Origin of the sequence: Microbacterium paludicola (genome assembly GCF_039529675.1) — a bacterium.
GTDB classification, from domain to species: domain Bacteria; phylum Actinomycetota; class Actinomycetes; order Actinomycetales; family Microbacteriaceae; genus Microbacterium; species Microbacterium paludicola.
On sequence record NZ_BAAANG010000001.1, the window covers coordinates 167,947 to 223,056 of the forward strand.

At 69.5% G+C, this 55,110-nt stretch carries 59 protein-coding genes and 3 tRNA genes (2 of these 62 cut by a window edge); 33 read left to right on the forward strand and 29 right to left on the reverse strand.

What is annotated here, in order from left to right; translation table 11 throughout:
- On the reverse strand, positions 1-428 hold the 5' portion of the coding sequence (locus ABD161_RS00810) for a sugar phosphate isomerase/epimerase family protein (protein ID WP_228067323.1). It extends 328 nt beyond the left edge of the window; the window shows 428 of its 756 coding nt (coding positions 1-428); it begins with the start codon at positions 426-428; its stop codon lies off the left edge, out of view.
- 158 nt (positions 429-586) lie between these two features.
- Between ABD161_RS00810 and ABD161_RS00815 the strand changes: the two genes are divergently transcribed.
- Complete coding sequence (locus ABD161_RS00815) at positions 587-1,777, forward strand: ROK family transcriptional regulator (RefSeq protein WP_343998777.1); 1,191 nt, start codon at positions 587-589, stop codon at positions 1,775-1,777.
- A gap of 394 nt (positions 1,778-2,171) precedes the next feature.
- Here ABD161_RS00815 and ABD161_RS00820 read toward each other — a convergent pair whose 3' ends face one another.
- Positions 2,172-3,155 (reverse strand): SDR family NAD(P)-dependent oxidoreductase, encoded by a 984-nt coding sequence (locus ABD161_RS00820; RefSeq protein WP_343998779.1) that lies wholly within the window; start codon positions 3,153-3,155, stop codon positions 2,172-2,174.
- 70 nt (positions 3,156-3,225) lie between these two features.
- Here ABD161_RS00820 and ABD161_RS00825 point away from each other — a divergent pair, with 70 nt between their 5' ends.
- The 5 genes from ABD161_RS00825 (at position 3,226) to ABD161_RS00845 (ending at position 8,277) form a co-directional block, all read left to right on the forward strand.
- Positions 3,226-4,092: an HAD-IIA family hydrolase gene (locus ABD161_RS00825; RefSeq protein WP_343998781.1), complete on the forward strand. Its 867-nt coding sequence runs from the start codon at positions 3,226-3,228 to the stop codon at positions 4,090-4,092.
- Positions 4,089-5,318 (forward strand): MFS transporter, encoded by a 1,230-nt coding sequence (locus ABD161_RS00830; RefSeq protein WP_343998783.1) that lies wholly within the window; start codon positions 4,089-4,091, stop codon positions 5,316-5,318. Before ABD161_RS00825 ends, ABD161_RS00830 begins: the two co-directional genes overlap by 4 nt.
- A 44-nt stretch (positions 5,319-5,362) precedes the next feature.
- Positions 5,363-6,058, forward strand: a complete 696-nt coding sequence (gene nucS, locus ABD161_RS00835; protein WP_343998785.1) for an endonuclease NucS — start codon at positions 5,363-5,365, stop codon at positions 6,056-6,058.
- A 274-nt stretch (positions 6,059-6,332) separates the two neighbouring features.
- Positions 6,333-7,004, forward strand: coding sequence for an HAD hydrolase-like protein (locus tag ABD161_RS00840; RefSeq protein ID WP_343998787.1), 672 nt, complete (start codon positions 6,333-6,335; stop codon positions 7,002-7,004).
- A gap of 7 nt (positions 7,005-7,011) precedes the next feature.
- Positions 7,012-8,277 (forward strand): hypothetical protein, encoded by a 1,266-nt coding sequence (locus tag ABD161_RS00845; protein ID WP_343998789.1) that lies wholly within the window; start codon positions 7,012-7,014, stop codon positions 8,275-8,277.
- 96 nt (positions 8,278-8,373) lie between these two features.
- Here ABD161_RS00845 and ABD161_RS00850 read toward each other — a convergent pair whose 3' ends face one another.
- Positions 8,374-8,580, reverse strand: a complete 207-nt coding sequence (locus ABD161_RS00850; RefSeq protein ID WP_135114861.1) for a cold-shock protein — start codon at positions 8,578-8,580, stop codon at positions 8,374-8,376.
- Between the two features lie 360 nt (positions 8,581-8,940).
- Positions 8,941-9,027: transfer RNA gene (locus ABD161_RS00855), tRNA-Leu, on the reverse strand.
- Between the two features lie 266 nt (positions 9,028-9,293).
- On the opposite strand from ABD161_RS00855, the gene ABD161_RS00860 reads away from it, so the two are divergent.
- The 7 genes from ABD161_RS00860 to pknB all read left to right on the forward strand — a co-directional run bounded on the left by ABD161_RS00860 (position 9,294) and on the right by pknB (position 18,471).
- Positions 9,294-10,034: an FHA domain-containing protein gene (locus ABD161_RS00860; protein ID WP_135114863.1), complete on the forward strand. Its 741-nt coding sequence runs from the start codon at positions 9,294-9,296 to the stop codon at positions 10,032-10,034.
- A gap of 5 nt (positions 10,035-10,039) precedes the next feature.
- On the forward strand, positions 10,040-10,570 hold the full coding sequence (locus ABD161_RS00865) for an FHA domain-containing protein FhaB/FipA (protein ID WP_343999110.1): 531 nt from the start codon (positions 10,040-10,042) through the stop codon (positions 10,568-10,570).
- A gap of 11 nt (positions 10,571-10,581) precedes the next feature.
- Complete coding sequence (locus tag ABD161_RS00870; protein ID WP_343998793.1) at positions 10,582-11,910, forward strand: PP2C family protein-serine/threonine phosphatase; 1,329 nt, start codon at positions 10,582-10,584, stop codon at positions 11,908-11,910.
- Positions 11,907-13,283 carry an FtsW/RodA/SpoVE family cell cycle protein gene (locus ABD161_RS00875; RefSeq protein ID WP_343998795.1) on the forward strand — a complete coding sequence of 459 codons (1,377 nt, stop codon included), beginning with the start codon at positions 11,907-11,909 and terminating at the stop codon, positions 13,281-13,283. The genes ABD161_RS00870 and ABD161_RS00875 overlap by 4 nt, the downstream gene beginning before the upstream one ends.
- Before the next feature lie 79 nt (positions 13,284-13,362).
- Complete coding sequence (locus ABD161_RS00880; protein ID WP_343998797.1) at positions 13,363-14,823, forward strand: peptidoglycan D,D-transpeptidase FtsI family protein; 1,461 nt, start codon at positions 13,363-13,365, stop codon at positions 14,821-14,823.
- Positions 14,820-16,667 (forward strand): serine/threonine-protein kinase, encoded by a 1,848-nt coding sequence (locus ABD161_RS00885; protein ID WP_343998799.1) that lies wholly within the window; start codon positions 14,820-14,822, stop codon positions 16,665-16,667. Before ABD161_RS00880 ends, ABD161_RS00885 begins: the two co-directional genes overlap by 4 nt.
- Before the next feature lie 52 nt (positions 16,668-16,719).
- Complete coding sequence (pknB, locus tag ABD161_RS00890) at positions 16,720-18,471, forward strand: Stk1 family PASTA domain-containing Ser/Thr kinase (RefSeq protein ID WP_343998801.1); 1,752 nt, start codon at positions 16,720-16,722, stop codon at positions 18,469-18,471.
- 25 nt (positions 18,472-18,496) lie between these two features.
- Here pknB and ABD161_RS00895 read toward each other — a convergent pair whose 3' ends face one another.
- Together ABD161_RS00895 and ABD161_RS00900 are read right to left on the reverse strand one after the other, a co-directional pair.
- Entirely contained in the window at positions 18,497-18,652 is a 156-nt protein-coding gene (locus ABD161_RS00895) for a hypothetical protein (RefSeq protein WP_167760765.1), read from the reverse strand.
- Positions 18,652-19,407 carry a class E sortase gene (locus ABD161_RS00900; protein ID WP_343998804.1) on the reverse strand — a complete coding sequence of 252 codons (756 nt, stop codon included), beginning with the start codon at positions 19,405-19,407 and terminating at the stop codon, positions 18,652-18,654. The genes ABD161_RS00895 and ABD161_RS00900 overlap by 1 nt, the downstream gene beginning before the upstream one ends.
- A gap of 34 nt (positions 19,408-19,441) precedes the next feature.
- On the opposite strand from ABD161_RS00900, the gene ABD161_RS00905 reads away from it, so the two are divergent.
- Positions 19,442-19,696 carry a cell division protein CrgA gene (locus ABD161_RS00905; RefSeq protein ID WP_343998806.1) on the forward strand — a complete coding sequence of 85 codons (255 nt, stop codon included), beginning with the start codon at positions 19,442-19,444 and terminating at the stop codon, positions 19,694-19,696.
- A gap of 127 nt (positions 19,697-19,823) precedes the next feature.
- Here the strand turns inward: ABD161_RS00905 and ABD161_RS00910 are convergent, their stop codons facing one another.
- Positions 19,824-20,708, reverse strand: coding sequence for a rhomboid family intramembrane serine protease (locus ABD161_RS00910; protein WP_343998808.1), 885 nt, complete (start codon positions 20,706-20,708; stop codon positions 19,824-19,826).
- Between the two features lie 40 nt (positions 20,709-20,748).
- Positions 20,749-21,306 (reverse strand): peptidylprolyl isomerase, encoded by a 558-nt coding sequence (locus tag ABD161_RS00915; RefSeq protein WP_343998810.1) that lies wholly within the window; start codon positions 21,304-21,306, stop codon positions 20,749-20,751.
- Between the two features lie 158 nt (positions 21,307-21,464).
- Between ABD161_RS00915 and ABD161_RS00920 the strand changes: the two genes are divergently transcribed.
- Both ABD161_RS00920 and ABD161_RS00925 read left to right on the forward strand, forming a co-directional pair.
- Positions 21,465-21,989 carry a DNA helicase gene (locus ABD161_RS00920; RefSeq protein WP_343998812.1) on the forward strand — a complete coding sequence of 175 codons (525 nt, stop codon included), beginning with the start codon at positions 21,465-21,467 and terminating at the stop codon, positions 21,987-21,989.
- A complete protein-coding gene (locus ABD161_RS00925; RefSeq protein ID WP_343998814.1) occupies positions 21,986-22,486 on the forward strand; it encodes an aminoacyl-tRNA deacylase in 501 nt (166 codons plus the stop codon). The genes ABD161_RS00920 and ABD161_RS00925 overlap by 4 nt, the downstream gene beginning before the upstream one ends.
- 83 nt (positions 22,487-22,569) lie before the next feature.
- Here ABD161_RS00925 and aroQ read toward each other — a convergent pair whose 3' ends face one another.
- The 7 genes from aroQ to ABD161_RS00960 form a co-directional block, all read right to left on the reverse strand.
- Positions 22,570-23,007 carry a type II 3-dehydroquinate dehydratase gene (gene aroQ / locus ABD161_RS00930; RefSeq protein WP_343998816.1) on the reverse strand — a complete coding sequence of 146 codons (438 nt, stop codon included), beginning with the start codon at positions 23,005-23,007 and terminating at the stop codon, positions 22,570-22,572.
- A 9-nt stretch (positions 23,008-23,016) separates the two neighbouring features.
- Positions 23,017-23,445 carry an NUDIX hydrolase gene (locus tag ABD161_RS00935; protein WP_135114876.1) on the reverse strand — a complete coding sequence of 143 codons (429 nt, stop codon included), beginning with the start codon at positions 23,443-23,445 and terminating at the stop codon, positions 23,017-23,019.
- A 112-nt stretch (positions 23,446-23,557) separates the two neighbouring features.
- Complete coding sequence (locus ABD161_RS00940) at positions 23,558-23,728, reverse strand: CsbD family protein (protein WP_135114879.1); 171 nt, start codon at positions 23,726-23,728, stop codon at positions 23,558-23,560.
- Between the two features lie 119 nt (positions 23,729-23,847).
- Positions 23,848-25,038, reverse strand: coding sequence for a bifunctional 2-methylcitrate synthase/citrate synthase (locus tag ABD161_RS00945; RefSeq protein WP_343998820.1), 1,191 nt, complete (start codon positions 25,036-25,038; stop codon positions 23,848-23,850).
- Positions 25,039-25,068: 30 nt separating this feature from the next.
- Positions 25,069-25,968, reverse strand: a complete 900-nt coding sequence (prpB, locus tag ABD161_RS00950; protein ID WP_343998822.1) for a methylisocitrate lyase — start codon at positions 25,966-25,968, stop codon at positions 25,069-25,071.
- Positions 25,968-27,488, reverse strand: coding sequence for an MmgE/PrpD family protein (locus tag ABD161_RS00955; RefSeq protein ID WP_343998824.1), 1,521 nt, complete (start codon positions 27,486-27,488; stop codon positions 25,968-25,970). The genes prpB and ABD161_RS00955 overlap by 1 nt, the downstream gene beginning before the upstream one ends.
- Positions 27,485-28,132 carry a GntR family transcriptional regulator gene (locus tag ABD161_RS00960; protein WP_343999112.1) on the reverse strand — a complete coding sequence of 216 codons (648 nt, stop codon included), beginning with the start codon at positions 28,130-28,132 and terminating at the stop codon, positions 27,485-27,487. The genes ABD161_RS00955 and ABD161_RS00960 overlap by 4 nt, the downstream gene beginning before the upstream one ends.
- Positions 28,133-28,250: 118 nt before the next feature.
- Between ABD161_RS00960 and ABD161_RS00965 the strand changes: the two genes are divergently transcribed.
- The gene (locus ABD161_RS00965; protein ID WP_343998826.1) at positions 28,251-28,412 is read left to right on the forward strand and encodes a hypothetical protein; all 162 of its coding nucleotides are present in this window, start codon (positions 28,251-28,253) and stop codon (positions 28,410-28,412) included.
- A gap of 124 nt (positions 28,413-28,536) precedes the next feature.
- Here ABD161_RS00965 and ABD161_RS00970 read toward each other — a convergent pair.
- The 10 genes from ABD161_RS00970 to dnaA form a co-directional block, all read right to left on the reverse strand.
- Positions 28,537-28,609 (reverse strand) — tRNA-Ala (locus ABD161_RS00970).
- A gap of 137 nt (positions 28,610-28,746) precedes the next feature.
- A tRNA-Ile gene (locus ABD161_RS00975) sits at positions 28,747-28,823 on the reverse strand.
- Positions 28,824-28,906: 83 nt separating this feature from the next.
- Positions 28,907-29,311, reverse strand: coding sequence for a DUF3566 domain-containing protein (locus ABD161_RS00980; protein ID WP_135114641.1), 405 nt, complete (start codon positions 29,309-29,311; stop codon positions 28,907-28,909).
- On the reverse strand, positions 29,308-31,872 hold the full coding sequence (gyrA, locus tag ABD161_RS00985; protein ID WP_343998829.1) for a DNA gyrase subunit A: 2,565 nt from the start codon (positions 31,870-31,872) through the stop codon (positions 29,308-29,310). Before gyrA ends, ABD161_RS00980 begins: the two co-directional genes overlap by 4 nt.
- A 99-nt stretch (positions 31,873-31,971) precedes the next feature.
- Complete coding sequence (gene gyrB, locus ABD161_RS00990) at positions 31,972-34,026, reverse strand: DNA topoisomerase (ATP-hydrolyzing) subunit B (protein WP_343998831.1); 2,055 nt, start codon at positions 34,024-34,026, stop codon at positions 31,972-31,974.
- Positions 34,027-34,148: 122 nt separating this feature from the next.
- Entirely contained in the window at positions 34,149-34,637 is a 489-nt protein-coding gene (locus ABD161_RS00995) for a DciA family protein (protein ID WP_343998832.1), read from the reverse strand.
- On the reverse strand, positions 34,634-35,848 hold the full coding sequence (gene recF / locus ABD161_RS01000; protein WP_343998834.1) for a DNA replication/repair protein RecF: 1,215 nt from the start codon (positions 35,846-35,848) through the stop codon (positions 34,634-34,636). The genes ABD161_RS00995 and recF overlap by 4 nt, the downstream gene beginning before the upstream one ends.
- Positions 35,849-36,257: 409 nt before the next feature.
- On the reverse strand, positions 36,258-37,400 hold the full coding sequence (gene dnaN / locus ABD161_RS01005; RefSeq protein ID WP_135114636.1) for a DNA polymerase III subunit beta: 1,143 nt from the start codon (positions 37,398-37,400) through the stop codon (positions 36,258-36,260).
- A 462-nt stretch (positions 37,401-37,862) separates the two neighbouring features.
- Positions 37,863-38,561 (reverse strand): D-2-hydroxyacid dehydrogenase family protein, encoded by a 699-nt coding sequence (locus tag ABD161_RS01010; RefSeq protein ID WP_343998836.1) that lies wholly within the window; start codon positions 38,559-38,561, stop codon positions 37,863-37,865.
- Positions 38,562-38,834: 273 nt separating this feature from the next.
- On the reverse strand, positions 38,835-40,286 hold the full coding sequence (dnaA, locus tag ABD161_RS01015; RefSeq protein WP_406916658.1) for a chromosomal replication initiator protein DnaA: 1,452 nt from the start codon (positions 40,284-40,286) through the stop codon (positions 38,835-38,837).
- A gap of 300 nt (positions 40,287-40,586) precedes the next feature.
- Here dnaA and rpmH point away from each other — a divergent pair, with 300 nt between their 5' ends.
- Genes rpmH through rsmG form a run of 6 tightly spaced genes read left to right on the forward strand, consistent with a single transcriptional unit; the run spans position 40,587 to position 43,721 of the window.
- On the forward strand, positions 40,587-40,724 hold the full coding sequence (rpmH, locus tag ABD161_RS01020; RefSeq protein WP_043595303.1) for a 50S ribosomal protein L34: 138 nt from the start codon (positions 40,587-40,589) through the stop codon (positions 40,722-40,724).
- A gap of 37 nt (positions 40,725-40,761) precedes the next feature.
- Entirely contained in the window at positions 40,762-41,100 is a 339-nt protein-coding gene (gene rnpA / locus ABD161_RS01025) for a ribonuclease P protein component (protein ID WP_135114633.1), read from the forward strand.
- A gap of 50 nt (positions 41,101-41,150) precedes the next feature.
- The gene (gene yidD / locus ABD161_RS01030) at positions 41,151-41,462 is read left to right on the forward strand and encodes a membrane protein insertion efficiency factor YidD (RefSeq protein WP_135114632.1); all 312 of its coding nucleotides are present in this window, start codon (positions 41,151-41,153) and stop codon (positions 41,460-41,462) included.
- A gap of 6 nt (positions 41,463-41,468) precedes the next feature.
- Positions 41,469-42,539, forward strand: coding sequence for a membrane protein insertase YidC (gene yidC / locus ABD161_RS01035; protein ID WP_135114631.1), 1,071 nt, complete (start codon positions 41,469-41,471; stop codon positions 42,537-42,539).
- A 52-nt stretch (positions 42,540-42,591) separates the two neighbouring features.
- Positions 42,592-43,083, forward strand: a complete 492-nt coding sequence (locus tag ABD161_RS01040) for a Jag family protein (RefSeq protein ID WP_135114630.1) — start codon at positions 42,592-42,594, stop codon at positions 43,081-43,083.
- A 2-nt stretch (positions 43,084-43,085) separates the two neighbouring features.
- The gene (gene rsmG / locus ABD161_RS01045) at positions 43,086-43,721 is read left to right on the forward strand and encodes a 16S rRNA (guanine(527)-N(7))-methyltransferase RsmG (protein WP_343998842.1); all 636 of its coding nucleotides are present in this window, start codon (positions 43,086-43,088) and stop codon (positions 43,719-43,721) included.
- 527 nt (positions 43,722-44,248) lie between these two features.
- Here rsmG and ABD161_RS01050 read toward each other — a convergent pair.
- Positions 44,249-44,542, reverse strand: a complete 294-nt coding sequence (locus tag ABD161_RS01050) for a GIY-YIG nuclease family protein (protein ID WP_343998844.1) — start codon at positions 44,540-44,542, stop codon at positions 44,249-44,251.
- 531 nt (positions 44,543-45,073) lie between these two features.
- Here ABD161_RS01050 and ABD161_RS01055 point away from each other — a divergent pair.
- The 8 genes from ABD161_RS01055 to ABD161_RS01090 all read left to right on the forward strand — a co-directional run bounded on the left by ABD161_RS01055 (position 45,074) and on the right by ABD161_RS01090 (position 51,473).
- Positions 45,074-46,087: a diacylglycerol/lipid kinase family protein gene (locus ABD161_RS01055; RefSeq protein ID WP_343998846.1), complete on the forward strand. Its 1,014-nt coding sequence runs from the start codon at positions 45,074-45,076 to the stop codon at positions 46,085-46,087.
- Positions 46,088-46,192: 105 nt separating this feature from the next.
- Positions 46,193-47,137 carry a ParA family protein gene (locus tag ABD161_RS01060; protein ID WP_135114627.1) on the forward strand — a complete coding sequence of 315 codons (945 nt, stop codon included), beginning with the start codon at positions 46,193-46,195 and terminating at the stop codon, positions 47,135-47,137.
- A complete protein-coding gene (locus tag ABD161_RS01065; RefSeq protein WP_135114626.1) occupies positions 47,137-48,120 on the forward strand; it encodes a ParB/RepB/Spo0J family partition protein in 984 nt (327 codons plus the stop codon). The genes ABD161_RS01060 and ABD161_RS01065 overlap by 1 nt, the downstream gene beginning before the upstream one ends.
- 318 nt (positions 48,121-48,438) lie before the next feature.
- Positions 48,439-49,329: an SDR family oxidoreductase gene (locus tag ABD161_RS01070; protein WP_343998849.1), complete on the forward strand. Its 891-nt coding sequence runs from the start codon at positions 48,439-48,441 to the stop codon at positions 49,327-49,329.
- A 1-nt stretch (position 49,330) separates the two neighbouring features.
- Positions 49,331-49,588, forward strand: coding sequence for a DUF7218 family protein (locus ABD161_RS01075; RefSeq protein WP_343998851.1), 258 nt, complete (start codon positions 49,331-49,333; stop codon positions 49,586-49,588).
- 142 nt (positions 49,589-49,730) lie between these two features.
- Positions 49,731-50,069 carry a tryptophan synthase subunit alpha gene (locus ABD161_RS01080; protein WP_343999114.1) on the forward strand — a complete coding sequence of 113 codons (339 nt, stop codon included), beginning with the start codon at positions 49,731-49,733 and terminating at the stop codon, positions 50,067-50,069.
- A 64-nt stretch (positions 50,070-50,133) separates the two neighbouring features.
- A complete protein-coding gene (locus ABD161_RS01085) occupies positions 50,134-50,469 on the forward strand; it encodes an ArsR/SmtB family transcription factor (protein ID WP_343998853.1) in 336 nt (111 codons plus the stop codon).
- Between the two features lie 29 nt (positions 50,470-50,498).
- On the forward strand, positions 50,499-51,473 hold the full coding sequence (locus ABD161_RS01090; RefSeq protein ID WP_343998856.1) for an SRPBCC family protein: 975 nt from the start codon (positions 50,499-50,501) through the stop codon (positions 51,471-51,473).
- A 120-nt stretch (positions 51,474-51,593) separates the two neighbouring features.
- Here ABD161_RS01090 and trxA read toward each other — a convergent pair whose 3' ends face one another.
- The 3 genes from trxA to ABD161_RS01105 form a co-directional block, all read right to left on the reverse strand.
- Complete coding sequence (gene trxA, locus ABD161_RS01095; RefSeq protein ID WP_135114621.1) at positions 51,594-51,917, reverse strand: thioredoxin; 324 nt, start codon at positions 51,915-51,917, stop codon at positions 51,594-51,596.
- A gap of 64 nt (positions 51,918-51,981) precedes the next feature.
- Positions 51,982-52,956, reverse strand: a complete 975-nt coding sequence (gene trxB, locus ABD161_RS01100) for a thioredoxin-disulfide reductase (protein ID WP_343998859.1) — start codon at positions 52,954-52,956, stop codon at positions 51,982-51,984.
- 93 nt (positions 52,957-53,049) lie between these two features.
- A complete protein-coding gene (locus ABD161_RS01105; RefSeq protein ID WP_343998861.1) occupies positions 53,050-53,508 on the reverse strand; it encodes a DUF4383 domain-containing protein in 459 nt (152 codons plus the stop codon).
- Positions 53,509-53,722: 214 nt separating this feature from the next.
- On the opposite strand from ABD161_RS01105, the gene ABD161_RS01110 reads away from it, so the two are divergent.
- Both ABD161_RS01110 and ABD161_RS01115 read left to right on the forward strand, forming a co-directional pair.
- Positions 53,723-54,403: an SAF domain-containing protein gene (locus tag ABD161_RS01110; protein WP_343998863.1), complete on the forward strand. Its 681-nt coding sequence runs from the start codon at positions 53,723-53,725 to the stop codon at positions 54,401-54,403.
- 3 nt (positions 54,404-54,406) lie between these two features.
- Positions 54,407-55,110, forward strand: partial view of a CpaE/TadZ family protein gene (locus ABD161_RS01115; protein ID WP_343998865.1) — the 5' portion only. The gene runs 109 nt beyond the window's last position; the window shows 704 of its 813 coding nt (coding positions 1-704); its start codon is at positions 54,407-54,409; its stop codon lies off the right edge, out of view.

Consider the following 55,110-nt stretch of genomic DNA (forward strand, 5'->3'; position numbering starts at 1 on the left):
CCGTCGACACGGCGCTCCAGCTCGAAGGCGTGGTTGTGGTAGCCGACGCGCAGGCCGCGGTCGGCCGCGCGCTCCGCGATCTCGCCGAGCTGCGCCGCGACGCGCTCGATCCCCTCGCGCTCCGTCCAGTTCTCCTCGGGCACGTGCGGGTCGATGATCGTCGTCACGCCGACCTTCTCGGCCGCGGCGAAGACCGCGTCGATGTCGCCGCCGACGAGGTGGACGTGCGCGGTGGGCGCTGCGAGGCCGAACGTCGGCAGGTGCTCGGCGAGCAGGTCCGCGCGATCCACGAGGCCCCAGGGCTCGACGCGGCGGTAGCCGATGTCCGCGAGGCGGCGGAGCGATCCGGGAAGGTCCTGCGCGATGTGCTCGCGCACCGTGTAGAGCTGCACCGACAGTTCGTCGGGCGCCACGAGGCTGGTGGGCAAAGTACGTCTCCTCATCGAGGTCCTTGTCCGGCGACATGCCGAGGCATCATCGCCGCTGTCGGCACTCAACGTAGCCCGGCTTCCGTCGACTGTCAACGAAAGTTCGGAGATCGTCGACGATGTTCTCGCGAAGTTCGCCTCTCTGGTTGAATGACAGCATGACCGATGGAGGTTCGGCGCTCGGAGGCGCGGACGCTAGCGAGCTGTTCCAGCTGCTGCGCGACGGGCGCCCGCGCACGATGACCGAACTCGCGACGGTCACGGGCCTCGCCCGCTCCACCGTGGGCCTGCGCCTCAACACGCTCACCTCGCTCGGCCTGATCGGCACGGTCGATCCCGGTCTCTCCACCGGTGGCCGGCCTCCCCGCCGCGTCGCGCTGATCCCCGACGCACGCCTTGCCCTCGCGATCGATGTCGGCGCGAGCCACGTGCAAGTGGGGCTCACGAACCTCGTGGGCGACGTGCTGCTGCGCCGGCGCGCCCCGATCAACGTCGCGGACGGGCCCGACCCGGTGCTCAGCCGGGCGCTGGCCATCGCCGATCCGCTGCTCGAGGAGCTCGGCCGCTCGCGCACGGCGATCATCGCCATCGGCATCGGCCTTCCCGGACCCGTGCACTTCGAGACCGGTCGGCCGTCGAAGCCCCCGCTCATGCCCGGGTGGGACGGCTTCGACGTTCCCGGCTGGTTCCGCGACCACATCGCCGCGCCCGTGCTCGTCGACAACGACGTGAACATCATGGCGCTCGGCGAGCACAGCCGCCTCGAGCGCGAGGTCGGGCACTTCCTGTTCGTCAAGGTCGCCACGGGCATCGGCGCCGGCATCATCTCCGGTGGCCTGCTGCAGCGCGGGGCGCAGGGAATCGCGGGCGACATCGGGCACGTCCGGGTCGGCCGCGGCGCCGGCGTGCTGTGTCGCTGCGGCAACGAGGGCTGCCTCGAGGCCCTCGCATCGGGCCCGGCCGTGGCATCGGACCTCCGCGAGGACGGACTGGATGCGCAGAGCGCGAAGGATGTCGTCGCGCTCGTGACGAGCGGAGACCTGCGGGCGATCCAGGCGGTCCGCCAGGCGGGACGCGACCTCGGCGAGGTGCTCGCCGCCAGCATCAGCTTCCTCAACCCCTCGGTCATCTCGATCGGGGGCCAGATGGCCGCGGCGGGAGAGCACCTGCTCGCGGGCGTGCGCGAGGTCGTCTATCAGCGCGCGATGCCGCTTGCCACCCGCAACCTGCAGATCATGACGGCCCGCACGGGCGACCGCGCCGGCCTCATCGGCGCGGGGATGCTCGCGATCCACCACGCCCTCTCGCCCCAGGGCATCCAGGCGCTGGACGACGCAGCTTCATTTTAGAAGATCTCACACGCTCCATCGCCGGCAGCGCTTCGCGCTGCGGGGCCGCTCCGCGGCACGCTCGCTTCGCTCGCACGGGGGTCGCGCTCCCCCCCGGTTGCTGAGCGAGCGAAGCGAGCCGAAGCGACCGGCCGCAACCCCGCGCCGCGATGCGGGCCCGTCATCTCGACTCGCTCCGCTCGCTCGATAACCGGAGACGGCGCAGCACCCCCGGTCACCGGCACGCGAAGCGCCGGTTGAAGCCCGTCAGCGGGCCGCCCCCCCGGTTGCTGAGCGAGCGAAGCGAGCCGAAGCGACCGGCCACAACCCCGCGCGGCAATGCGGGCCCGTCATCTCGACTCGCTTCGCTCGCTCGATAACCGAAGTCGGCGCAGCACCCCCGGGTTGAAGCCCGTCAGCGGGCCGCGCGGGCGGCGCGGGCGAGGGGCCACTCGATGCCGGTGAGGCGCTCGCACTCGTCCCACACGCGCGTGCGCACCTCCCGATCCACCGCCCAGCGCGACGGCTGCTGACGCACGGGCTTCCCCTGCGTCCAGAAGCGCGGGCCCCAGTACTCTCCGCCGCGCACCTCGGGGTCGATGAGCGCCCGCACGAGCGAGGCGGCTCCCCGGCGCTTGCTCTGCGCGAACGGCTGGATGCCGTCGCGGAGGCGCTTCCAGCGTCCCGGCTCGTTCACTCCCTGCACCCGCTCGGTGCGGCCGCCGATCGCGTAGCCCGGATGGGCGACGACGCTGTCGACCGGCACCCCGGCGGCGCGCAGCCGCTCATCGGCCTCGATGCCGAGCGCGTGGACGACGAGCTTCGACTGCACGTACGCGTGCCACGCCTCGTAGCGGCGCTCGAGCTGGAAGTCGGTGGGCTGCGCGATGCCGAGGTGTGTCGACATGCTGCCGAGCCAGACGAGCCGGCTGTTCTGGTGGCGGGACGCCGACTTGGCGAGGGTTGTGAGCAACTCGGCCGCGAGCACAAAATGACCGAGCGCGTTGGTGGCGAACACGAGCTCGCGCCCGTCGCGGGTCAGCTCGCGGGCACGCGGGGTGTGGACGATGCCGGCGTTCATCAGCACCCCGTCGAGGCGCGAACGCGAGAACAGCCCGCCGCGCACCGAGGCGGCCGCGGCGCGGATCGACCCCGGGTTGCTCACGTCCAGCAGCAGCGTCTCCACCGAGGCTCCGGGCACGCGCGCCTCGATCGCGTCGTGTGCGGCGGCAAGCCGGTTGGGATTGCGCCCGCTCAGCACCACGTGCGCGCCCGCCCCGGCGAGCTGCTCGCTCGCGAAGTAGCCGAGCCCTGCGTTCGCACCCGTCACGAGATACATGCGTCCGGAGAGATCCGGAAGCTCGTCCGGATCCCATTCGGCCCGGCCGCGCGTGATCACAGGGCAACCGTATCCCTCTCGGTTGCCTCGAACCGTCGCCCCGAGCGGGCGAGCCTGAAAAGATAGCCCCATGCGACGCGACGAGATCGAGTGCTGGCTCACCGACATGGACGGGGTCCTCGTGCACGAGAACGTGCCGATCCCCGGGGCGAAGGAGCTGCTCGCCAAGTGGCGGGATGACGAGACGCCGTTCCTCGTCCTCACCAACAACTCGATCTTCACGCCGCGCGACCTCAGCGCGCGCCTGCGGTCCTCCGGGATCGACGTGCCCGAGGAGCGGATCTGGACGAGCGCTCTCGCGACCGCCGACTTCCTCAAGTCGCAGGCCCCGGGCGGATCCGCGTTCGTGATCGGCGAGGCGGGCATCCTGACCGCCATGCACGAGGCGGGCTTCATCATGACCGAGACCGACCCCGACTACGTGGTGGTCGGGGAGACGCGCAACTACTCGTTCGAGGCGATCACAAAGGCCATCCGCCTGATCGGCAAGGGCGCGCGCTTCATCGTCACCAACCCCGACGCCACCGGCCCGAGCGCCGAGGGCCCGCTTCCCGCGACGGGCGCGATCGCCGCCCTCATCACGAAGGCCACCGGGCGCGTGCCATACGTCGTCGGCAAGCCGAACCCGATGATGTTCCGCTCGGCCCTGAACCGGATCGGCGCGCACTCCGAGACGACGGGGATGATCGGCGACCGGATGGACACCGACATCGTCGCCGGCATCGAGGCGGGGCTTCACACGGTTCTCGTGATGACCGGCATCAGCGACGAGCGCGAGATCTCCCGCTACCCGTTCCGCCCGAACGAGGTGCTCGGATCCGTCGCCGATCTGCTGACCCCCGCCGAGCCCGCCGAGCAGGCCGCCCCCGGCCAGGCCGCGGCGGAACCCGCCGACGCCTCGCGCCCCGCGGACGGCACCGGCGAGGGAAGCGCGTGAGCGCCGACCCGACCACCGCCGACCTCAGCCCGAAGAGCGCCCTGCGCTGGAAGATCGCGATCTTCGCGATCTTCCTCACCAGCGGTCTCAGCATCGCCACGTGGGCGTCGCGCGTGCCGGCGATCAAGGACGCCCTCGGCATCGACAACACGCAGGTCGGCGCGCTGCTGATGGCCGCCGGCGTCGCGTCCATCCTGGGGCTGAGCTTGTCGACACCCGTGCTCGCACGGTTCGGCGCCCGCCGCGGGATGCTGGTGATGATGCTGACCTTCGCCGTCGGCACGGCGCTCGTCGGCATCGGCACCGACGTCGTCGGCTCGTTCCCGGTGGTGCTCGCGGGGCTCGTGCTGTTCGGCTTCGGCAACGGCTGCCTCGACGTGATGATGAACGTCGAGGCGACGGCGATCGAGCAGCTGGGCGGGAAGACGATCCTGCCGCTGTTCCACGCGTTCTTCAGCTTCGGCACCGTGATCGGCGCCGGTGTCGGCGCGGGCGCGGTGGGCCTCGGCCTGAACGTCTTCGCCCACACCGCGGCGATCGGAGTCCTCATCGTCGTGATCGCGATCGCCGCGATCGCGAATGTGCCGATGCGCGCATCCGTCGATCCGGATCCTGCAGAGCACGGAGCAGGATGGCGCCAGCGCCTCGCGCTGTCGCTGTCGGCCTGGCGCGAGCCTCGCACCTACGCGCTCGGCGTCGTCATGCTCGGCATGGCCTTCGCGGAGGGCGCCGCCAACGACTGGCTGGCGCTCGGCATCGTCGAGGGCCACGGCGGCACCGAGGCGCTCGGGGCCGTCGGGCTCACCGTCTTCTCGGTCGCGATGACCGCGGTGCGCGCGTTCGGCGGACCGCTCGTCGACCGCTTCGGCCGCGTCGCCATGCTGCGCGTGCTGGCGCTGTCGGCCGCCGCCGGCCTGACGCTGTTCATCCTCGCCCCGAACCTGCCGCTCGTGCTCGTCGGCGCCGCGCTGTGGGGTGTCGGCGCGTCGCTGGGCTTCCCGCTCGGCATGTCGGCCGCCGCGGACGACCCCGCCAAGGCGGCCGCGCGCGTGAGCGCCGCGGCGACCATCGGCTACGTGGCGTTCCTCGCCGGGCCGCCGATCCTCGGCGTCATCAGCGACCGGATCGGCCTGCTGAACACGCTGTTCGTGATCGTCGCGCTGACGATCGCGTCGGGCTTCGCCTCGGGTGCCGCCCGCCCCCTGCGCGCGGCCACCCCCGTCTGATGCCGAGGCGGTGCCCCGGCGCGCAAGACGGTTAGGCTCATCCGGTGCGTCTCGTCATCGCCCGCTGCTCCGTGGACTACACGGGCCGCCTCAACGCCCACCTTCCCCTCGCCACACGACTGCTCGTGCACAAGGGCGACGGCAGCCTGCTCGTGCACTCGGACGGCGGGTCGTACAAGCCGCTGAACTGGATGAGCCCGCCCTGCCGCCTCGACGTCGTCGCCCCGAGCGAGGAGCTCGTCGAGGCCGGGGTCACGGAGCTGTGGAAGGTCACTCACCAGAAGTCGGGCGACGCGCTCACGGTCCACATCTACGAGGTGCTCCACGACTCGAAGCACGACCTCGGCGTCGACCCCGGCCTGATCAAGGACGGCGTGGAGTCGGATCTCCAGCGCCTGCTGAGCGAGCAGGTCGACCTGATCGCCGAGGGCGCCAAGCTCGTGCGGCGCGAGTACCCGACCGCCATCGGCCCGGTGGATCTGCTGGTGCGCGACGCCGGCGGCATGCCCATCGCGGTCGAGGTGAAGCGCCGCGGTGACATCGACGGCGTCGAACAGCTCACCCGCTACCTCGACCTGCTCGGCCGCGATCCGCTGCTCACGGGAATCCAGGGCGTCTTCGCCGCCCAGGAGATCAAGCCCCAGGCCCGCGTGCTCGCTCAGGACCGCGGCATCCGCTGCCTCGTGCTCGACTACGACGAGATGAAGGGCATCGACTCGGGCGCCCCCCGGCTGTTCTAGCTTGTCTGGCCGCGCGCTGATCGATCGCCGGTTCTTCTCCGGCCGCGCGCTGATCGATCGCTCGCCCGACGCTCCGCGCCGGGACTCGTGATCGATTGGCTGTCGCTGCGCTCCATCCGCGCGCGCTGGTTGGCCGCTCCGCGGCACGCTCCCTTCGGTCGCACGTGGGGGCCACAACTCCACCGCGCCCGGTGGGGGTCAGCGCGACTCTGGTCGTTGAGCGCAGTCGAAACCATCGCCGAGCCACACCATCAGCCTCAGTAGGCTGAACTGCATGACGTCTTCGCCGTGGTCCTGCATCCTCTGGGACGTGGACGGGACGGTGGCGGATGCGTCGGCCGGCATCCTGCCGCGCATCACCGAGGTGCTCACCGCGGTGGGGCGCACGGCCCCTCCCGCCGAGGAGCTGCGCCACTGGATCGGCCCGCCGATGCTGGAGTCGTTCCAGCGGCGTGCCCTGCTCTCGCCCGAGGATGCGATGGCCGCCGTCGCCGCGTACCGCGAGCTGGCGTCGCGCGACGGCTATGCGAGCTCCGTCGCCCTGTACCCCGGCATCGCCGACCTCATCCGCGAGGTGCACGCCGCCGGCATCCCCCAGGCGACGGCGAGCACAAAGCCGCAGAACCAGGTCGAGGCGATCCTGCGGCACTACGAGCTCGCCGATGCGTTCACGGCGATCGTCGGCGCCCGCGCCGAGGCCGACGTGCTCGACACGAAGACGGATGTGCTCGGCCGCGCCCTCGAGGGCCTCGCCGCGGCGGGGATCGACACGTCGCGGCCGGTGCTGATCGGCGACCGTCACCACGACATCGACGGCGGCGCCGATCTCGGCGTGCCGGTCATCTTCAACCGGTGGGGCTTCGGCACCCCGGGCGAGGAGGACGGCGCCGTCGCTGTGGTCGACGACCCGGCGCAGCTGCGCCGTCTGCTGCTCACGGAAGCCTGAGCCGCGCGTGGACGTCACGGAGATCGAGCCGCTCGGGTGGATCATCCCGGCGCTCGTCGTCTTCGGGTCGGCCGCGGTCCTCGCCGTCGTCGTCGTGCTCGCGGTGCGCTACGCCCGCCGGGGGCCCGGCGCGCGCCGCCGCGCGGCCGCTTCCGTCGAGAGGGCCGGCGTCGCCCTGGTGCGCCTCGACGACGCGATCGACGAGCTCGAGCTCGAGGTCGGCCTCTCCGGGGCGCTGTACGGCGGTGGCGCGCCCGCATCGCTGCGCCGGGCGCGGATGACGGCGCAGCACACGCGCGACGAGGCGTTCGCGACGTATCGGGATCTGACGGATCCGGATGCGCCCCCGGCGGTCGTCGACCGTGCCGCGCGTGAGCTGCTCCGCCGCATCGAGCGCGCCTCGCGCACGATCGACACCGCCCGCGCCGAGCACCGCGCGTGGATCGACCAGCACGTCACGGCGGCCGAGCAGATCGACGCCGCCGAGCGCCGCCTCGCCGAGCTGCGGGCGCGCATGGGAGACCCGGGCGCGCTGCTGCGCGAGCTCGACCAGGGCGCCGACCGCAGCGAGTGGGGCGAGGCCGAGCGCGCCGCCGAGGCCGCGCGCTCCGCGGTCGCGCTGGCCGAGCAGCACCTCGCCGCGGCGCGGGCCGGGGCGCAGGATCCCTCGCGGTCGGCCCTGGAGGACCTGGCGGCGGCCGAGCGGGCGCTGCGCCGCGCCGACGCCGAATCGCGCGCGCTCGAGGAGACGCATCGCCTTGTCACGCAGGCGGGGCTCGCCGTCGGCGACGAGATCGCGGCCGCGCGTGCGGCGATCCGCTCGGCGACCGGCATCCGCGCGGCGCTCCCGCCCGACGAGGCGGAGGTGCTCGGCGATGAGATCCGCTGGGCGAGCGGCGAGCTTGCGCGCATCGAGCCCACCGCCGCGCGCCGGCCGGTCTCGGCGAACGAGGCCATCGCCCGGGTGCGCGAGCGCCTGGACGCCGCTCTCGCCGATGCCCACACCGCGCAGCAGCGCCTCCGAGGTGCGCGCAGCGCGCTGCCGGGGACCCTCGCCGCGGCACGCAGCGCGGTCGGCCGTGCGGAGGCGGCGCTCCCCGATCGCGCCGCGGGGCTCGAGGCGCGGGTGCGGCTCGACACCGCACGGCAGGAGCTCGCCGACGCGCGTCAGATGTCCGATCCGGTCGAGGCGCTGGACGCGGCGCGCCGCGCCATCCGTCACGCGGAGGACGCCAAGGCGCTCGCCGACTACGGCCGGCTCACGCGCGACTGACGGGGAATCATCCCCCGGACACGAACAAGGGCCCGATGCCGAAGCACCGGACCCTGGCTGCCAGCCGCGTGAACGCGGAGGCGGAGATATCGGGGATCAGATGGGGCGGATGTTCTCCGCCTGCAGGCCCTTGGGGCCCTGCGCGATCTCGAACTCCACGCGCTGGTTCTCTTCCAGCGAGCGGTATCCGGATGCCTCGATCGCGGTGTAGTGAGCGAAGACGTCAGAGCCGCCCTCGTCGGGAGAGATGAAGCCGAAGCCCTTCTCCGAGTTGAACCACTTGACGGTGCCCTGCGTAGCCATTTACTGCCGTTCTTCTTGATTGAAACCGGCGCGAGAATCGTGCCGACGCTCACCACGGTAACGGAGTCGCCTGCGAACGGCTAGGGAAGATCCGATTAAGACGCAACAGATGGCCCACTCGGTGGGAACGCGGGCGGATCCACAGCCTCGCGAGCCGCAAAAGGAGCGGCCCTCACCGAAGGGGGGATTCAGTGAGGGCCGGACGACCATTTGGGGGGCGTCTCGGAAAGATTACCCGAAGAATCGGCAGCTTGTCCCCCATTCGGAGGACAACTGGGATCACTTGATCAGGGAACGCGACCACTCGATCACCGGGAACGACGAAGGCCCCGGATCTGGGATCCGGGGCCTTCGTGTCGCTGGTGCGCGAGGGGGGAGTTGAACCCCCACGCCCTTTCGGGCACTGGCACCTGAAGCCAGCGCGTCTGCCTATTCCGCCACTCGCGCGAGAACGGATCGCTCCGGACTCAACTTCCCAAGACTAACATGCCCCCGCGACAGGCGCGAAACGAGCGCGGCTCTCCCGGCGAGCGCACATCCGGTGTCGCGGGCGCGCATCCGGGCGGCGAGAACGCCTCCCTCGGGATAGGCGTTCACCGGATGGATGCGCCCCCGCGCCGCCGCGCATCCAGGCCCTGTAAGTCGCGCCGACCGGCACCGTCCAGCCTTGCTGGCTACGATGTGCCTACCGGTCGGCCGGACTGAGGAGACCCGTGGGACTACTGGACAGCTTCGAGCAAGGCCTCGAGCGCGCCGTGAACCGCGCGTTCGCGAAGACCTTCCGCAGCGGCATTCAGCCCGTCGAGATCGCCTCCGCCCTGCGCCGCGAGCTCGACACGAAGGCCGCCGTGGTCGCACGCGACCGCATCCTCGTCCCGAACGAGCTGGTCGTGCGGCTGAGCCCCGCCGACGAGGAGCGGATGCGCTCGCTCGGCGGCGCCCTCATCACCGAGCTCGACACGATGCTGCGCGGCCACGCGTCGGCGCAGGGCTACAGCCTCGCCGGCCCCCTGCGCATCGCGCTGCGCGCCGACGAGTCGATCACGACCGGCACGGTGGACGTCGACTCCTCCACGGCGGAGGGGCGCGTCGAGTGGCGCGCGGTCGTCGACGTCGGCGGCCGGCGGTACCCGCTGTCGAAGGCGCGCACGATCCTCGGCCGCGGCAGCGACGCCGACATCACGGTGGACGACCCCGGCACGAGCCGCGCCCACGTCGAGATCCTCTGGGACGGCGAGCGCGCGATGGTGCGCGACCTCGGATCGACCAACGGATCCAAGCTGGATGGCCGACCCGTCACGCAGTCGGGCCTGAACGACGGCCAGACCGTCACGATCGGCCGCACCGACATCGTGTTCCACGTCGTGCCGCTCGCGGCCCCGCAGACGCGGCCGTCGCGCGACGACCGCACGACCTCGACCCGGATCATGCCGCAGAACGGGGACTGGTCGTGACCGAACTGAGCTCGCTGACGCTGCTGATCCTGCAGGTCGGCTTCCTGCTGCTGATGTGGCTGTTTGTGTTCGCGGTCGTCTTCGCCCTGCGCTCCGACGTGTTCGGCGTGCGCGTGCGCCGGATGCCGGATGCCGCCTCGGGCCGCGCGCCCGCGAAGTCCGCGCCGGCCAAGCCCGCGGCCGCCCCTCGCCCGGCTCCCGCGCCGAGCGCCGCCCCGGCCGGTCCCGCGACGACGGCCACGGCCTCGCGCATCGTCATCACCACCGGCCCGAAGGCGGGCCTCGAGCTTCCCCTCGGCACCGACCCGCTGACCATCGGCCGGTCGAGCGAGGCGGGCCTCGTCATCCGCGACGACTACACGTCGAGCCAGCACGCGCGCCTCGTGCTGTGGGGCGAGCAGTGGATGCTGCAGGATCTCGAGTCGACGAACGGCACCTTCCACGGCGGTGAGCGCGTGTCGCCCAACTCGCCCGTCCCGGTGCAGACGTCGACCCCGATCAAGGTCGGCGCCACGACCTTCGAGCTGCGGAAGTAAGCGCCCCCGGGATGTTCGTGGGCTCGAGTGCCGCCATCTCCCATACGGGGAAGGTGCGGTCGAACAACCAGGACTCGGGCTATGCCGGCTCGAACCTGTTCGTCGTCGCCGACGGCATGGGCGGCCACGCGGGCGGTGACGTCGCCTCGAGCGTCGCGGTCAACACGCTCCAGGGGCTCGACCACATCTACGCCTCCCCCGAGGAGGCCGAGGTCACGCTGCGCGAGACCATCGCGTCCACCGCGGGCGACCTCATCCATCTCGTCGCCCGCCGACCCGAGCTCGCGGGTCTCGGCACGACCGTCAGCGCGATCGCGATGGTCGACGAGTACGCGGTCATCGCCCACATCGGCGACTCGCGCATCTATCTCTGGCGCGACGAGGCGCTCACCCAGATCACGACGGATCACACGTTCGTGCAGCGCCTCGTCGACTCCGGCCGCATCACGCCCGAGGAGGCGAGGTTCCATCCGCGCCGCTCGGTGCTGATGCGCGTGCTCGGCGACATGGATCCGGATCCCGAGATCGACACGTTCATCATGCCGACGCGGCCGGGTGATCGCTGGCTGCTGTGCTCGGACGGCCTCAGCGGCGTGGTCGACGAGGCCCACATCCAGAAGGCGCTGCGCCTGGGCCTTCCCCCGGGGCGCACCGCCGACATGCTGCTGAAGTACGCGCTCGACGGCGGGGCTCCCGACAACGTCACGATCGTGCTCGTCGACGTGGGCGGGCAGCATCCGCTCGTCAGCGGCACCGCGACCATCGTCGGGTCGGCCTCCAACCCGCAGGGCGTCAAGGTTCCCGCGGTCACCGGCCGTCCCCTGCTCCCCACGAGCTGGCTGCATCCGGGACGCCAGGCGGCGAACGAGCCGACGCACTTCGAACCGGAGCCCGAGTATCTCGAGGAGCTGATCGAGGAGGATCGCCGGCGCGCGCGTCGCCGGCGCATCGGTTTCGTCGCGTTCCTGGTGCTGATCGCCGCGGTGATCATCACGGGCTTCGCGCTCTTCTACTCCTGGACCCAGACGCGCTACTACGTGGGGGCCGACGACGACTCCGTCGTGATCTACCAGGGAATCCAGCAGTCGATCGGCCCGATCCAGCTCTCCTCGGCGCACGAGGACACCGGGATCCTGCTCGCCGACCTGTCGCAGTACCAGCGGGCGCGCGTCGAGTTCACGATCAGCGCCCGCTCGCTCGCCGACGCCGAGGCCATCGCCGACCGCCTGCGCGACTCGGTCGTCGAGGAGCCGGAGCCGGAGCCCGAGCCCGAGCCGACGCCGACGCCCACGCAGAAGCCGACCCCGTCCGGCACGCCGACCCCGGGAGGTGAAGGATGACCGGAGTCGCCGCCGACACCACGGTCCTGAAGGCGCTCCGCAAGGTGCGCCAGCCGCAGCCGCAGCGCAACCGCGAGCTGCTGCTGCTGCTGTTCGCCATCGCCCTGAGCCTCGGCGCCACGGCCCTCTCGCAGCTGGGTGAGCTCGGCCGCATCGACTCGGGCGTGCTGATCGCCGAGGGAGTGCTCGCGGCGCTCGTGCTCGCTCTGCACGTGGTGCTGCGCCTGCGGGCGCCGCAGGCGGATCCGTTCGTCGTGCCGATCGCGACGCTCCTGACGGGCCTCGGCATCGCCATGATCTACCGGCTCGGCATCTCGGGCTCCGAGCTCGTGGATCCGAACGCCGCGAACAAGCAGCTCATCTACGCCGGCGTCTCGATCCTCGCCGCCGGGGCGCTCGTCTGGGCCCTCGGCAACTACCGCATCCTGTTCCGCTACACGTACGTGTTCGGCTTCACGGGAATCGTTCTGCTCATCCTGCCGTTCGTGCCGTTCATCAACGGCGGCGGCAACGCGACCGTGTGGATCGAGATCGGCGGCGTGAACTTCCAGCCCGGTGAGATCGCGAAGATCTGCCTGGCAATCTTCTTCGCCGGCTACCTCGTGCGCACGCGCGAGAGCCTCACCTCCACGGGGCGCCGCATCCTGGGCTTCACGTTCCCCCGGGCGCGCGAGTTCGGCCCCCTGCTGGTGATCTGGCTCGTGTCGATGGTGATCATCGTCGCGCAGCGCGACCTCGGCACCGGTCTGCTGATCTTCGGGATGTTCGTCGCGACACTCTACGTGGCCACGGGCAAGACCGGGTGGGTGCTGATCGGCGTCCTCCTCGCCGTTGGCGGAGCGGTCGCGGCGTCCTACGTCCTTCCGTACGTCCGCGGCCGGTTCGACGCGTGGCTCGGCGCGTTCGATCCCGCGCTGTACGAGGCGGAGGGCGGCAGCTACCAGCTCGTCAACGGCATCTTCGGCCTCGCCCACGGCGGATTGCTCGGCACGGGTCTGGGCCTCGGCCGCCCGTATCTGACGCCGGTGTCGCAGAGCGACTACATCATCCCGAGCCTCGGCGAGGAGCTCGGCCTCACGGGCCTGTTCGCCATCCTGTGCCTCTATCTCGTGTTCGTCGCGCGCGGGCTGCGGATCGGCGTCGCCGGGCAGGACGACTTCGGCAAGCTGCTCGCGGTGGCGCTGTCGTTCACCCTCGCGCTGCAGGTGTTCATCATGGTGGGCGGCGTGACGCGGCTCATCCCGCTGACGGGCCTCACGACGCCCTTCCTCGCCGCGGGCGGATCGTCGCTGCTGGCGAACTGGCTCATCGTGGCGGTCATCCTGCGCATCAGCGACGCGGTCCGCCAGCAGCCGAGGGCGGTGATCGGATGAGTCCCTTCTCAGAAGCGGCTCTCGCGTCTTCGGGCGCCGCTCCGCTCGCAGGCCACAGCACCAGGGAGGTGACCACCGCATGACGAAGGAACTGCGCAGGCTGAGCATCATCGTGCTGGTGATGTTCCTGGCCCTGTTCGGGTCGACAAGCACGATCCAGGTGCTGCAGGCGAACGCGCTCGCCGACGAGCAGAACAACCGGCGCACGCTGTTCGACAGCTTCGAGACGCAGCGCGGCGCGATCATCGCCGGCGGCCGGGAGATCGCCAACTCGGTGCCGAGCGACGACCTGTACGTGTGGCAGCGACAGTATGCCGACTCGGCCATGTGGGCCCACACGACCGGCTTCCTGAACCCCTCGCTCGGCTCGGTCACCGGCATCGAGCAGCTCATGGGCCAGGAGCTCGCCGGCACCGCCGGCTCGGCCTTCTTCTCCCGCATCGACCAGATCGTGACCGGCCAGCCGCCCCGCGGCTCGAGCGTGCTACTGACTCTCGACCCCGAGATCCAGAAGGCGGCGTACGACGCGCTGGGCGGCCTCACCGGCGCCGTGGTCGCGATCGAGCCGGACACCGGCCGGATCATCGCGATGGTCTCGACGCCGGGGTACGACGCGAACTCCCTCGCCCAGCACGACCCCGAGGGAACGGATGCGGCATACAGGGCGCTGGAGGAGGACCCGGCCCAGCCCCTGCAGAACCGCGCGATCGCGGGCGACGTCAACCCTCCCGGCTCGACGTTCAAGCTCGTCGTGGCCGCCGCGGCGTTCGAGTCGGGCGACTACGACGCCGACTCGGAGCTGCCGAACCCGCGGACCTACAAGCTCCCGCAGTCGCAGAACACCGTGCACAACGCCAGCGGCACGACCTGCGGCCCGGGCGAGACCACCACGATCGCCACCGCGATCCGGCTGAGCTGCAACGTGCCGCTCGCCGAGCTCGCGGTCGAGCTCGGCGCCGACCGGATCCGCGAGACGGCGGAGAAGTTCGGCTTCAACCAGGAGATCGCCATCCCGCTGCGCGCCGCGACCTCCACGTACCCGACGAGCATCACGGACGATGCGCAGACCGCGCTCAGCGGCTTCGGCCAGGGCAGGGTGCAGGCGACGCCGCTGCAGATCGCCATGGTCTCGGCGGGTATCGCGAACGGCGGCACGGTCATGAATCCGTACCTCGTCGACGAGGTCGTCGGGGCGGATCTGTCGCCGCAGCAGTCGTTCTCGCCCTCGCCGTTCGGCGACGCGATCGACCAGGACACGGCGGATCTCATCAGGGACGCGATGGTCTCGAGCGTCCAGGATGGCGCGGCGACGGGTGCAAGAATAGACGGAGTCGACGTGGCCGGGAAGACGGGCACCGCGGAGATGGGCGGGGAGAACCCGTACACCCTGTGGTTCACCGGATTCGCGCCGGCTGACGACCCCGAGATCGCGGTGGCCGTTCTTGTGGAAGACGGCGGCGGACAGGGTCAGTCGGGCAGCGGCAACACGATCGCGGCGCCGATCGCGAAGAAGGTCATGGAGGCGGTGCTGAGCAGATGAGGCCGACACAAGGTGTGTCCTTCGGTGGGCGCTACGAGCTGAACTCGCGGATCGCGATCGGCGGGATGGGCGAGGTCTGGGAAGCGACCGATCACGTCATCGGCCGCACCGTCGCCATCAAGATCCTCAAAGACGAGTACATGGGCGACCCCGGGTTCCTCGAGCGCTTCCGCGCCGAGGCGCGTCACGCCGCCCTCGTCAACCACGAGGGCATCGCGAGCGTCTTCGACTACGGCGAGGAGAACGGATCCGCGTTCCTCGTGATGGAGCTCGTGCCGGGCGAGGCGCTGTCGACGGTGCTCGAGCGCGAGACGCGGCTTCCCCCCGAGCGGACGCTCGACATCGTCGCGCAGACCGCGTCGGCACTGCAGGCCGCGCACGCCGCGGGCCTCGTCCACCGCGACATCAAGCCGGGAAACCTGCTGATCACGCCCGACGGCCGCGTGAAGATCACCGACTTCGGCATCGCCCGCATCGCCGACCAGGTCCCGCTGACGGCGACCGGCCAGGTGATGGGAACCGTGCAGTACCTGTCGCCCGAGCAGGCCTCCGGTCATCCTGCGTCGCCGGCCACCGACATCTACTCGCTCGGCATCGTCGCGTACGAGTCGCTCGCCGGCCGTCGTCCGTTCACGGGCGAGTCGCAGGTCGCGATCGCGATGGCGCAGATCAACGAGCAGCCCCCGCCGCTGCCCGACGACATCCCCGAGCCCGTGCGCAACCTCGTGCTCGCGATGATCGCCAAGAAGCAGGAGGACCGCCCCGCCTCGGCGGCCGTCGTCGCGCGCGCGTCCAACGCGCTGCGCCGCGGAGATGTGGCGGCCGCGGCGGCCGCGGTGCCGGCGATCGCCGCCGGTGCGGCCCTCACCCGCGGCGGCGACGACGCGTTCACGCAGCTGCTCTCGCCCGGCGACGACAGCACGACCCGCATGATGCCGCGCACCACGCCGGTGCCGGTCGGAGGCGAGCCGTTCCCCGACGAGCAGCGCCCCCAGCGCAAGCGCAGCCCCTGGACCTGGCCGCTGGTCGCCCTGATCGCGCTGCTGCTCGTTGTGCTCGGCGGCACGATCTGGGCGCTGTTCGGCGAGGGCCTGCTCGGCGGGACCGCCGAGTCGCCCACGCCGAGCGCCGAGCGCACCGAGCCGTCCACCACGCCGCAGAACACACCGACCGAGACGCCCGACGCCGACCGGATCAACATCGATGACCTGGGCCTCGTCGGCAAGTCGTGCGAGGAGGCGCTCGCGACGCTGCCCGCCGAGGGTGAGTTCACCTGGACCTGCGAGCCCGGCACCGTGATGGCGGCCGATTTCACGCAGGAGGGTCTGATCTACGAGGTGAGCCCGCGCGGGTTCGCCCCCGTCGGTGCGGCCCTCAACGCGCTCACGTACGCGCCGATCACCGAGATCGCCGCCCCGGAGGCGCCGTCCTTCGCCGTGACCGAGGCGCAGCCCGACGAGGAGATCACCGTCAACTGGACGGCGTACAGCTGCCTCCCGGGCAGCACGCTCTCGGGCTACACGGTCACCCTCGAGAACGCCACGTTCTCGGGAACCGACGCGGTCACATGGGACTTCGGCGCGGGCACCACCACCTCGCAGGTGCGCGCGACGGGCGAGCCCGGCACCGACATCACGGCCACGGTCGTGGCGACCTGCGCCGTCGACGGCGGCGAGCCGCGCACGACGCCGGACTCGCAGGCGTCCGCCCCCGTGACGATCGCCTCCTCCGACGAGCAGGCCGACGCCGACGCCCAGGGCAACGGCACGCAGGGCAACGGCGCCGACGGAACCACCGAGGCAGACGCCGACACCTCTGCCGACGGCTCCGGGACCGGGGAGTGACGCGGCGCCGCGCCACTCAGTACAACGCAGCATGTCTGATCTGGGGGGATCGATGACGGACGATGAGGGCACCGCGGTGCAGCTCGACCGCGACGCGCGCGTCCTCGCCGGCCGTTACCGCGTCGGCGAGCTGATCGGGCGCGGCGGGATGGCCAGCGTCTATCGCGGCTACGACCAGACCCTCGGACGCGACGTCGCGATCAAGATCCTCAAGCGCGATCTGGCGAGCGACAGTGCCTTCCGCACGCGGTTCCGCCTCGAGGCCCAGGCCGCGTCGCGCATGGCGAACCAGGCGATCGTCCGCGTGTTCGATGCGGGCGAGGACATCGCCGCCGACGTGAACGGCGAGCGCCCCATCCCGTTCATCATCATGGAGCTCGTCCACGGCACCCTGCTGAAGGAGATCGTCGCGCGGGGTCCCGTGGCGCCGGCGGATGCCGCCCGCTACGTCGACGGCATCCTCGAGGCGCTCGAGTACTCGCACCGCGCCGGTGTCGTCCACCGCGACATCAAGCCGGGCAACGTGATGATCACCCCCTCGGGGCAGGTGAAGGTGATGGACTTCGGCATCGCCCGCGCGGTGTCCGACAGCTCGTCGACCGTGGCCGAGACCACGACCATCCTCGGCACCGCGGCGTACTTCTCGCCCGAGCAGGCGAAGGGCGACCCCGTCGACGCGCGCGCCGACGTGTACTCGACCGGCGTCGTGCTGTACGAGCTGCTCACGGGACGTCCGCCCTTCCGCGGCGACTCCCCCGTCGCCGTCGCCTACCAGCACGTCAGCGAGACGCCGACCACGCCGTCCCAGGTGAACCCCGAGTCCCCGAAGGCGTTCGACCCGGTCGTGCTGCGCGCGCTCGCGAAGGATCCGTTCCAGCGGTTCCCGGATGCGGCGTCGTTCCGCGAGGCGCTGGATGCCGCCTCCGACGGCAAGGCGCCCTCCAAGCGCGAGCTGGGAGCGCTGACGAACGAGCTGTACGGGCCGAACCCGCGCCAAGCGGCCGAGACCGCGCGGTCCCTCCGGCAGCTGTCCACCGACAACACGATGACCCGCACCCAGTCGGGGCCGCCCGTCGCATGGATCTGGGCCGGCATCGCGCTGCTCGCGGTGCTCGTCGCGTCCGTGCTGTTCTGGGTCGTGACGATGCGGCCACTCAGCGAAGTGCCCGCGAGTGCGCGGGTCGTCCCCGACGTCACGGGCACCACGCTCGAGCGCGCGACCGAGGATCTCGCGGCGGTCGACCTGCTCGCCGTCCCCGAGATGACGCCCAGCGACACCGTCAAGGAGGGGGTGGTCATCGGCACCGAGCCCGAGGCCGACGCGTCGGTCTCGCCCGGCACCGAGGTCACCGTGCTCGTCTCGGAAGGGCCGCGGACGTCGGTGGTGCCCGCGCTCACGAGCCTGTCGGAGCAGGATGCGCGCCAGCGGATCGAGGCGGCAGGGCTCGAGATGGGCACGATCATCTCGGAGAACGACCCGGCGCTCGCGGCCGGCACCGTGATCTCCGCGGAGGTCGACGGCGACGAGGTGACCGAGGGCGACGAGGTCGCCGAAGGAGCCACGGTCAACCTGACGGTGGCCTCCGGCCGCGTGACGATCATCGACTACCGCAAGAACACGGCGATCGACTTCGCGAAGGGCGAGCTCGAGGCGCTGGGGCTCACGGTGAAGGTCACGGAGGATCCCGACTGCCCTGCCACCGACAGCCAGATCGTCAACTCGCAGTCCGCCTACGGCGACGTGCCGGTGCATTCGACCGTCGAGCTGACCTACTGCACGGGCGAGGCCGTCGACGGGCAGTGACCCGGCGCCGACACGGGGTCGCCCGCTACGAGACGGTGACCTCGTCGGGCACGAACGTCATCGCGATCCACGGATAGACGTAGACGAACAGGCCGTAGAGCACCGCCGCGAGCAGCACAAGCAGGATGAGCACCCGCACCCACCAGGGTCCGGGAAGCAGGCGCCAGAGGGCGGCGTACATCAGATCAGCTCCTCCGTCAGGGCGCTCGGCGTCTCGCCGGTGGTGCGCGGCAGGAACGAGTCGAACACGCCGTAGCCGACGATGCGCTCGGTCATCGCGAAGCGTGGCGAGCAGCTCGTCAGGGTGATGTACCGCTCCCCCTTCGGCACCTCGGGCGCCTGCGGCACGTCGGCCAGCACGTCGTAGGCGTCCGGGGTCACGTACTCGAGGGTGCGGAAGCGGTAGGTGTACCACCCGGCCTCCGTCTCGACGACGATCGCGTCGCCGATCCGGAGGTTCTGCAGGTTCGCAAACGGCGCCCCGAACGTGGTGCGGTGCGCGGCGAGGCCGAAGTTGCCCACCTCGCCCGGCAGCTCGGTGTCGAGGTAGTGACCGATCCACGCGTTGTCCAGGGTGCGTGCGCGGGTGACGCCGCCCGCGATCGTGAAGTGGTAGTCGTCCCCCCACCGCGGCACGTGCAGCGTCGCGAACGGAACGGCGTCCTCGGTCTTCGGCACCGGGGCGGGCTCGTACCATCCGTCGGTCGGCTCGGGAGCGGGCGTCGTGACCTGCACCTGCGCCCACTCCTGGCTCAGCTCGTCGGCCTCGGCCTGTGCGGTGGCGCCGTAGAGGACGTCGCCGATCCAGATCTGCCAGAGCACGTAGAGCAGGATGACCGCGCCCAGCGTGACGAGGATCTCGCCCAGGACGCTCGCAAAGGTCGCCCGGCTGCGGGAGCGCCGCCGGGTACGCCGGGTCTGCGCGATGGCCGTCACATTCTGAGCTTAACCGGCCGGGTAAGATGTCCCCATGGCCCGATCCGAGAAGCCCGCCCGCCGCAACGGCGACGACGAGCTCGTCGACCGTCCCCACGTCGACGCCGCCCCGAACCCCGTCTGGTTCAAGCCCGTGATGGTGGGCTTCATGCTGGTGGGTCTGGTCTGGATCCTCGTCTTCTACCTCTCGGGAATGCAGTTCCCGATCCCGGGCATCGGTCCCTGGAACCTGATGGTCGGCTTCGGGATCGCGTTCATCGGCTTCCTGATGACAACCCGGTGGCGATAGCCGCACCGCGAACCACAAGAAGCGCCCGACGATGTCGTCGGGCGCTTCTTCGTTGTGGGATGCCGTGACAGGAATTACATGCGTGTGATTCATCCCCAGCGGGGGATAACCCTGTGGATAACTCCGCTCAGAACCCGTAGATCAGCGGCGGCACGGCAAGCAGCGCCAGCAGTCCCGCCACGACGACGCCGAGCAGGATGAGCTGGCGCCGCGACTGGTCCTGTCGGCGGGTCGTGCTGAACACCCACCCGACGAGGAGACCCGCGACGACGCCGCCCACGTGCGCCTGCCACGAGATGCCGCTGCCGAAGGCGAAGCCGACGACGAGGTTGATGCCGAGCAGGATCAGGATGCCCGTCACGTTGCCGCCGAGGCTGCGGCCGATCACCAGAAGCGCGCCGAGCATGCCGAACAGGGCGCTGGACGCGCCGACCACCGGCGTGCCGAACGAGAGCAGCGCCACGGCCACCGATCCGCCGAGTCCGGAGATCAGGTACAGCGCGAGATAGCGCCACGTGCCGAGCATCGGCTCGAGCAGGCGCCCGAGCATCCACAGCGACAGCAGATTCAGCGCGATGTGCAGGGGGCCGTCGTGCGCGAGCAGCGGCGTGACCAGGCGCCACACCTCGAACCCGCCGAGCTGCGGATAGACGTAGGGCGCGTAGAACAGCAGCCAGGACTGCAGGCTGAACCCGGCGAAACCGAGAAGCAGGTCGAGCAGGAAGGCACCGGCGGTGATCGCGAGGATCCAGTTGGTGACGGGCGCGGCGCCCGCCATCACCGCCGTGCGGCCGCCGCCGCGACCCCACCGGCGCTGCGCGCGCTTCTGCGCGGGGGTCCGGGACTTCTGCTGGTCGCGCAGGCACTCGGGGCAGATGACCCCGACGGCTGCCTGCGTCTGGCACTCCGGGCAGATGGTGCGATGGCAGCGCTGGCACAGCGCGAAGCTCATCCGGTCGGGGTGCCGGTAGCAGTAGTTCTCGGGATTGCGCGAGAAATCGGTGGTGGTCACGACGGTGGCGGCGCCAGCGCGATCGAGGAGGACGCGGTCGTCAGACCGCGGCGATCTCGACCGACTGCAGGACGACGGGCTCGACCGGACGGTCCTGGGCGCCGGTCGGCACCTGCGCGATCGCGTCCACGACGGCCTTCGACGCGTCGTCGGCGACCTCGCCGAAGATCGTGTGCTTGCCCATCAGCCACGGAGTCGGGTCGGTCGTGATGAAGAACTGCGAGCCGTTCGTGCCGCTCAGCTTGCCCGTGATGGCGTTGGGGCGCTTGCCGGCGTTGGCCATGGCGAGCTTGTAGGGCTCGTTGAAGTCGAGCTCGGGGCTGATCTCGTCGTCGAACGTGTAGCCGGGGCCGCCGACGCCCTGACCGAGCGGGTCGCCGCCCTGGATCATGAAGCCGGGGATGATGCGGTGGAAGATGACGTCCTTGTAGAGCGGGCCCTCGCCCGGCTTGCCGGTGGCGGGGTCGGTCCACGATCCGGACCCGTCGGCGAGGCCGACGAAGTTCTGGACGGTCTTCGGGGCGTGGTCGCCGAAGAGGTTGACGACGATGTCGCCGTGGTTGGTGTGCAGCGTGGCGACGGCAGTGTGCTGAGGCATGGCCTCATTCTCTCAGAGCCCGGCGCCTCGCCGCCCGTGCCGAGCGGACCCATAGCCGATGCACGGTTGTCAAGAGTGCGGCAAGCCCCTGCCACTGACCGGGCGATCTGGCAGGATTGGAGCAACACGACATCCCAGCGACAGGGAGGGCACCCAACATGAGCCTCAGCAAGAAGCGCAAGAAGGAACTCCGCAAGCTGCAGGAGTCTGCCGCTCACCTCTGGGAGGCGCAGCAGGTCGTCCTCGCGGGGGCGGGGGGCGTCGCCCGCGAAGCGGGTCGCCAGCTCGGCCACTTCAACCGCGAGCAGGTCGCGCCGCGCGTTGACGCGAAGTACCACCAGTACCTCGAGCCGGTCGTCGACCGCGTCTCGCCCTACGTCGACTCGAGCCGCAAGGCCTCGAAGCAGTTCATCGACAAGAGCCTGGTGCCGGCCGTCGGCGGCGTCGTCGGCAAGGCGCTCTCGGCGGTGGACGCCGCCAACGAGGCGCGCATCAAGCTCGCACGCAAGCGCGCCGGGCTCCCGATCGTGGAGCCGAAGAAGAAGTCCAGCGCCGGCCCGATCATCGCGCTGGTGCTCGGCATCGCCGCGGCCGGTGCGGTGCTGTACGCCGCGTGGCAGACGCTGCGGGCCGACGACGAGCTGTGGGTCGCGGACGACCCGCTGGCCTCGCCCGACGCGTGACCGACGCGACGTCAGATCCCACCTCCCGGGTACGGGAAGCAGCGGCGGCTCGCGGCCTCGACATCGAGGTCCGCGAGTCGCCTCGTGCGTCCTCCCTCGAGGAGGCGGCGGCACTCCGCGGGATCACCCCCGCCGACATCGTGAAGACCCTGGTCGTGAAGGGCCGCGGCGACGACGGCTACCTGTTCGCGCTGATCCCCGGCGACCGCTCCATCTCGTGGCCGAAGCTGCGCGCCCTCGTCGGGGTGAACAAGCTGCGGCTGCCCGAGCCCGAGCTTGCCCTGCAGGCGACGGGCTACGAACGCGGGACGATCACGCCGCTCGGCAGCACAAACGACTGGCCCGTCTACGCCGACGAGCGGATCGCCGGACGTCGCGTCTCGATGGGCGCCGGCGCCCACGGCTTCTCGCTGTCGGTCGACGCCGACGCGCTCATCGCGGCCTACGCCGCGACCGTCGCCGACATCTCGGAGCCGGTGGAGACCATCCGGCGCTGACCGGGCTTGCGGCCCCCGCGCTTCGACTGGTCTTCCGCGGGTTCACTGGTCTCGGCGAGACCAGTGAACCCGCGGAGTACCAGTCAGCGGAGGATGGTCGCCAGACGCTGGACCGCGAACTCGTAGCCCTGCACGCCTGCCCCGACGATGACGCAGCTCGCGACATCCGACAGGTACGAGTGGTGCCGGAAGGGCTCGCGCGCGTGCACGTTGGAGATGTGCACCTCGGCGAACGGCAGCGCCACCCCGGTCAGCGCATCGCGCAGCGCGACCGACGTATGGGTGAAGGCGCCCGGGTTGATGATGATGCCGTCGCAATCCGCCTTCGCCTCGTGGATCACGTCGATCAGCGCGCCCTCGTGGTTGCTCTGGAACGCGCGAAGGTCGAAGCCCGCGGCCTTCGCCGCCGCGGAGGAACGCGCGAAGACGTCATCGAGGGTCTCCGATCCGTAGACCTCCGGCTCGCGGGTGCCGAGCAGGTTGAGGTTCGGCCCGTTGACGAGCAGTAGACGGTTGTACACGTCGCTCCTTCAGTTCTCGATGCCGGCCATGCGCAGCGCGGTGTCGACGAGTGCGACCCGCTCGATCCCCCGCACCTTGGCGAGCGGGATCCACTCGGCCATGTCGCTGGATCCGTCGACCTCGTGGGTCAGCGTGCCGCCCGTGATCGTGGCGCGGTAGACGATTCGGATCGCGTGAAGCGGTCCCGACGCGTCCTTCGCCAGGCGCTTGCGCGCGGGGATCACGTGCGAGTCGACCCCGAGCAGACCGTCGAGGCGCACCTCGTACCCGCTCTCCTCCCAGACCTCGCGACGCGCGGCGTCCGCCGGGTCCTCGCCCGGATCGATCCCGCCGCCCGGCAGCGACCACGCGGGAGAGCGCCCCTCGATCCAGCGCGTCAGCAGCACCCGATCGTCGTCGTCGACGATGACGCAGTAGGCGGCGACGCGCATGTCCATGGGGTCAGCCTAGCGACGCGGGTCGAGAGCCCGTCGGGCGCGGCGATCCTGATCCGCACGACGGAAGGGCCGCTCCCGACGGGAGCGGCCCTTCGGTGTCGAGACGGGGGCCTTACTTGAAGGCGTCCTTGACGTTCTCGCCAGCCTGCTTCAGCTTGGCGCCCGTCTGGTCCGCCTGCCCCTCGCCCTCGAGGCGCTCGTTGTCGGTCGCCTTGCCGGCGCCCTCCTTGGCCTTTCCGGACAGGTCCTGGGCAGCGTTCTTCATCTTGTCGTCGAGTCCCATGTGCGGCTCCTTCCGTCACGGATGATCCCGGATGTTCCCCGGGTCAACCCACGCTAGGAGCCCGCCTTCGATCATGCACGGGGGTCGCGCTCAGCGGGAGTTTGCGCTAGACGAGCGGCTCAGCCCGCGGACTCCTCCGGCCGCTCGGCGACCTCGAGCTCGGCCTCGTCGGGAACGTAGCCCTCGACGTGGCGCTCGTCGGGCCCGTTGTAGGCCGACAGGGGGCGGATGAGCGCGTTCGACGCCTGCTGCTCGAGGATGTGCGCGGTCCATCCGGTGATGCGCGCCGCGACGAAGAGCGGTGTGAACGTGAGCGTGTCGAAGCCCATCAGGCTGTAGGCCGGGCCGGACGGGTAGTCGAGGTTCGGGTAGATGCCCTTGCGCGAGACGAACTCGCTCTCGAGCGTCTCGTAGAGCTCGGCGACATCCGGCCGGTCGTAGTGCGCGACGAGCGTGTCGAGCGCGGCCTTCATGGTGGGCACGCGCGAGTCGCCCTTCTTGTACACACGGTGTCCGAAGCCCATGATCTTGCGCTTCTCTGCGAGGGCCGCATCCAGCCACGGCACGACGTTCGACGCGTCGCCGATCTCGGTCAGGATGTGCAGCACCGCCTCGTTCGCACCGCCGTGCAGCGGACCCTTGAGGGCGCCGATCGCGCCGGTCACGGCCGAGTACAGGTCGCTGAGCGTCGAGGTGATGACCCGGGCGGTGAAGGTCGACGCGTTGAAGGAGTGCTCCGCGTACAGGATCATCGAGCGGTTGAACGCGTCGACGACGACCTCATCCGGCTCTTCCCCGAACGTCTGCCACAGGAAGTTGGCCGCGTAGTCGAGGTCGTCGCGGGCCTCGACGAGATCGAGTCCGCGGCGACGGCGCTGCCCGTAGGCGACGATCGCCGGCAGCTGCGCGAACAGCCGGATGCTGCGCTCGAGGTTCTCCTCCGGAGAGCCGACCGCATCCAGGACGTTCGAGATCCCGGCGGTCTCCTCGGCGCCGATCGCGCTCACCGCGGTGCGCACCTCATCCATCGGATGCGCGTCGACGGGGAGCCCGTCGATCACCGCCTTGACGCTCGGCAGCAGAGCCCGGTGCCGCCGCTCCGTCTCCCGCAGCTCGGCGAGCTGCGCGTCGGTCGGCAGCTCGCCGTGCCACAGCAGGTGCGCGACGGCCTCGAACGACTGGGTGGCTGCGAGCTCCTGCACCGGATAGCCGCGGTACAGCAGGCTGTTCGTCTCGGGGTTCACCTTGCTGACCGCGGTGTAGTCCACCACCACGCCGGCGAGGCCCTTCTTGATGTCGGTATCGGTCATGTCTCTCCCTGAGCGTGAGGCGTGCGGATGTCAGCGGTCGAGCTGGAAGTCGAAGACGCCCGAGTCGAAGTGGTTGTACCCCTCGTAGTCGATCAGATCGTAGAGATCCGCGCGATGCTGCATCTCGCCGAGCTTCGACGTCAGGTGCCCCTCGTCGGTGAGCGTGTCGAGCGCCCGGCCGGCGGCTCCCATGGCGATCCGCAGCAGCGAGACGGGCCAGATCACGATGTTGACGCCGACGTCACGCAGCTGGTCCACGGAGAACAGGTCGGACTTGCCGAACTCGGTCATGTTCGCCAGGATCGGCACGTCGACGGCCTCACGCACGGCCGCGAACTCCTCGAGCGTGCGCATCGCCTCGGGGAAGATCGCGTCCGCTCCCGCATCGACCAGCGCCTTCGCGCGGTCGATCGCGGCGTCTAGCCCCTCGACGGCACGGATGTCGGTGCGCGCCATCACGAGGAAGTTGTGGTCGCGCCGGGCGTCGACCGCCGCCCGGATGCGCTTCAGGGCCGTCGACTCGTCGACGACCGCCTTCCCGTCGAGGTGCCCGCAGCGCTTCGGATTGACCTGGTCCTCGATGTGCGCGCCGGCAAGGCCCGCGTCCTCGAGCGTCTGGATCGTGCGGGCGACGTTCATCGGCTCGCCGAAGCCGGTGTCGGCGTCGATGATCGCGGGCAGTTCGGTCATCCGCGCGATCTGCTGCCCTCGGCCGGCGACCTCTGTCAGCGTCGTGAGCCCGATGTCCGGCAGCCCGAGGTCGGCCGACAGCACGGCGCCCGAGATGTAGACGCCCTCGAAGCCCTTGCGCTCGATGAGACGGGCGGAGAGGGGGTTGAAGGCGCCGGGGAACCGCAGCAGCTCGCCGCTCGCGAGGCGCTCGCGGAACAGCCGGCGCTTCTCGTGCGCCGGGGTCTGGGAGTACAGCATCAGAACAGCCCCTTCGGCCCGGGAACGATCACGCCGGGCTCGGCGACGATCGTCAGGCGGCGCACCTCGTCGGCCGAGAGCTCGGGCAGGCGCTGCACGAGCTCGAGGAAGCGCTCGATCTCGTCCGCCGCCAGCACCGGCTCGGCGAGCAGGCGGAACTTCCGGATGTAGTCCTCCCGCGCGAACGGGCGGGCGCCGAGCGGGTGCGCATCCGCGACCGCGATCTCCTCCTGAACCGTGGATCCGTCGGCGAGGGTGATCTCGACGCGACCGCCGAACGCCTTCTCGTTCGGGTCCTCCGAGTGGTAGCGGCGCGTCCACTCCGGGTCCTCCCGCGTGGTGACCTTGTTCCACAGCTCGACCGTGTCGGCGCGGCCGGCCCGCTCGGGCGTGTAGGAGTCGACGTGGTGCCACGCGCCGTCCTGCAGCGCGACCGTGAAGATGTACGGGATCGAGTGGTCGAGCGTCTCGCGCGAGGCGGTCGGGTCGTACTTCTGCGGGTCGTTCGCGCCCGAGCCGATCACGTAGTGCGTGTGGTGGCTGGTGTGCAGCACGATCGAGCGGATGTTCGCCGGGTCGCGCAGCTCGGGGCGCTCGGTGCCGAGGCGGCGCGCGAGGTCGATCCACGCCTGCGCCTGGTACTCGGCCGAGTGCTCCTTCGTGTACGAGTCGAGGATGCCGCGCTTCGGCTCGCCCGGGGCGGGGAGCGGCACCTCGTACGCGGCGTCCTTGCCGTCGAGCAGCCAGGCGATCACGCCGTCCTCGCCCTCGTAGATGGGGCTCGGCGAGGTCTCGCCGCGCATCGCGCGGTCGACCGCCTCGACGGCGAGCTTGCCGGCGAAGGCCGGGGCGTGCGCCTTCCACGTGGAGATCTCGCCCTTGCGGGACTGGCGCGTGGCGGTCGTGGTGTGAAGCGCCTGGCCGACGGCCTGGTAGATCGTCTCGGCGTCGAGGCCGAGCAGGGTGCCGATGCCGGCGGCCGCCGAGGGGCCGAGGTGGGCGACGTGGTCGATCTTGTGCTTGTGCAGCGAGATCGCGCGCACCAGGTCGATCTGGATCTCGTAGCCCGTGGCGAGCCCGCGCAGCAGGGCGGCGCCATCCTGTCCCGTGTGCTGCGCGACAGCGAGGATCGGCGGGATGTTGTCGCCGGGGTGCGAGTAGTCGGCGGCGAGGAACGTGTCGTGATAGTCGAGCTCGCGCACCGCCACGCCGTTCGCCCACGCGGCCCACTCGGGACTCGTCACGCGGTCGAGCGCGCAGCCGAAGATCGTGGCGCCCGCTCCCCCGGCCGACACCGCGTGGTCCTCTGCCTGCTGCCGGGCCGCGACGACGGGACGGCGCGTGAGCGATGCGGCGGCGACCGCGGCGTTGTCGATCACGCGGTTGATGATCATGTCGGTGACGTCGGCCTCGACGGCGACCGGGTCGACCGCGACCTCGGCGATCTTCCAGGCGAGCTGGCCCTCGCGCGGCAGGTTCTCGTCGCTGCGGTGGACGCGGACGTGGTGGTTCACGGTCATGTGGGCTCCTCCTGCGGGAGATCAGTCTGGATGGATTCGAGGATCGTCGTGAGGGCGTTGTGGAGGTGCACGTGCGTCGCGTGGGCGGCGAGGTCGCCGTCGCCGGCGGCGATCGCCGCGGCAATCAGGCGGTGCTCGGCGACCGACTGCGCGAGCCGGTCGGGGTTGTCGCGCGCCATGCGTCGGACGCGCACGAGGTGCGTGCGGAGATTGCGCAGCGCCGAGACGAGGTGCGAGTTGTCGACCGTCCGGTCGACCGCGGCGTCGAACCGGGCGATCAGCTCGTAGTACGCATCGGCATCGGCGGCCGGATGCGCGTCGGCGAACTCCGCGGCGAGCATGGCGAAGACCGCCCGATCCGCGCGCTTCGCCGCGAGCCGCACGGCCGTCTCCTCGAGCGCGCGACGCACGTCGAAGAGATCCCGGATGTCGTCGGCGTCGATGTCGGCAACCACCGTCACGCGCGGCGACTGCTGCACGACGAGACCGGCGTTCGCGAGGCGGCCGATGGCCTCGCGCATCGGCGTGCGGCTGACCCCGAGTCGCAACGCCTGCTCGACCTCGCTGACGACGGCTCCCGGTCGCAGGCGCCCGCTCTGGATGTCGTCGAGCAGCGTCGCGTACGCGCGGTCGCTCGCCTTCATCCGGTTCTCGTCAGCCACGCTGTATACGTTAGGCGCGAACGCGGTCCGTGTCGAGGCGTTCAGAGGGCCGGTATGCATACATTCAATGGACGACGGCCCCGAGCCTAGGCTCTATCCCATGACACGCGGCATGGGGATCACCGTCGGCATCCTGGTGGGCGCCGTGGTGTTGATCTATCTGATCGTCGTCACGGGCGCGCTCGCGTTCGTCTTCGATCCCGAGCCAGAGTCCGACCTCGGGTACGGGACGAGCGCCTTCCACGCGTTGGCACGAGGCTGACCCCGCGCAGACAAACAGTGGCCGTCCGGCCCTTATCGCGCGGCCACAGGGCCCTTGCGCACCGATTGTCCGCCGCAGCGCCCCGGAAACCAGAAACGCCGCCCCGGGGGACGGCGTTCGGGTGTGGAGCCTAGGAGATTCGAACTCCTGACATCCTGCTTGCAAAGCAGGCGCTCTACCAACTGAGCTAAGGCCCCGGAAGGGGTGGATCTCGAAAGACCCTCGGGAGAGTTTACATGGGCCGGCGACCCCGGTTCTCGTCCCGTTGTCAGGATGGGGCCGACCCGCAGCGCCCGGGAACGAGAAAAGCCTCCGCTTCCGCGAAGGCTCTCGATGGTGGGGGTACCAGGACTTGAACCTGGGACCTCTTCATTATCAGTGAAGCGCTCTAACCGCCTGAGCTATACCCCCAAGAGGGAAGGACTTGCGTCCTCAACCTCAGAGACTTTACCCGATCCGCACGGCGTTCGCGAATCGGGACAGTCCCGCGCGCGTCAGTTCGAGGTGAAGCCGACGAGCAGTCCGCCGGTGATCTTGACGGCGAGGTTGTAGATCCCCGCGACCACCGCGCCGAGCACGGTGACGACCACCAGGTTCAGGATCGCGACCACGGTCGCGAAGGCCATCACCTGCGGCAGACCGATGAAGTCGGAGATCGCGATGTCGCCCTCCGTGAAGCCCTTGAAGAACTCATCCGCCTGGGCGATGAGGCCCGTCGTCTGCACGACCATGTAGATCAGGAAGAACGCGACGATCGTCACGATCGCGAGCGCCACGGCCGCCAGGAACGACAGCTTCACGGCCGACCAGAAGTCGATGTACACAAGGCGCAGTCGCACCTGCTTGGCGTTTGTCTTGTGAGTCGACTTCTTCGCGAGCTTGTCGGCTACCGTGCTCATGCGTTCTCTCCGGGGGTTTCGGGCGCGGTCTCGGCGGACGCCTCCTCGACGGCGGGCTCGCCGTCGGCGTCGTCCAGGGCCACGACGCTCCGCTCGGTGTTGCGGGCGATGGCCAGGATGCGGTCGTCCTTGTCCGGACGCGCAAACAGCACGCCCATGGTGTCGCGGCCCTTGGCGGGGACCTCGGCAACGGCCGAGCGTACCACCTTGCCCTTGGCGAGAACCACGAGCACCTCGTCGTCCTCCGAGACGATGAGCCCGCCGGCGAGGCCGCCGCGCTCATCCGACAGCTTGGCCACCTTGATGCCCAGGCCGCCGCGTCCCTGCACCCGGTACTCGCTCACGTGAGTGCGCTTGGCGAAGCCGCCCTCGGTGACGACGAACACGTATCCCTCGTCGGTGACGACGTTCGCGGTCAGCAGGCTGTCACCCTCGCGGAATGACATGCCCTTCACACCGCTGGTGGAGCGACCGAGCGGTCGCAGCGCCTCGTCGGTCGCCGAGAAGCGCAGCGACTGGCCACCGCGGCTGATCATCAGGATGTCCTCGGACGAGTCGACGAGCAGCGCGCTGACGAGCTCGTCGTCCTCGCGCAGCTTGATCGCGATGATGCCGCCCTGGCGGTTCGAGTCGTACTCGGCGAGACGCGTCTTCTTCACGAGACCCGCACGCGTGACGAGCACGAGGTTCTCGGCCGCCTCGTAGTTCTTGAGCTCGATGATCTGCGCGATCTGCTCATCCGGCTGCAGCGCGAGAAGGTTCGCGACGTGCATCCCCTTCGCGTCGCGACCGGCCTCCGGCAGCTCGTAGGTCTTCGTGCGGTAGACGCGACCCTTGGTCGTGAAGAACAGCAGCCAGTGGTGCGTCGTCGTGACGAAGAAGTGCTCGACCACGTCGTCGGCGCGCAGCTGCGCCCCGCGCACGCCCTTGCCGCCGCGGCGCTGTGAGCGGTAGTTGTCGCTGCGCGTGCGCTTGACGTAGCCCTCGCGCGTGACGGTGACGACCATGTCCTCTTCGGCGATGAGGTCCTCCATGGACACATCGCCGTCGAAGCCGTGGAGGATGTGCGTGCGCCGCTCGTCGCCGAAGCGGTCGACGATCTCGGTGAGCTCGGTGCGGACGATCTCGCGCTGACGCATCTCGTCGGCGATGATCGCCTTGAAGTCCTCGATCTGCGCCTCGAGCTCCGCGGCCTCGTCGATGATCTTCTGGCGTTCCAGGGCGGCGAGGCGACGCAGCTGCATCGACAGGATCGCGTCGGCCTGGATGTCGTCGATCTTCAGCAGGTCTTTGAGGCCCTCGCGCGCCTCGTCGACCGTGGGCGAGCGGCGGATGAGCGCGATGACCTCGTCGAGCGCATCGAGCGCCGCGAGGTAGCCGCGCAGGATATGCATCCGTTCCTCGGCCTTGCGCAGGCGGAACTTGGTGCGACGGACGATGACCTCGAGCTGGTGGGCGATCCAGTAGCCGATGAAGCCGTCGAGCGACAGGGTGCGGGGCACGCCGTCCACGATGGCGAGCATGTTCGCGCCGAAGTTCGTCTGCAGCTCGGTGTGCTTGTACAGGTTGTTCAGCACGACCTTCGCGACCGCGTCGCGCTTGAGCACGACGACGAGGCGCTGACCGGTGCGGCCCGAAGTCTCGTCGCGGATGTCGGCGATGCCGGTGACTTTGCCCTCGCGGGCGAGCTCGCCGATCTTCACGGCGAGGTTGTCGGGGTTCACCTGGTACGGAAGCTCGGTGATCACGAGGCAGGTGCGGCCCTGGATCTCCTCGATCTCGACGACCGCGCGCATCGTGATCGAGCCGCGGCCGGTGCGGTACGCCTCGTGGATGCCCTTGGTGCCGAGGATCTGCGCGCCGGTCGGGAAGTCGGGGCCGGGGATGCGCTGCATCAGGCCCTCGAGCAGCTCCTCGCGAGGGAGGTCGGGGTTGGCGAGGGCGAACAGCGCGCCGTCCGCGACCTCGCGGAGGTTGTGCGGCGGGATGTTCGTGGCCATGCCGACCGCGATGCCGACCGATCCGTTGACCAGCAGGTTCGGGAAACGGGCAGGAAGGACCGTGGGCTCCTGCGTCTCGCCGTCGTAGTTGTCCTGGAACTCGACGGTGTCCTGCTCGATGTCGCGCACCATCTCGAGCGCGAGCGCGGCCATCTTCGTCTCTGTGTACCGGGGGGCCGCGGCGCCCTGGTTGCCCGGCGAGCCGAAGTTTCCCTGCCCCTGCGCGAGCGGATAGCGCAGCGACCACGGCTGCACGAGGCGCACGAGGGCGTCGTAGATCGCCGAGTCGCCGTGCGGGTGGTACTGACCCATGACCTCGCCGACGACGCGGGCGCACTTCGAGAACTTCTTGTCGGGACGGTAGCCGCCGTCGTACATCGCGTACACGACGCGGCGGTGCACCGGCTTCAGTCCGTCGCGCACGTCGGGCAGCGCGCGCCCGACGATGACGCTCATCGCGTAGTCGAGGTAGCTGCGCTGCATCTCCGACTGCAGGTCGACCTGGTCGATCCGGCCGTGGTTGTGCGCGGCGGTGAGGTCGGGGCGTTCTTCGTCAGTCATGTTCTCTTCGATTCAGTTCTCGAGATTCGCTTGCGACGTTTCGACTCGTCGCTTCGCTCCTCGCTCAACGACCGGGTCGTGGGGAGTAGAGCAGGGGGACTAGATGTCGAGGAAGCGGACGTCCTTGGCGTTGCGCTGGATGAAGGAGCGACGCGACTCGACGTCCTCGCCCATCAGCACCGAGAAGATCTCATCGGCCGCGGCCGCGTCGTCGATCGTGACCTGCTGCAGCGTGCGGGTCTCGGGGTTCATCGTCGTGTCCCACAGCTCGTGGTCGTTCATCTCGCCGAGGCCCTTGTAGCGCTGGATTCCCGCCTCCTTGGGGATGCGCTTGCCTGCGGCGGCGCCCTCCTTCAGCAGGGCGTCGCGCTCGCGGTCGCTGTAGACGTACTCGTGCGGAGCGTTCGTCCACTTGAGGCGGTACAGCGGCGGCATGGCGAGATAGACGAAGCCGGCCTCGACCAGGCCGCGCATGTAGCGGAAGAGCAGGGTCAGCAGCAGCGTCGTGATGTGCTGACCGTCGACATCGGCATCCGTCATCAGGACGATCTTGTGGTAGCGGGCCTTCTCGATGTCGAACTCCGGCCCGATGCCCGTGCCGAAGGCCTGGATCATCGCCTGGACTTCCTTGTTGCCCATCGCCTTGTCGATGCGCGCACGCTCGACGTTCAGGATCTTGCCCCGCAGCGCGAGGATCGCCTGCGTGTGCGGGTCGCGGCCGCCGACGGCCGAGCCGCCGGCCGAGTCGCCCTCCACGAGGAAGATCTCGGAGATCGACGGATCCTTCGACGTGCAGTCCTTGAGCTTGTCGGGCATCGCGGCCGACTCGAACACGCTCTTGCGGCGAGCGGTCTCGCGCGCCTTGCGCGCGGCGAGGCGCGCGGTGGCCGCGTCGATCGCCTTGCGGATGACGTTCTTCGCCTGCGCGGGGTTGCGCTCGAACCAGTCGGCGAGCTGGTCGCCCACCACCTTCTGCACGAACGCCTTCGCCTCGGTGTTGCCGAGCTTGGTCTTCGTCTGCCCCTCGAACTGGGGCTCGGAGAGCTTCACGGAGATGACGGCGGTCAGGCCCTCGCGAACGTCGTCGCCCGTGAGGTTGTCCTCCTTCTCCTTGAGGAGGTTGTTCGCGCGCGCGTACTTGTTGACGAGTGTCGTCAGCGCCGCGCGGAACCCCTCCTCGTGCGTGCCGCCCTCGTGCGTGTTGATCATGTTCGCGTAGGTGAAGACGTTCTCGCTGTAGGACGTCGTCCACTGCATCGCGATCTCGACCGACATCCGGCCGTCCGCCTGCTCCTGCTCGAGCACGACGATGTCCTCGTTCACGTGCTCGGCCTTGCGCACCTTGTTCAGGTACTCGACGTAGTCGACGAGGCCGCGCTCGTAGTGGAAGACGTTGTGGCGCTTGACCATCTCGGTCGAGCCGTCCTCGCGCTGCACCTCCTCGGCCGAGTCGGGGCGCTCGTCGTAGAGCTCGATCCGCAGCCCCTTGTTGAGGAACGCGGTCTGCTGGAAGCGGGTGCGCAGCGTCTCGTAGTCGAAGTCGACGCCCTCGACGAAGATCTCCGGGTCGGGCCAGAACGTGATGGTGGTGCCGGTCTCGTCCGTGTCCTCGCCCTGCTCGACGGGGGCAAGCGGAACGCCGCCCTTCTCGAACGACTGCCGCCACACGCTTCCCTGACGCTTGACCACCGCGTCGAGGCGGGTCGACAGTGCGTTCACGACGGACGAGCCGACGCCGTGGAGGCCGCCGGAGACCGCGTATCCGCCGCCGCCGAACTTGCCGCCGGCGTGAAGCACGGTCAGCACGACCTCGAGCGTCGACTTGCCCTCGGTCTTGTGCATGTCGACCGGGATGCCGCGGCCGTTGTCGACGCAGCGGAGGCCGCCGTCGGCGAGGATCGTCACGACGATGGTGTCGCAGTAGCCGGCGAGGTGCTCGTCGACCGAGTTGTCGACGATCTCGTACACGAGGTGGTGGAGGCCGCGCGGACCCGTGGATCCGATGTACATGCCCGGACGCTTGCGCACCGCCTCGAGACCCTCGAGGACCTGGATGGCGTCTGCGCCGTACTCTCCTCCGACCTTCCTGGAGGAGCGGTCAGGGACCTGCGGTTGCGTCGGCGCGTTCGGCTCGTCCTGGTTGTCGATCGTCATGTGCGGGGGCGCTCCACATCTGTATTCGGGTGCACCGCCATCCTATCAAGCGGGACAGTCCCGACTGGCCGTGACAGGCCCGCAGACGCACGAAATCCGATCCGGATACCCCGGGACGTGGGTCACCCGTAGGTATCGCGCGGGCCGCGCCCTGGAATCGATCTGGGGCCCCATTTCCAGGTGGGGACGTCCGGCCCGACGAAGCGCACCGACGACACCCCCGCCTCGGGGTACCTCGTGACGATCTGCGTGAGGATCTGCGCGCGCATGTACGACAGGTTCTTCGCCCATGCCGTCGAGTCGCACTGGATGGTCAGCGTGCCGTCGTTGAGCGACACCGGGCTCGAGTGCTGCGCGGTCTCGGCGCCGGCGACGTCCTCCCACTGGCGCACGAGGTCCTCGCGCGCCAGCTGGGGAGCCCAGCCGTGCGCGCGGGTCAGCCCGTCGAGGGCGTCGCCGATCGACCCGGGATCGCGCCCCTTCATAAACGGCTGGTTGTCGTCGTCGTCCGTGCGACGCTTCTTCTTATTGCGCCACTGCGCGCGCCGGCTCGGCTCGAGGCCCCGCAGCCGGAGGTAGGTCGAGATCGTCTCGGGGATGTCGTCGGTCATTCGGCGCCCCCTTCGGCTGCGGCGGGAGAGACGGCCACGGGCGACGAGCCGTCCAGCGGATGCTCGCGCAGCGGACCGAGCACGCGCCCCGACTCGATCCGCACCGCGTTCGCGCGCAGGGGCTCGGGGACGTCGCCCGCCACCGCGGCCGTGACGATCACCTGCTCGTAGTCGGCCACCACGCCGGCGAGCCGTGCGCGCCGGTCGGCGTCGAGCTCGGCGAAGACGTCGTCGAGGATCAGCACCGGGTCTCCGCCGGGTGACTCGGCCCGCAGCAGCTCGGCCGAGGCGAGGCGCAGCGAGAGCGCGACGGACCACGACTCGCCGTGAGAGGCGTACCCCTTCACCAGGAGACCGCGCACGCGCAGGATGAGGTCGTCTCGATGCGGGCCGACGAGGGTCAGTCCACGATCGAGTTCTGCGGCGCGCTTCTCCTGCAGGGCCGCGCGGAACAGCTCGGCGGTCGCGCCGGCTGCCGGGTCCTGGTGGTCGTCGCCCTCTTCGGGGTCCGCCCCGCGAATCGACAGCGCCCACTCGAGCTCGGGGCGGTGATCCTCGCCGGCGATCGCGGCGTACGCGGCGGAGACCGGCGCGGCGAGATCCTGAGCGAGGCGGGCGCGGGCGTCGATGATCTCTGATCCGAGCGCGACGAGCTTGTCGTCCCACACGTCGAGCGTCGGCAGCTGCGTCGACTTCATGCCGCGGGCGCGGGCCGACTTGAGCAGCGCCGTGCGCTGCCGGAGGGTGCGGTCGTAGTCGGCGAGCACCGCCGACATCCGCGGTGTCCGCTGGATCAGCAGCTGGTCGGCGAACCGGCGCCGCGACGACGGGTCGCCGCGGACGATCTGCAGATCCTCCGGCGCGAACAGCACCACCTGCGCGTAGCGCGGCAGCTCGTTCGTGCGGACGGGCGAGCCGCCGATCCGCGCCTTGTTCGATCCCTGCTTGTTGAGCTGCAGCTCGAGCGTCACCCGCCGCTCGCCGTGGGCGAGGCGCGCCCGGACGAACGCGGCATCGCACCCCTCGCGGACGAGCGGCGCATCGGCCGACACCCGGTGGGAGCCGAGGGTCGCGAGGTAGGCGATCGCCTCGGCGAGATTCGTCTTGCCCTGACCGTTGCGCCCCACGAGCACATTCGGTCCCGGGCTGAGCGCGAGCTCGGCTTCCGCATAGTTGCGGAAGTCCTTCAAGCTCAGGTGCTCGACGATCATGATTTTCTTCGGTAGAGCATGGTGGCGTTCGCGATCGTTCGCCCGGCGCAAGCGCCGGGACTCAAGATCGCGCGCTGTCGCTCCGCTCCATCGGGGGCAGACGCCGCGTTCTCGAGGTGGTCGGCAGTCGCTCCGCTCCACGCTCGCTTCGCTCGCACGGCCTGCACTCCTCCTTCGTCCGGTTCTTCACCTCAACTCAACCACCATCGACCGACACCCACCTGATTCGCGAGCGACTGCCACCCCTTGCGACCGCAGGGAGCGTAGAGCGAAGCGGCCGCCCCCATGTCGATGAAGTGACGCCCATCCTCGGATGGAGCGAAGCGGCAGCCCGCGATCACAAGTCCCGGCGCGAAGCGTCGGGCGAGAGATCGCGCACGCTCACTGCACTACCCCGCGAAGCGGGAAATCAGCGAAGCAGCAGGTTCGGCTGCAGCAGGTACTTGAAGGAGTCCTTGCCTGCCTGGTCGACCGAGGTCTGGCTGGTGATCAGCACGGGGCTGAGCTTGTTGGCGTTGTCGCTCGACGTGAACGTGATGCGCACGAACTCGCTCTTGACCGCCGCGAGGGATTCGAGCAGGTACTGCGGGTTGAGGCCAAGTGTGACGTCCTCGCCCTGGAGGTGCGCGTCGACGGACTCGGAGGCGCGCGCCTGGTCGCCACCCGAGGCGTCCATCGTCACCGACGATGTGGTGAAGGTGAAGCGCAGCGGCGCCGAGCGGTCGAGCACCAGCGCGACGCGACGCACTGCCTCGGTGAGGTCGGCGGTGCTCACGACTGCGTAGTGGTCGGTCTGCTCGGGGAACAGGCGGCGCACGGGCGGGAAGTTGCCCTTGATCAGCAGCGAGGTGACGGTCTTGTTGCCCGCGGTGAAGGCGATGATCTCGCGGTCGCCCGATCCGGAGAAGGCGATCGAGATGTTGCCGCCGTGCGAGAACGTCTTGCCGACCTCCTGCAGCGTGCGGGCGGGGACGAGCGCGTGGGCCTCCTGCTGGCCGCCGTCCCAGTCGATGTCGCGCAGCGCGACGCGGTAGCGGTCTGTGGCGACGAGGCTGAGCTGCTGGTCGGTGACCTCGAGCTGCACACCGGTGAGCACCGGGGTGACGTCGTCGCGCGAGGCGGCGAAGGCGACCTGCGCGATCGCCGTGGCGAAGTCGTCGGCCGGGACGAGACCCGACTCACCGGTGACCTCGGGGATCGCGGGGTATTCCTCGACGGGCATCGAGGCGAGGGCGAACCGGGCTGAGCCGCAGGTGAGGGCGATGTTGCCGTCTTCCTCGGTCGTCATCTGGATCGGCGCGTTGGGCAGCCGGCTTGCGATGTCCGACAGCAGACGCCCGTGGACGAGGATCGTGCCCGGCTCGTCGATCGTCGCCTCGATCGTGGTGCGCGCCGATGCCTCGTAGTCGAAGGCCGACAGCGCGAGCGCGCCATCCTCGGTCGCCTCGATCAGCACGCCGGCCAGGATCGGCTGGGGGTTGCGCTGGGGCAGCAGCTTGACGACGAACGACACGGCCTCGCTGAAGACGTCGCGGTTCACGTGGAACTTCACTGGTGCTTCCCCTCGAATCACAACAATCACGGACCTCACCGCCCGTGGGCCTCCCATGCTAGTGCCCGGCTGGGATTCCTGTGATTCCACCGCTTTGGCCGGTCACGGTCATCGGACTCCCTCAGAAGACAAGAGATCTGTAGTGGTAGTAGCGCCTGTGGAAAATGTGGATAACTCTGTGGATCCCCGTCGCGCGTAGGGAACTACACAGTTGTGAGTTGTGGATCTGCTGCGGACGGTCCGGGGATGAGCTCGGCGGGGTCGAGACGTCGCCGAGCGGTGAGTCCACACCTCGTTCGCGTGTCGTTCACATGCGCCGTGGCGTGTCTCAACAGTTATCCACAAGTTTTCCACATGGGGAGAAGTCGTTATAGGGCTGCCCGGCGGCACGTGTCAAGCGCGGATCGAGGCATACATGCGGACGCGAATCGACGCCTGATCCGGAATGCGGGCCGATCCGGCTCAGGAGGCGGAGACGACGCGGATGGGCGTTCCGCTGGCCCAGGCGCGCACGTCCTCGAGGGCGTCGCGGTAGAAGATCGCGTACTGCTCACGGGTCACGTACCCGATGTGGGGTGTCAGCAGGGTGCGCGGCGCGGTGAGAAGCGGATGATCGGCCGCCAAGGGCTCCTCGTCGAACACGTCGAGGGCGGCGCCGCCCAGTGCCCCGGATTCGAGGGCGGTCACCAGGGCCGCGGTGTCGACGAGGCCGCCCCGGGCCGTGTTGACGAGCAGGCCCTGCGGGCCGAGGGCCTCCAGCTCGGGGCGCCCGACGATGCCGCGGGTGCGTTCCGACAGCCGGAGGTGAAGAGTCGCGATGTCGGCGCGGGAGAACAGCTCGTGCTTCGATACGTGCTCCGCCCCGGCGTCGGCGGCGCGCTCGGCGGTCAGGTTCTCGCTCCATGCGAGCACGTCCATCCCGAACGCCCGGGCATAGCCGGCCATCCGGATCCCGATCTTCCCCAGCCCCACGATGCCGAGCGTCCGTCCCGACAGCTCGCCGCCGATGCCCGTCTGCCAACGGCCGTCGCGCAGCGCCCGCTCTTGACCGGGGATGTCGCGGACGGCGCTCATCAGCAGGGCCCACGAGAGCTCCGGTGCCGCGGAGGCGGACGCGCGCGTGCCGCACACGGTGATCCCGAGTTCGTCGGCCGCGGCCACGTCGATTCGACGCGTTCGCCGCTCCGGTCGTGATCAGGAGTTCGAGGCGCGGCAGGCGCTCGAGCACCCGGCGCGGGAACGGCGTCCGCTCACGCATCGCGACGATCGCCGTGGCGTCTGACAGCGCGGCGACGAGAGCATCCTCATCCGGATGCGGATCGCGCAGGGCGCGCACATCCCAGCCGTCGAGCTCGTGCCACGGCGCGAACTGCAGCGCGACCCCCTGGTAGTCGTCGAGGAGGACGAGGGTCGGCATTGTCGTGCGGGAGTGGCTCAGCGGCGACCGAGCTGCGTTGTGATCTCGGTGACCTGGTTGTAGATCGAGCGGCGCTCCTTCATGAGCTCGCTGATCTTCTTGTACGCGTACATGACCGTGGTGTGATCGCGGCCGCCGAACAGCTGACCGATCTTCGGCAGCGACAGGCTCGTCCGCTCGCGGCAGAGGTACATGGCGATCTGCCGGGCCTGCGCGACCGCCTGCGATCGGCTGGAGCCGTACAGGTCGTCGACGGTCAGCTTGAAGTAGGCGGCGGTGGCCGTGATGATGTCGTTCTCCGACACCACGTTGTCCTCGGTCTGGTCGACGATGTCGCGCAGCACGTTCTGCGCGAGCTGGATGTCGACATCCGACCGGTTCAGGCTTGCGAACGCGGACACGCGGATCAGGGCGCCCTCGAGCTCGCGGATGTTCGTCGAGACGACGGTCGCGATGTACTCGACGACGTCGTCCGGGATGTAGAGCCGCTCCGACTGCGCCTTCTTGCGGAGGATCGCGATACGCGTCTCGAGGTCGGGCGCCTGCACATCGGTGATGAGGCCCCACTCGAAGCGGCTGCGCATCCGGTCCTCGAAGCCCGTGAGGTGCTTCGGGGCGACATCCGAGGTGATCACGACCTGCTTGTCGTGGTCGTGAAGCGTGTTGAAGGTGTGGAAGAAGGCCTCCTGCGTCTCGGCCTTCCCCTGCAGGAACTGGATGTCGTCGATCAGCAGGATGTCCACATCGCGGTAGCGCGCGTTGAAGGCGGCGCCGCGGTTGTTCGCGATCGAGTTGATGAAGTCGTTCGTGAACTCCTCGCTCGAGACGTAGCGGACGCGGACGCCCGCGAACAGGCTCTGCGCGTAGTCGCCGATCGCGTGAAGGAGGTGCGTCTTGCCGAGGCCCGAGTCGCCGTAGATGAAGAGCGGGTTGTACGCCTTCGCCGGCGCCTCGGCGACCGCGACCGCCGCGGCGTGCGCGAACCGGTTGGACTGGCCGATGACGAAGTTGTCGAACGTGTACTTCGGGTTGAGGCGCGTGTCGCTGCGGCTCGGGGTGTGCGACTCGACCGTGCTCTCGACCGGCCGCTGGGGCTGGGCCGGCGGGGCCTCGGTCGGCGGGAGCATCGGGGGAAGCTGCACCTCGGACAGATCGGGGCTCACGGTGACGCGGAACGACTGGGCGTCGTCGCCGATGCGGGCGAGGGCATCCATGATCGGCTCGCGCAGGCGCTTGGTGATCTGCGCGGCCGTGAGGTCGTTCGGCACGGCGAGGTAGAGCGTCCCGCCCATGACGCCCTCGGCGACGACGAGGCTCAGGAACCCCTTCATCGGCGGCGTGACGCGGTCGTCGTGCTCGAGCTCGTTCAGCACGGCACGCCACACTGGGACCTCCGGGATGGCCGGTCCGGGCGTTGCGTCCTGCGTAGACATGGGTCCCCTCAAACTGATGAACGATCCACAGGGCATCCTCTCGGGTGGGATGCTTCGGCGCGATCACGCGGCTCAGCCTGTGGATAACTGGTGCCACGCTAGTCATCCAGAGGCGTATCGGCAAATGGCGATCCGGGCACCGGAGGCGGGTGGGCGCGTGTCCCTGCGGCGTCCCGGCGCGGGCTGTGGAGATACTGTCAGGTTGTCGGGCTGGTTTGCGAGAACTACACGAGCGGACGTACTCTAGGTCGGTTGACTTATGCCCTCGAGGCATTCCCGTACCGTCTACGTCTCCGGCAGCTTCCGATCCGGTGACACCTTCTCCGGAGTGATCCCATGAGCAAGCGCACTTTCCAGCCCAACAACCGTCGTCGCGCCAAGAAGCACGGCTTCCGTGCCCGCATGCGCACCCGCGCCGGTCGCGCCATCCTCGCCGCTCGTCGCGGCAAGGGCCGCACCGAGCTGTCGGCGTAACGCCGGCTCGCTGGGCCACCCCGCAGCCGACCGGCCTGTGCTCGCGCGGCCGAGACGCCTCACCCGCGGCGACGATTACCGATTCGTCGTCCGCCGGGGCGCTCGGTGCGCAGGCGCGAACACCGTGACCCACGTCGTGCTGACAGCCGAACCGCGCGCCGCGCGGTTCGGCTTCATCGTGAGCAAGGCCGTGGGGAACGCGGTGACGCGCAACACCGTCCGTCGACGCCTCAAGGCGGTCTGCGCAGAGGCGCTGCCCGAGGTGCGCGAGGGAGCCGACGTGGTGATCCGCGCGCTCCCGTCCGCCGCGACGGCGACGTTCCAGGAGCTGCGCACGGAAGTGACGCGCTGTCTTGCGCGGAGGGCCGCAGCGTGAGTGTGCTGCCGGCCTCCGCACGCGGGACCGCGCGTTTTTCCGTATCCGGGATGCGCCCATCCGACGCGCTCGTCGCCGTCTCACTGCTCCCCCGCAACGCGGGACTCTCCCTGCTTCACGGCTACCGGGCCGTCATCTCGCCGATCTACGGCGACGTCTGCCGCTACTACCCGTCGTGCTCGGCCTACGCCGTGACCGCGGTGCAGCAGCACGGACTCGTGAAAGGATCGGTGCTCGCGGCCGCGCGCATCGCCCGGTGCCACCCCTGGGCGGCCGGTGGACAGGACGACGTCCGTCCGCACCCGGCCTTCCGCTACGACCTCACTCCACACGGCTTCGTCGTGCCCTGTCGAAAGGACTGATCCCTCGTGGATTTCTTCGGAACGATCCTCTGGCCCCTGAAGTGGGCCGTGGAGGCGATCCTCGTCGCCTGGCACTGGCTGTTCACGACCCTCGGCCTGCCGGCTGCCGGCGGCCTGACCTGGATGCTGTCCATCGTCGGCGTCGTGATCATCGTGCGCTCGGCGCTGATCCCCCTGTTCGTGCGGCAGATCAAGAGCCAGCGCGCGATGATGGAGCTCGCCCCGCAGATCCGCAAGATCCAGGAGCGATACAAGGGCAAGCGCGATCAGCTGTCTCGTGAGGCGATGAGCCGCGAGACGATGGACCTGTACAAGAAGCACGGCTCCAGCCCGCTCAGCGGCTGCTGGCCGCTGCTCGTGCAGATGCCGATCTTCTTCTCGATGTACTACACGCTGTCGGACGTCAAGCTGCACGCCGACAGGGGTGTCGGCGGCGTCGGCCTGCTGAACGCCGAGCTCACGAAGCAGTTCAACGACGCGAAGCTCTTCGAGATCGCGCCGTTCCACCAGACGCTCGGTGACGCGTGGGCCGCCGGCGCGACGTCGACGATCGTCATCCTCGCCGTCCTCGTGGTGCTGATGATCGCGTCGCAGTTCTACACGCAGCTGCAGATCATCTCGAAGAACCTCTCCCCCGAGGCCAAGACCGGCCAGGCGTACCAGATGCAGCGCATCATGCTCTGGGTGCTGCCGCTGGGCTTCATCTTCTCGGGCGTCTTCTTCCCCCTCGGTGTGGTCCTGTACTGGTTCTTCAGCAACCTGTGGACGATGGCGCAGCAGTTTGTGGTCATCCGCGAGCTCCCGACGCCCGGCTCCGAGGCCGCCAAGGCCCGCGAGGAGCGCCTCGCCCGCCGCGGCAAGGCGCTCAACTCGCAGGGCAAGGTCGTGTCCATGGCCGAGTACGAGGAGGAGCAGCGTCGCCTTCTCGAGGAGTCCGAGAAGCGCAAGGCTGTGCAGCCCAAGCGCCAGCAGCCGATGGGAAAGCAGCGCGCGAAGAAGCAGGCGCAGCGCTCGGACGGCACCGGGTCGACCGCGAAGCCGGATGACGACGGCTCCGCGGGTGCACCGGTTTCGTAATACCCTCTGATCAGGCATTATCCCGTTCTCTGACACTCGCGAGGATCTGCACATGAGCACCACTCCCGTCACGGGCGACGCCCCCACTCAGGCCGAGCTCGAGGCCGAGGGCGACATCGCCGCCGACTACGTCGAGGGCCTGCTCGACATCGCCGACATCGAGGGCGACCTCACGCTCGACGTGAAGCAGGGTCGCGCGTACGTGTCGGTGGAGTCGGATGACGACTCGCTCTCCGTGCTCGCCCACCCCGACACCGTGCAGGCGCTGCAGGAGCTGACGCGGCTGTCGGTGCAGGCGAAGACCGGGCGCTTCTCGCGTCTGATCCTGGACGTCGGCGGATCGCGAGACGCTCGTCAGCGCCAGCTGGAGAAGCTGGTGGATGCCGCCGTGGCCCGCCTCGACGAGGGCGCCTCGCAGGCGTCGCTTCCCGCGATGTCGAGCTACGAGCGCAAGCTCGTCCACGACATCGTGGCCGACCGCGGCCTCGTGTCGGAGTCGTACGGCGACGGCGCCGACCGTCACACCGTCATCCGGCGGGGCTGATCGTGGAGGGCCTCGAGCCGGAGCCGGCGGCTGCCGTCGCGCTGTTCGGCGACCGGATCGAGCTCGCCCGGGCCTTCACCGCAGCACTGGCGGAGCACGGCGAGGAGCGCGGGCTGATCGGCCCGCTCGAGGTTCCGCGCCTCTGGACCCGCCACATCCTGAACAGTGCGATCGCCGCTCCCCTGTTCCCCGCGGGTGGCGTGGTCGGAGACGTGGGTTCTGGTGCAGGACTGCCCGGGATCGTCCTCGCCATCGCGCGTCCGGATGTGCGGTTCGTGCTGATCGAGCCGATGGAGCGTCGCGTCGCCTGGCTCGAGGAGCAGGTGGCGGCGCTGGGTCTGGACAACGTCGTCGTCGAGCGGGCGCGCGCCGAGGAAGCCGGCCGCTACGAGGGAACCCTGGATGCCGTGACCGCCCGCGCGGTCAGTGCGCTGCGGACGCTGATCCCCTGGGTCGCGCCCCTTGCGCGCGATGGCGGCGAGCTGATCCTGTTGAAGGGCACGGGCGCTCCGACGGAGATCGAGGCGGCGCAGAAAGCGATCCGCAGTTACAAGCTGAGCGACGTCCGCGTCGAGGTGCTCGGCGAGGGCGTTCTCGCGGAGGAGACCCGCGTGGTCCGGGCGGTCGTCCGCGGCTGAAGTCCCGGGTGGGTTTCACGTGAAACGGCGTGCAGTCTTGCGGCTGCTGGTCGTTGAGCGGAGTGAGCGAGGAGCGTAGCGACGAGTCGAAGCCGCGGCTGTAGGGGTCGGCCTCGGCTCGCTTCGCTCCGCTCAGCCCGTTTCGACTCCGCTTCGCTCCGCTCAACGACCGGCCGGTGTTTCACGTGAAACGGCGTGCGGTCTCGCGGCTTCTGGTCGTTGAGCGGAGTGAGCGCCAGCGAACGCAGTCGAAACGGGGTGAGCGAGGAGCGCAGCGACGAGTCGAAGCCGCGGCTGCACGCGGGATCGGCCTCGGCTCGCTTCGCTCCGCTCAGCCCGTTTCGACTCCGCTTCGCTCCGCTCAACGACCGGCCGGTGTTTCACGTGAAACGGCGTACGGTCTCGCGGCTTCTGGTCGTTGAGCGGAGTGAGCGCCAGCGAACGCAGTCGAAACGGGGTGAGCGAGGAGCGTAGCGACGAGTCGAAGCCGCGGCCGCGCAGGTCACCCTCGATTCTCGTCGCTCCGCTCACCGACCGCTCGGGTGTTTCTTGCTCCATCCCTTGACGGCATCGAAACCACCGGCAATGAACGCGGCACGTTTTGCATGACTCCAGCCCTGCAGGCGCTTCTCGAATGCGAAGGCGTCCTCGATGCGGTCGAACTGTCCGCACCACTCGATGCTCACGGGTAGACGCCGACTCGTGTACTCGGCACCCTCCCCCGCCTGGTGCGCGGCGAGGCGCGTGGTGATGTCGTTCGTGCTCCCGACGTAGAAGGTGTTATCGGCGCACCGAAGGATGTAGGTGCAGCCCTGGGTCATGCCGCGACCATACTTCTGGTCCGGGTGGGCGTGAGCGTGTTGTCCACAGCCTTGGTTGGCGGAGGGCGTCGCCTCAGCGGGCATGTTTCACGTGAAACGGGGTGAGCGAGGAGCGCAGCGACGAGTCGAAGCCTTGCGGACGGGGACGGTAGCGGCTTCGACTCGCTTCGCTCGCTCAGCCCGTTTCGACTCCGCTTCGCTCCGCTCAACGACCGGCGACGGTTCGGGAGTGTGTCTGGATTGGCTTAGCGACTCCCTGTCGGATGTTTCACGTGAAACCGCGTGCGGGCGAGGCGCACTCCCCTGGTCGTTGAGCGGAGGGAGCGCTAGCGAGCGCAGTCGAAACGGGGTGAGCGAGGAGCGCAGCGACGAGTCGAAGCCATGGCTTTACCGGCTGGCTTCGACTCGCGGAGACCCGTGCTGAGCGAGCGAAGCGAGTCGAAGTGTCGCTCAGCCCGTTTCGACTCCGCTTCGCTCCGCTCAGCGACCAGTGGGGTGGGATGTTTCACGTGAAACGGGGCGGTAGCGTGGGTGGGTGCAGAAGACGCGGCGAGTTGGGCTCGTGGTGACCCGACAGCTGGGGGTGGAACCGCCAAGGATGTCGGCGCGCAACTGGCGCGACGCCTGGTCGACGCCGGGTTCGACGTCATCGGGCTATCGGCCCTGAGTGCCGATGTCGCCCTCGACAACGTGCGGGGCAGGCTGTCCGAACTCGACTACCTCGTCGTCGTGGGTGGCGACGGGATGCTGCACCTCGGTATCCAGGCCGTAGCCGCCACGCAGATTCCTCTGGGCATCATCCCCGTCGGCACCGGAAACGACTTCGCGGCCGCGGCTCGCCTTCACACGGATTCGGCCCGCGCGATCGAGGAGCTCGTGGCGGGCATCACCGCCGGCACCACCCCACGCGCCGTGGATCTGTTGCGTGTCGAGGGTACGGGGGTCGTCGACGGAGGGTGCTGGGTCGCCGACGCGGTATCGGCCGGAATCGATGCCGCGGTGAACGCGCGCGCCGGCCGGATGCGGTTCCCGCGCGGCTCCTCACGGTACGTGATCGCGGCGATCCGCGAGATCCTCGGCTATCGCTCCTGGGTCTACAGGCTGACGATCGAAGGCGTTGCCCCCACTCCCCCGCAGCGAGCGGAGCTCGAGACATTCCCGGGCCTGCTGATGGGGGCCCGTGACGACCACGGGGAGCACACGCTCACCTGGGAGCAGCGCGGCGCCCTCGTCACTGCGGCGAACGGATCCACCTTCGGCGGCGGCATCCGCGTCGCGTCGAACGCACGCATTGACGACGGCTCGCTCGAGCTCGTGCTTGCCCGGGATGTGGGACGGCTCACGGCTGCCCGGCTGTTCCCGCTCATGATCGCCGGCGCACACCTGCGCTCGCCTCACCTGCGTGCGATCTCAGCCCGTGCGGTGACAATCGATTCGCTCGACGGACCGGCGAGCTCCCCCATCGTGTACGGCGACGGCGAGCCCATCGGAGCGCTGCCCATCCGCGTACAGGTCCACCGAGGGGCACTTCGACTGCTCGGGTGATGTTTCACGTGAAACGGCGAGGCCGCTCAGCCGACACGCGGGCTGTGTCCGTGGTGGCGGTTAGAGTGGGGGAGGCCAGTTGCTCCGAAGGGAAGAGTGTTTCACGTGAAACAGTCCGAGAAGGCGGCGTCGTTCGCACTCCCAGACGACACGCCTCTCGCTCGCGAGCTGGCCGATCTCTCGGCCCGGCGGCGCGCGTTGGCGGCGGTGGAGGTCGAGTTCCCCGGTCATACGCGGGTCATGACCATCTCGAACCAGAAGGGCGGCGTCGGCAAGACGACCACGACGGTCAATATCGCCGCGGCGCTCGCTTCGCTCGGCGGCCGCGTGCTCGTGATCGACCTCGACCCGCAGGGCAACGCCTCAACGGCGCTCGGCATCCCGCACAGTGCCGACACCCCGAGTATCTACGACGTCCTGATCGATGGCTTTCCGATCTCGGACGTCGTGCAGACGAGCCCGGAATCGGATCGCCTGTTCTGCGCGCCGAGCAACATCCACCTCGCCGGTGCAGAGATCGAACTCGTCACGCAGGTGGCTCGCGAGCAGCGACTCAAGACCGCGATCGACGAGTACGTGCGTGAGCAGGAGACACCGCTCGACTTCATCCTGATCGACTGCCCTCCCTCCCTCGGGCTGCTCACGATCAACGCCTTCACGGCTGCGGAGGAAGTCTTCCTCCCCATCCAGTGCGAGTACTACGCGCTCGAGGGGCTGAGCCAGCTACTCGGGAACGTGAAGATGATCCAGAAGCACCTCAATCCGAAGCTGCACCTGTCGACCATCCTGCTCACGATGTACGACGGTCGCACGAAGCTCGCGCAGCAGGTTGCGGATGAGGTGCGCAGCCACTTCGCGGATGAGGTGCTGCAGACCATGATTCCCAGGTCAGTCAGGATTTCCGAAGCTCCGAGCTTCGGTCAGACGGTCATTGCGTACGACGGGAACTCGGCGGGGGCGATCGCGTATCGCGAGGCCGCGGTCGAGATCGTCCGACGCAGTCAGAATGACGCCGGCGCAGCAGCCGGCGATACGGGAGAGGAAGCCTGATGGCGGCGAAGCGAACGGGACTTGGACGGGGCATCGGCGCACTGATCCCCACGGCGGAGTCGAGCGAGGCGCGGCCTGTCGATGTCTTCTTCCCCGGCGCCCCCACGAAGAAGGCGGCCGAAGCCGCCGAGAAGGCGACGGCCGCCGCCGAGGCGGAGGACGACCTGGTCGCAGTGCCCGGCGCGCGGCTCGTGCAGATCGACCCGCACAGCATCGTCCCCAACCCGCGCCAGCCGCGCACGCATTTCGACCCCGAGGATCTCGCCGAGCTCGTGCACAGCGTGCGCGAGTTCGGTGTGCTGCAGCCGGTCGTCGTCCGCGACAAGGGCGACGGCACGTACGAGCTCATCATGGGCGAGCGCCGCACGCGCGCGTCGCGGGAGGCCGGCCTCACGTCGATCCCCGCCGTCGTGCGCGACACGTCGGACGAGAACCTGCTGCGCGACGCGCTTCTCGAGAACCTCCACCGCTCCGAGCTGAACCCCCTGGAAGAGGCATCGGCCTACCAGCAGCTGCTCGAGGACTTCGGCATCACCCAGGACGAGCTCGCGAAGCGGATCGGCCGCTCGCGCCCCCAGATCAGCAACACCATCCGTCTGCTGCGCCTGCCCGTTCCGGTGCAGCAGCGCGTGGCGGCCGGCGTGCTGAGCGCCGGGCATGCACGCGCCATCCTGTCGCTCGAGGACGCCGACGCCATGCAGCGACTGTCGGACAAGATCGTCAACGAGGACCTGTCTGTGCGCGCGGCCGAGGCCGCCGCCAAGACCGTCACCGCCGAGGCGGGTCCTCGCGCGCCGAAGCCGCAACCCGGAGCGCGTCGTGCCTTCCTCAACGACGTCGCCGATCGTCTGGGCGACCGGCTGAACACCAAGGTGAAGATCGACCTGACCTCCCGCAAGGGCCAGATCAAGATCGACTTCGCGACGATCCAGGACCTGAATCGGATCCTCGCGGAGCTCGGCGAAGAGGGCTACGGCAACTGAGGCCCTTTGTCGTTGGAGGGCACCCGCCGGCTTCGACTCGCTAGCGCTCGCTCAGCCCGTTTCGACTCCGCTTCGCTCCGCTCAACGACCGGTGGGCGGACACAACCCTCCGGTCGTTGAGCGGAGTGAGCGACAGCGAACGCAGTCGAAACGGGGTGAGCGAGGAGCGCAGCGACGAGTCGAAGCCGTGGGGTGACACCTCAGCGCCCGGGAAGCAGCGGACTTAGGCGCGGCGTCCTGTTCCGTCAAGGGGGTGGGAGGGCGCGGCTCGAGTCTCTAGCGTGATCGTCATACCGACACCCACGCCAAGGAGGCCTCGTGACCGACGACACTCTCAACCAGTCCGATCCGCGTGAGCCCTCGGGCAGCTTCCCCGAGCAGGAGCAGCCGAGCCAGCCGGGCATGACCGAGGCGATGGAGCCCACCCCCGATCACGGTGAGACCAGCTGGGTCGGCCGCGGCCGGCTCGAGGGACGCAAGGCGCTCATCACCGGTGGAGACTCGGGCATCGGCCGGGCCGTCGCGATCGCCTACGCGCGCGAGGGCGCCGATGTCGCCATCGTCTACCTGCCCGAGGAGGAAGAGGATGCGCAGACCACCGAGCGCTACATCCGCGAGGCGGGGCGCAAATGCGTCCTCCTTCCCGCCGACCTCACGGAGGAGCAGGCGTGTGTGGACGTCGTCGCGGCGGCGCGAACCGAGCTTGGCGGCCTCGATATCCTTATTCCGAACGCGGCATACCAGCGCCAGCGCGACGGCGTCGAGACGCTGACGACCTCCGAGATCGAACGGACGTTCCACACGAACCTGGTGTCGACGATGCTGCTCGCGCGCGAGGCGGTGCCGCATATGTCTCCCGGGGCATCGATCATCGTCACCACGTCGATCCAGGCGTCGAGCCCCGCGCCGGGTCTGCTCGACTACGCGATGACGAAGGCGGCGCTCGTCGCCTTCACGCAGGCGCTCGCGGAGGAGCTGGGCGAGAAGGGAATCCGCGTCAACGCGGTCGCCCCCGGGCCGATCTGGACGCCGCTCATCCCGGCGACCGGTTTCCCGGCCGAGAAGGTCAAGGAGTTCGGGGCCGACACCCCGCTCGGCCGGGCCGGCCAGCCGGTCGAGCTCGCGGGGGCCTACGTCTACCTCGCAAGCGACGAGGCGTCGTACACGTCCGGCGCCGTGCTTCCGGTGACAGGAGGAAAGGGGTTCTGACATGCCCAACAACAGCATCAAGGACGAGAAGCTCTACGAGAAGCTCCGCGACGAGGGCAACTCGAAGGAGAAGGCCGCCCGGATCGCCAACGCCGCGGCGCGCGACGGGCGCGATGAGGTCGGCGAGCGTGGCGGCGCCGCGGAGAACTACGACGACCGCACCGTCGACGAACTGCGCGACCGCGCGAAGGACCTCGGCATCGAGGGCGTCTCGAAGCTCAAGAAGGACGAGCTGATCGACAAGCTCCGCAACCACTGAGCGCTCCCCCTGGGGCCGGCGGATCCGAGGTCCGTCGGCCCTTTCCTCTGCCCTCGTGAGGGCGACGTCACGGGCAGACAGAGTTTGCACATCCGGATCCCGCCCAGGCTCGCGCGCGTAGCCTTGATGGGTGAACGACCCCATGGACCTGCCCCGGCGGCGCGCGAGCGTCGAGGTGCTGCGCGCAGAGGCCGCCGAGGAGCTCGCGGCCGTCGTGCACGAGCGGCTGCGGGGTGGCGAAGACCCGTGGGAGTTCATGGAGGATCTGCCGACGGTCGACGAGCTCGTCGTCTTCACCCTCCGCGCCGAGCACATCGAGGCCGACGGCGGCCTGCGCCCCACGCACGCGCGCAATCAGCGCCTGCTGCGACTGATCGCGCAGGAGTACCCCCAGCTGACCCGCGCCGTCTGGCGGCTCATCGGCCAGGAGAACACTCACCGTCGCTGGGATGCCGTCGTGCGCGTCTCCGACGCCCGCTGATCCGGCTCAGGATCTTCTCCTCCCCCTGTTGACATCCGCGTCGCATGCGCTAACGTACAACCAAATGGTTGTACAAACGGAACTCACCGACGACGAGGTGGACCGGATCTTCCGGGCCCTCGCCGACGCGACGCGCCGCGACATCCTGCGCCGGACCCTCGCGGGCGAGGCCACCGTGTCGCAGCTCGCCGCCGCCTACGACATGTCCTTCGCGGCCGTGCAGAAGCACGTCGCGGTGTTGGAAGGAGCGGGGCTCGTGACGAAGCACCCGCACGGCCGCGAACGCATCGTGCGCGGCGACCCCGAGCGGATCCGGCGCGCGCAGGCGCTGCTGGACCGGTTCGAGCAGATCTGGCGAGGCCGCATCGCCCGCCTCGATGACCTGCTGACCGAGGAATGACCCCACAGGAATCGCAGAAAGGCAAGATCATGCCCCTCACCTCTGTCGAGAAGGACCTCGACGCCCTCACGATGACCGTCACGGCCGACTTCCCGGTGGGCGTCCGCCGACTGTGGGACGCCTACGTCGACCCGCGCCAGATCGAGCGCTTCTGGGGTCCGCCGGAGTGGCCGGCCACCTTCACGCGCCACGACGTGTTCCCCGGAGGAACGTCCAGCTACTACATGACGGGCCCGGACGGCTCGCGCTCCGGAGGCCTCTGGCAGTTCGAGGCGGTCGACGAGGGCCGCTCGTTCACCGTGCGCGACGGGTTCGCCCGCGAGGACGGCACCCTCAACACCGACATGCCGACGATGCTGATGACCTTCTCGTTCACGGATACGGACGCCGGATCGCGGCTGGTGACGGTGACCACGTTCCCCTCGCTCGAGGAGATGGAGCAGCTCGTCGAGATGGGAATGGAGCAGGGGATGACCTCCGCCATGGGTCAGATCGACGCCGTGCTCGAGGATCTTCGGGCCTTCGCGGCAGACCTCCCCGTCGCGGCCCAGCTCATCGGCGACACCCAGGTGCGCGTCAGCCGCGTCATCCGGGGCACCGTCGAGCAGGTGTGGCGCGCTCACCACGACCCGGGGCTTATGAAGCGCTGGCTGCTCGGACCCGACGGCTGGGTGATGACCGTGGCGGACGTCGCGGAGAACGTCGGCGACCGGTTCCGCCAGGAGTGGACGCGAGAGGACGGATCCGACGGATTCGGCTTCGAGGGCGAGCTGCTCGAGTCGCACTCGCCGCACCGCGAGGTCACGACCGAGGCGATGATCGGCATGCCAGGCGAGCCGTCGCGCAACGAGCTCACCCTCACGCCGGTCGACGGCGGCACGCTGCTGACGCTCGTGATCACCTACCCGAGCGCCGAGGTGCGCGAGATGGTGCTCGCCACCGGGATGACGGACGGCATGGAGGCGAGCTACCGCCGGCTCGAGGAGCTCGTGCCGGTCTCCTGACGTACGCGAGCGCCGCCGGATCGCGCGTCGATTCGCCAGATCCGGATCCGGATCGCGCTCCCCCACGACGACGGAACCCCTGACCCGATGGGCCAGGGGTTCCGTCGTGAGCGGAGTCGATTACTTCAGGAACTCCGCGAGGTCCTGCTCGAGGGCGAACTTCGGCTTGGCGCCGATGATCGTCGTGGCGACCTCGCCGCCCGAGAAGACCTTCATCGCCGGGATCGACGTGATCTGGTACTTCATCGCCAGATCCGGGTTCTCGTCGACGTTGAGCTTGAGAACCGTGATCTTGTCGGGGTTCTCGGCCTGGATCTCGTCGAGGACGGGCGCGACCATGCGGCACGGGCCGCACCAGGCAGCCCAGAAGTCGACGAGCACAGGACCCTCGGCCTGCAGCACGTCCTGCTCGAAGGTGGCCGAAGTGGTGGCCTTGGCGGTCATGTGAGTCTCCTGTCGTGAAAGTCGTTCTCCATCCGCAACGCGGATGGGTGGCGAGTTGTTCCGGTTACGCGTTCGCCTCGACCAGCTGGTCCTCGGCGGGGGCGGGCTCGCCGGCGTCACCGCGGGCGGCGAGGTAGTGCTCGGCGTCGAGCGCCGCGACCGTGCCGCTCGCCGCGGCCGTGACGGCCTGGCGGTAGGAGGGGTCGATGACGTCGCCGGCGGCGAAGACGCCCGAGGCCGACGTGCGCGACGAGCGGCCATCCACCCAGATCGTGCCGTCCTCGGTGAGGTCGAGCTTCTCGTGCACGAGGTGCGTGCGCGGGTCGTTGCCGATCGCGATGAACAGGCCCTCCAGGGCAAGGTCGCGGGTCTCCCCCGTGACAGTGTCGCGCAGCGTCACGCCGGTCACCGCTCCGTCGCCGAGGATGTCGGCGACCTCGGCGTTCCAGATGAACTCGATCTTCTCGTTCGCGAGCGCGCGGTCCTGCATGATCTTCGACGCCTTGAGCGTGTCGCGGCGGTGGATGACGTACACCTTCGACGCGAACTTGGTGAGGAAGGTGGCCTCCTCCATCGCGGAGTCGCCGCCGCCGACGACGGCGATCGTCTTCTCGCGGAAGAAGAAGCCGTCGCACGTCGCGCACCAGGAGACGCCGTAGCCGGAGAGGCGGTCCTCGCCCTCGATGCCGAGCTTGCGGTAGGCGGATCCGGTCGCGAAGATCACGGCCTCCGCCTCCTCGGTCTTGCCGCTGCCGAGCGTGACCTTCTTGATGTCGCCGGCGAGATCAAGCTCGGTGACGTCGTCGTAGGCGATCTCGGCGCCGAACTTCTCGGCCTGCTCCTGCATCTTCGCCATCAGGTCGGGGCCCATGACGCCCTCGGGGAAGCCGGGGAAGTTCTCGACCTCGGTGGTGTTCATCAGCTCACCGCCGACCTCGACCGAGCTGGCCACGACGAGCGGCTTCAGGTTCGCGCGCGCCGCGTAGATGGCGGCGGTCAGGCCTGCCGGTCCCGATCCGATGATGATGAGCTGTCGCACGAGCGCCTCCTAGGTTCCGACTGCCAGAACACATGGTACGTCCGGGGTATTCCATAGATCAATGTCTATGCAATACCCCGGACGTGGAACCGATCAGCTTCGGAGGGCGTCGCGCGCTCCGCGGCCGAGCAGCAGGCCCAGGCCGATCATCGTCACAGCGAGCACGAAGTGCAGCCAGTTGTCCGCGGTGTTCAGCGGCACGAAGTTGGCGGCGTGGTCGTGCGGAACGAACAGGCCGTACAGCCACAGCACGGCGTAGAGCGCGCCACCCCAGATGAGGTACGCACGCGACCCGCTGAACGACCGGGCTGCCAGCACGCCGACGACCGCGTAGAGGAGGTGCACAAGGTTGTGCAGGATCGACACCTGGAAGATGCCGAGAAGCATCGCCTCGGATCCGTGACCGGCGAACTCGAGCGATTCGATGTTGGATGTCAGGCCGGGGATGAACCCGCCGATTCCGACGATGAAGAAGACGATTCCGTAGACCAGCGCGACCTTCTGCAGAGGGGTGTCCGCGAATCCGCCGGTGCGTCGGGATGCTGTGCTCATTGGTGTGCCTCTCGTTCGGACGCCGACTGCGCGGCGTGAGGATGTTCAGGCAATCAGTCCGCTGCGCCCGGTGACAGAGGCTTGACCTGGAGGCCAGGACGGGTGCAGGTGCCCACCCTGCGAGAAGGCACCGTTCGCACGAATTCGTTACCCTAGGCGTTGTTCCGATCCGCGCGCGCCGCGCCGCGGACGCGCGCAAGGCTGGGGGCCCTTGATGACCACGACCGTGGACAGCTCGATGTCGGACACTCCGACGCCGGATGCCGAGAGCGTCCGCGTCGCCCGGCACCGTCCCGTCCGGTCGCGCCGTCGCCCCGCGATGATCGCCCTGGGTATCGCGCTGATCGTGCTCGGCGGTCTGGCGACCGTGTGGCTCGTCACCAACATGACGCGCACCGTCAGCGTGCTGGTGGTCTCGGCGGACGTCGGACGCGGCGACACCGTCGCCGCGGAGGACCTGCGTGCGATCCAGGTCGCCGGTGGGCAGGATCTCGACGCCGTCACGGCGGATGCCGCCGACACGGTCGTCGGCCGCACGGCGCTCGTCGACCTCCCCGCGGGAACGCTCGTGACCTCTGCGAACGTCGGCGACGCCCTGGCGGTGCCGTCGGGCTCGTCCATCGTCGGCGTCTCCCTCACCCGGGCCCAGCTGCCCGCGTACCCGCTCGCCGCGGGCGACCGTGTGCGCCTCGTCGACACCCCGGTGGCGCAGGGGGATCCGCCCGCGGAGACGCCGCGCACCTTCGCCGCATCCGTCTTCACGGTGCGCGAGGACGCCGAGGCCGGCACGTGGGTGATCGATCTCGTCGTCCCGTCCGACGAGGCCGCGGACATCGCTGCGCGCGCCGCGTCGGGTCGCGTCGCCCTGGTTCTCGACACCGTCACGGGAGAGTGACCCGTGGCTGTCGTGCTGTTCGCATCGGCCGGCGGCGCGCCGGGAGTGACGACCGCCGTCGTCGGGCTCGCCAGTGAGTGGAACCGGCCCGTCCTCATCGTCGAGGCCGACACCGCATCGACCTCGCAGATCCTTCCCGGCGCCCTGCGCGGGCAGGTGCCGCACATCACGGGTCTCACGGAGCTGACCGTCGCCGACTACTACGGCCGCCTCGACGAGGGCGCCGTGTGGGATCAGGCAGTGCAGCTGGGTGAGAACGCGCACGTCGTGCCCGGCTTCACGTCGCTGCGCGCCGCTCGCTCGATCGATCCGCGGTTCTGGCGGACGCTGGTGGACGCGCTCCGCGTGGTCGAAGCACGCGGAATCGACGTGTTCATCGACGCCGGTCGGATCACGGTCGACGACGAGCGGATCGACATGCTGCGCGAGGCCGAGTCCGTCACGCTCGTTGTGGAGGCGACGCTCCCCGGCGTCGCTGCGCTTCACCCGCACGTGCAGCGCAGCGACGCCGGATCGGCGCAGGTCGGCTGGCTGCGTGAATCGATGGAGCAGATCGGGCACGGCGAGTGGATGGACCTGCTTGTCGTGGATCATCCGGTGGTCGGCGCTGCCTATCCTGCGTCGCAGATCGCGCAGATCCTCGGACTCCACCTCGTCGGCTCGCTTCCGTCGGATCCGCGCGGAGCCGCCCAGTTCACGTTCCACGC

What these genes read in the sequence shown, in the direction of transcription:
- ABD161_RS00815 (WP_343998777.1), top strand. Translation starts at nt 587, where the DNA reads ATGACCGATGGAGGTTCGGCGCTCGGAGGCGCGGACGCTAGCGAGCTG.
- ABD161_RS00825 (WP_343998781.1), top strand. Translation starts at nt 3,226, where the DNA reads ATGCGACGCGACGAGATCGAGTGCTGGCTCACCGACATGGACGGGGTC.
- ABD161_RS00840 (WP_343998787.1), top strand. Translation starts at nt 6,333, where the DNA reads ATGACGTCTTCGCCGTGGTCCTGCATCCTCTGGGACGTGGACGGGACG.
- ABD161_RS00850 (WP_135114861.1), bottom strand. Translation starts at nt 8,580, where the DNA reads ATGGCTACGCAGGGCACCGTCAAGTGGTTCAACTCGGAGAAGGGCTTC.
- ABD161_RS00870 (WP_343998793.1), top strand. Translation starts at nt 10,582, where the DNA reads ATGTTCGTGGGCTCGAGTGCCGCCATCTCCCATACGGGGAAGGTGCGG.
- ABD161_RS00875 (WP_343998795.1), top strand. Translation starts at nt 11,907, where the DNA reads ATGACCGGAGTCGCCGCCGACACCACGGTCCTGAAGGCGCTCCGCAAG.
- ABD161_RS00880 (WP_343998797.1), top strand. Translation starts at nt 13,363, where the DNA reads ATGACGAAGGAACTGCGCAGGCTGAGCATCATCGTGCTGGTGATGTTC.
- ABD161_RS00885 (WP_343998799.1), top strand. Translation starts at nt 14,820, where the DNA reads ATGAGGCCGACACAAGGTGTGTCCTTCGGTGGGCGCTACGAGCTGAAC.
- pknB (WP_343998801.1), top strand. Translation starts at nt 16,720, where the DNA reads ATGACGGACGATGAGGGCACCGCGGTGCAGCTCGACCGCGACGCGCGC.
- ABD161_RS00895 (WP_167760765.1), bottom strand. Translation starts at nt 18,652, where the DNA reads ATGTACGCCGCCCTCTGGCGCCTGCTTCCCGGACCCTGGTGGGTGCGG.
- ABD161_RS00905 (WP_343998806.1), top strand. Translation starts at nt 19,442, where the DNA reads ATGGCCCGATCCGAGAAGCCCGCCCGCCGCAACGGCGACGACGAGCTC.
- ABD161_RS00915 (WP_343998810.1), bottom strand. Translation starts at nt 21,306, where the DNA reads ATGCCTCAGCACACTGCCGTCGCCACGCTGCACACCAACCACGGCGAC.
- ABD161_RS00920 (WP_343998812.1), top strand. Translation starts at nt 21,465, where the DNA reads ATGAGCCTCAGCAAGAAGCGCAAGAAGGAACTCCGCAAGCTGCAGGAG.
- ABD161_RS00935 (WP_135114876.1), bottom strand. Translation starts at nt 23,445, where the DNA reads ATGGACATGCGCGTCGCCGCCTACTGCGTCATCGTCGACGACGACGAT.
- ABD161_RS00940 (WP_135114879.1), bottom strand. Translation starts at nt 23,728, where the DNA reads ATGGGACTCGACGACAAGATGAAGAACGCTGCCCAGGACCTGTCCGGA.
- ABD161_RS00945 (WP_343998820.1), bottom strand. Translation starts at nt 25,038, where the DNA reads ATGACCGATACCGACATCAAGAAGGGCCTCGCCGGCGTGGTGGTGGAC.
- prpB (WP_343998822.1), bottom strand. Translation starts at nt 25,968, where the DNA reads ATGCTGTACTCCCAGACCCCGGCGCACGAGAAGCGCCGGCTGTTCCGC.
- ABD161_RS00955 (WP_343998824.1), bottom strand. Translation starts at nt 27,488, where the DNA reads ATGACCGTGAACCACCACGTCCGCGTCCACCGCAGCGACGAGAACCTG.
- ABD161_RS00960 (WP_343999112.1), bottom strand. Translation starts at nt 28,132, where the DNA reads ATGAAGGCGAGCGACCGCGCGTACGCGACGCTGCTCGACGACATCCAG.
- ABD161_RS00965 (WP_343998826.1), top strand. Translation starts at nt 28,251, where the DNA reads ATGACACGCGGCATGGGGATCACCGTCGGCATCCTGGTGGGCGCCGTG.
- ABD161_RS00980 (WP_135114641.1), bottom strand. Translation starts at nt 29,311, where the DNA reads ATGAGCACGGTAGCCGACAAGCTCGCGAAGAAGTCGACTCACAAGACA.
- gyrA (WP_343998829.1), bottom strand. Translation starts at nt 31,872, where the DNA reads ATGACTGACGAAGAACGCCCCGACCTCACCGCCGCGCACAACCACGGC.
- gyrB (WP_343998831.1), bottom strand. Translation starts at nt 34,026, where the DNA reads ATGACGATCGACAACCAGGACGAGCCGAACGCGCCGACGCAACCGCAG.
- ABD161_RS00995 (WP_343998832.1), bottom strand. Translation starts at nt 34,637, where the DNA reads ATGACCGACGACATCCCCGAGACGATCTCGACCTACCTCCGGCTGCGG.
- recF (WP_343998834.1), bottom strand. Translation starts at nt 35,848, where the DNA reads ATGATCGTCGAGCACCTGAGCTTGAAGGACTTCCGCAACTATGCGGAA.
- dnaA (WP_406916658.1), bottom strand. Translation starts at nt 40,286, where the DNA reads ATGCCCTGTGGATCGTTCATCAGTTTGAGGGGACCCATGTCTACGCAG.
- rpmH (WP_043595303.1), top strand. Translation starts at nt 40,587, where the DNA reads ATGAGCAAGCGCACTTTCCAGCCCAACAACCGTCGTCGCGCCAAGAAG.
- yidD (WP_135114632.1), top strand. Translation starts at nt 41,151, where the DNA reads ATGCGCCCATCCGACGCGCTCGTCGCCGTCTCACTGCTCCCCCGCAAC.
- ABD161_RS01040 (WP_135114630.1), top strand. Translation starts at nt 42,592, where the DNA reads ATGAGCACCACTCCCGTCACGGGCGACGCCCCCACTCAGGCCGAGCTC.
- ABD161_RS01050 (WP_343998844.1), bottom strand. Translation starts at nt 44,542, where the DNA reads ATGACCCAGGGCTGCACCTACATCCTTCGGTGCGCCGATAACACCTTC.
- ABD161_RS01065 (WP_135114626.1), top strand. Translation starts at nt 47,137, where the DNA reads ATGGCGGCGAAGCGAACGGGACTTGGACGGGGCATCGGCGCACTGATC.
- ABD161_RS01075 (WP_343998851.1), top strand. Translation starts at nt 49,331, where the DNA reads ATGCCCAACAACAGCATCAAGGACGAGAAGCTCTACGAGAAGCTCCGC.
- ABD161_RS01080 (WP_343999114.1), top strand. Translation starts at nt 49,731, where the DNA reads ATGGACCTGCCCCGGCGGCGCGCGAGCGTCGAGGTGCTGCGCGCAGAG.
- ABD161_RS01085 (WP_343998853.1), top strand. Translation starts at nt 50,134, where the DNA reads ATGGTTGTACAAACGGAACTCACCGACGACGAGGTGGACCGGATCTTC.
- ABD161_RS01090 (WP_343998856.1), top strand. Translation starts at nt 50,499, where the DNA reads ATGCCCCTCACCTCTGTCGAGAAGGACCTCGACGCCCTCACGATGACC.
- trxA (WP_135114621.1), bottom strand. Translation starts at nt 51,917, where the DNA reads ATGACCGCCAAGGCCACCACTTCGGCCACCTTCGAGCAGGACGTGCTG.
- ABD161_RS01105 (WP_343998861.1), bottom strand. Translation starts at nt 53,508, where the DNA reads ATGAGCACAGCATCCCGACGCACCGGCGGATTCGCGGACACCCCTCTG.
- ABD161_RS01110 (WP_343998863.1), top strand. Translation starts at nt 53,723, where the DNA reads ATGACCACGACCGTGGACAGCTCGATGTCGGACACTCCGACGCCGGAT.